Genomic DNA, 57,671 nt, shown 5'->3' on the forward strand with positions numbered 1-57,671 from the left:
AGGTGGCGGCAGCGGCACCCTGATAGGGGTCGATGAAGCAGGCGCGGAAGTAGTACTTCTTGCCCTGGGTCACCAGAGGGCTGGTGCAGGAGGTACCCACGCCGGGCACCTTGGCCTTTTCGGCCACTTCAGCACCGGCCATGGCCAGAGAGGAACCGTAGGTACCGATCAGGGCCACGACCTTGTCGCGTTCCACCAGGCGCTTGACGGCGTTGGCGGCTTCCACCTTGTCGGACTTGTTGTCCACCACAACCAGTTCAATGGGGCGGCCCAGCACTTCAGGCATGTCCTTCAGAGCCAGCTGCACACCTTCCAGCTCGAGCTGGCCGCCAAAGGCATTCTGACCGGTCAGGGGCAGGTACACGCCGATCTTGATGGATTCAGCAGCCAGGGACTGGCCGGCCAGCCCCAGGGTCAGAGCCATCAGCGCCAAGCCAACGAATTTGCCCAGTTTCATAAATCATCTCCCAGGTCTTGGAGGGTGAAAGAGCTCGCCCCGGTGATCCTTTTCCAGGGCTATTCCTGTTGAGATACACCAAATCCCCCCATTGCGCAATTTGCCGGTTGAATTTGGCCATAAACCCCAAGCCGAACAATCCCTGCGCATGGCCTCATGCAAAATGGTTCATCCGCAGTTGAAAAAATTTATCCTCTTTCACGCCAAGCGCCAAGGCCTTTTTTCGATAATTTGCGTTTTGATTTTTTATTACACATAACATATTGTAATAACATTATTTTTTAAACAATCCCCCATAGTGCTCCATGGTTGAATAAATCTCATCTCTGCCCCGTATCCTCCTGCGCCGGCGGCCCTGTCCGTATTGACGAAAGCCCATGAAGAAAGGAATATCCCCTTCTCGACATATATCTGTCCGCATCCCCTGCCCTTTCGGGCGGGATCTCCAAGGAGACAATGTGACGCTTCCCGACAGCAAAAACCGTCAGCGTTCCCGCAGCATCGCCCGCGTCCTCAACGATGACGCCAGCCTCATCAACATCAAGACCTTCGCCATCGCGGCCCGTTACATGAGCTTCAAGGCCGCGGCCCGGCATCTTGGCCTGACCTCCGGCGCTGTCAGCCACCGTATCGCCCGCCTGGAAAAGGAGCTGGGCTTCCCGCTGTTCAACCGCCTGACCCGCGCCGTCTCCCTGACACCGGAGGGCGAGCGCCTGCGCGACGTCTACCTCAATGCTTTCCAGAAGATCTATGAGGAGATCACCCAGCTGCTGCAGGACGACTTCAGCTCCCTGACCATCTATGCCGCCCCCAGCCTGGCCCTGGCCTGGCTCATCCCCCAGCTGAGCGACTTCCAGCAGCGCTACCCCTCCATGCAGCTGCATGTACGTACCGGCAACGCTCCCATAGATTTCCACGGGGACTCCACGGTGGACGTGGCCCTGTATTATGCCGAGAGCCACGTCAGCGGCCTGACCTCGCGCAAGTTCATGGACGAGGCCACCCTGCCCGTCTGCTCCCCCGAGTACGCGCAAAAGCACGACCTGATAGGCCATCCCGAGAACCTGCCCGCCTGCACCCTGCTCCATGACTCCGCCGCCTGGCATTATGCCGCCACCACGGCCGAATGGCAGGAATGGGCCGACAGGAACCATGTGGACATCTCCAACTGCCTGAACTTCGTCACCTTCGACCATACCTACGGGGCTTCCGTGGCCGCCAGCCACGGCCTGGGTGTGGCTCTGGGGCGCTGCAGCCTCATCGCTCCCCTGCTGGCGGAACAAAAACTGGTCACCCCCTTCCCCGACCTGCCGCCCACCACGGCGTTCCGCTCCTACTACGCCGCCTGGCCCCGTCATACCAATCCTTCCCCCAAGCTCCAGGGCTTCCTGGACTGGCTGGAAGAAAAAGGCCAGCAGAGCAATGCGGCTCTTGCCCGCCTGATGCACGCCTAGCAGGAAGAGACATTTGAACGAGGGGGGAATGGAGACCTTTTTGGAAAAAGGTCCTCCTTTCCCCCCCTCGCGCTCCCCTCTTTCCTCCCAAAAACTTTTATCAGGCCACAAAAAAAGGACGCCAAGGCGTCCTTTTTTTGTGGCCGCGGGATGAGCGCTGATAAGCACTTCCCGCATCATTCAACAATCATCTCCCGGCTCACTCATCCCGGAGGCTATGCTTCCAGAATGCGGTGCCTCCCCGTATGGCGGGTTTTGGGGAAGGAAGGGGCATGGGGGAGGAACCCACTTTTTGCCGCAAGCAAAAGGGGCTCCTCCCCCGTTCAGATTCCTACTTCTGCCAGCGGGCCGTGTAACGGGCCAGAAGGCGCAGCGAGGGGCGGGAGAAGCGGTCGAAGTCGGCGGTGAGCTCCAGACCGGGGACCAGGGCACGCACCACAGGCATGTCCAGATCCTTGCGGGAGATGTCCACATACAGGGGCGTACGGCCCTGGGCGCACAGCGTCTTTTCCAGCAGCTTGCAGGAAGCTTCGGCCGACGGCAGACTGTAGTCGGGCAGATCTTCCAGCCAGCGCACCGGCAGGCCGCCCAGAGCGGGCCCCGTCGGTTCGCCATACGGATAGGGCCAGGGCACTTCGGTCAGGGCCGCCAGCGCGGCCCGGCTGCCGCACAGGTTGGCGCCCGTGGCCTGTGCCACCTCGCCGCGACGGCTCATGACGAAGCAGCGGTAGACCGGCACGCCCAGCTCCGTGGTGATGTCCTGGAACTGGATCTGGATGCCGCGGGCCGCGTAATCGTCCAGCAGGGCCTGCAAACGTTCGTCGCGGCTCTTGAGCACGAAGCAGCCCTCACGGCTGAAGGGCGTGGTGGCCTCGGCGTCACGCTCCACGATCTCCGTGAGCGCCGCCAGCCGGGCTTCGGCCTCGGTATTGCCGGAGGCCAGGCCCGTGGAGCCACCGGCCAGGAACAGGGACTGCTCGTCCAGATTGCAGAACAGAAAGACCGCCTGCGCGGGCACCAGCACGGTCTTGCCCTCAGGATCGCGGGCCTCCAGCCAGTACAGGGGCACATAGTCCTCGAAAGGCGTTTCCAGCGGCAGGGAGGACAGGGGCAGGAAATCCTTGCCCTGGGACCGCAGCTTGGCGCAGGAAGCATGGACCAGCGGCATGGGCCGGCGGCGGTTCGTCACCTCGAAGGTGTGCTCGCCGGTACGGGCCACGCTCACATAGCTGCTGGCCCGTTCCACGATCTCCATGGCGTAGGAGGCCCGGGCCGCAGCCAGGGAAAGACCGCGCCCGTAGGCCGTGGCCTCGCCGCGCAGGCTGTGACGCATACGGCCGCAATCCACGGCCAGATCCACCTTCCAGGAGCGCAGCAGCGCGATGGGAGACAGCGAAGCCTGATGACGCATCTCCTGCCCGGCCAGAACGTCGTTCTCCAGCAAAGCATTGACGGCCTGCTCGTAGGTCTCCTGTGCCGGACGGCGCTCAAGGCGCGGCAGGTCTTCCGCCTGCATGCGGGCGTGTTCCCGCTCCAGCATCCCGGCCCGGGCCCGCAGGCCTTCGCGGCAGACCTCCAGCTCTTCTTCACTGTAGGGCAGTTCCAGCTCCAGTTCTTCCCAGTGCGGCAGCATGTGGTGCCGGGCGATGTTGTCGGCAAAATGGGCGCTCCAGGCCTGCATGAGGCCAAAGTCCTTCCGGCTGGCAGCGCGCAGATAGATCAGGGAGGAGGACAGCGTCAGCCGCTGCAGGGCATCTTCGGGGAAGCCATCGCAGCAATGGGCCAGCTCGGGCACCAGCAGCGAGCACTCCAGCAGCAGGCCGGCAAGCCCCATGCGCCGGAAACTGTCCGTCTCGCGGTCGTACAGTTCATCGGCCAGATTTTTGATCTCCTCCGGCGAACGGCGGCTCAGCTGGCGCAGGCAATGCTGGCGCAAAAAATCATCGAAGGGCGTGGCCTCCAGACGGGCCAGCGCCTGGGGCAGGGTCAGGGATGCGGGCGGCTGGCAGGAAAAATAGCCGGTCGTGGCCTGGGTCGTCTCGTGGGTATAGGCATAGGCGATGCCTTCGGGGATCACGGGCATGGCGTGGAAAACCTCATGGCAAAAAGATGGCGACAACATCCCGGGGCGTGCGGCCCAACGCCGGAGGCGCGACCGGCCCGTCATCCGCCGCCAAGGCGGGATGGGGGATGCCGATACGGCCCTGCAGGAAGGCAGGGGCACGGACACAACGGCAGGAGACAGAGGCGGCAAGACCGTGAAGCGACGGACACGGCCGCCCCTCTCCCCGGGACAGGACGGGCGGAAGATAACAGAAAAGGGGTGGGCCAACAATGGCCCACCCCTTGAGGTTCCGTAATCCGGAGTGCGGATTAACGCTTCGAGTACTGGTAACGAGCGCGGGCAGCGCGCAGACCGTACTTTTTGCGTTCCTTCTTACGCGCATCGCGGGTCAGGAAGCCGGCCTTCTTCAGGATAGGACGAAGGGCGGGATCCACCAGCAGCAGGGCGCGGGAAATACCGTGACGCACGGCTTCGGCCTGACCGGCCACGCCGCCGCCAGCCACGTTGACGCGCACGTCCAGCTTTTCAGCCAGCTTGGACAGCACGAGGGGCTGACGGATGATCATCTGCAGGGTCTTGCGGGGGAAGTAATCTTCAAAGGCACGACCGTTCACCGTGATGTTGCCGGAGCCAGCGTAGACGCGGGTGCGGGCAGTGGCGGTCTTGCGGCGGCCGGTGCCGTATTCGAATTTGTCGCTCATGACGTGCGCTCCTTAGTAAGGCAGGGTCAGCGGCTGCGGGTTCTGAGCCGTGTGCGGGTGTTCGGGACCCGCGTAAATCTTGAGCTTCTTCAGCATGGCGCGGCCCAGACGGTTCTTGGGCAGCATGCCACGCACAGCGGCCATGAGCACGCGCTCGGGCTTGGAAGCCAGCATATCGCCCAGGGAGGTGGTCTTCAGACCGCCCACCCAACCGGAGTGGCGATAGTAGTTCTTGTGGGCCATCTTGGTGCCGGTCACCTTGATCTTTTCGCAGTTGACCACGACGATAAAGTCGCCGTTGTCCATGTGACGGGCAAATTCGGGCTTATGCTTGCCGCGCAGGCGGTGGGCGATCTGGCTGGCCAGACGACCCAGCACCTGATCCTGGGCGTCAACCACAAACCATTCGTGGTTGATGTCTTTCGGGGTGGGGCTGAACGTCTTCATCGGGATGAACTCCTCATCTACTTATCTCAGTAGCCATCAAGCGGCGGAAAATCCGTCTGCGACGTGCCGCCTAACGGGTGACGACAGTATCGCTCACAAAGAAAGCGCTCTTTATCGCAAAGCGCACAACTTGTCAAGCATTCACGACGGAATGCCAAATTTGTGCCGTATTCCAGACGGCTGCGGGTTGGTGTATATCAAAATGCTCCGGCTGTCATCCTTTTTTTGCCAAAAATTTGTACCAAGACAAAAACCATTTGAAAATATTGGTATTTTGCGACCCGCTTTTACGGGGCCAGCAGCTGCTGCCCAAAAGCCGGACAGGCTGCCCTCAAAAGGCACCGTTCCCCTGCCCTTTTGGGCTCGCGGATACGAACGGGAAAAACGCGGAAAGAACTGCATGCTCCGGCCGTTTCCCAAGCCCACGCGGGAAAAAATCTGGGAGAAAGGGGCCCCGATTCACACGAGTCCCCCCTTCTCCCAAACAGGTGCCTCCATGTCGGCAACTTAATGCGCCGCGCCCCAGTCGTGACCGGTGCCCCAGTCCACCAGCAGCGGCACGGAAAGCTCCTTGCCTGCGGGGCAGACATCCTGCATGAGGCGGGCCACCAGGGCTCCGGCCTCTTCGGCGGCATCGGCGGGCACTTCCAGCAAAAGTTCGTCGTGCACCTGCAGCAGCAGGCGGGCATCCAGCTCCCGCAGGCGCTCGTCACGGGCCACGGCCAGCATGGCCAGTTTGATGATGTCCGCCGCCGAGCCCTGGATCACGGTATTGATGGCCTGACGGCGGGCCAGGGCCGCAGCCTGTCCGCTGGCGGAATTGATGTCCGGCAGCAGACGGCGGCGACCGCCCAGAGTGGTCACGAAGCCGTGCTTGCGGGCCGAGGCCTCCACGCCTTCGTAAAACTCCTTCAGGCCCTGCAGGCGCTCGAAGTAACGGGCGATGAAGTCCTTGGCCTGCGTGGTGCTGATCTTGAGCTCCTGGGCCAGTTTCTGGGCACCCATGCCGTAGATGAGGCCGAAGTTGATGGTCTTGGCATTGCGGCGCTGGTCCGGGCTCACCTGGTCGGGCGGCAGGTCATAGACCAGGGCCGCCGTGCGGGCGTGGATGTCCTCGCCGTTGCGGAAGGCTTCCAGCAGTGCCGGATCCTGCGAGACATGGGCCAGCACGCGCAGCTCCACCTGCGAATAGTCGGCCGAGACCAGCAGGCGGCCCGGCCCGGCGATGAAGCAGGAGCGCATGCGCTTGCCCAGCGGCCCGCGCACGGGGATGTTCTGCAGGTTGGGATTGCTGGAGGAGAGCCGTCCCGTAGCCGTGGCCTTCTGGTTGAAAGTGGTATGGATGCGGCCCTGCGGGTCCACCAGGCGCGGCAGGGGATCGAGATAGGTGGAGCGCATCTTCTCCAGCTTGCGGTACTGCAGGATGCTGTCCACCACCGGATGCTGCCCGGCCAGTTTTTCCAGCGTCTGCTGGCTGGTGGAAGCCTGGCCGCCCTTGGTCTTGCGCGGCGCGGGCAGGCCCAGCCCGTTGAACAGCACATCGCCCAGCTGCTGGGCCGAGCGGATGTTGAACTGCGTGCCCGCCAGCTCGTAGACATGGGCCGTGAGCTGGTCCAGCCGGCCCTGCACATCGTCGAGGAAGGCCCGGAAGGCCGCGGCGTCGATGGCCACCCCGCTCTGTTCCATGCCTGCCAGCACGGGCAGCAGGGGCATCTCCAGACGCCGGAACAGCTCCAGCAGGCCGTCCTTTTCCATGCGCTGCTCGAACAGCTGCGCCATGGCCAGTCCCAGACGCGCGGGGCCGGGGGCCGTCTCGCCCCTGCTCTCCAGTTCATGGCGCAGCACGGCGCCCCAGCGGGCCGAAAGACGGGGCCAGCCGTAATCGTTCTCTTCGGGGTTCAGCAGATAGGCGGCCACGCCCAGATCGATGCAGTCCCCCGCCCGCCCGGCCAGGAACTGCCAGCAGGGCGCGGAGGTCAGCATGCCCTTGAGGTCCGCCGTCACCAGGGTGCGGGCAGGGGCCAGCCACCGGGCCAGCTCCACCACAGGACCTTTCCACTGCCATTCTCCCAAAGAACTGCCGTCAGCGCCTTCCACGGCCAGATAGGGGGCCTCGCGGTCGCCGTGGGCCCAGATCAGGGCCACGCGGGCATCTCCGCAGTCCGGCAGGGCCGACACGTCATCCAGCGCGGGCGCGGATTCCTGCGGCATGGCGTCCAAAAGGCTCATCTGGCTGGTGGCACGACCGCTGCGGGCAGGCTGGGCCAGCGGCAGGGAGGCCTGTTCCGCAGCCGTCTTCTTCCCGGCTGCAGGCTGTGCGTCCTCACGGATGCTGCCCGCATCCAGGAACTCCTCGGGCAGGTCGGCCTCGGCGGCCTGCAGACGGTCCAGGGCGGCCAGCTCGCGCCGCAGGGCGAAGAGCTCGAACTCTTCCGTGAGCAAGGCGCAGGTGGCGGCATCCAGCGGCCGCACGCGCAGGTCCTCCAGCGTGACGCCGGGGCAGAAATCGCGTCTCAGGGTGGTGAGCTCGCGCCAGGTGAACATGTTTTCCAGATGCGCCTGCAGTTTGGCCTGCATCTTGGGCGGCAGCAGGACGAAATGGTCGCGGATGTCCTCAAGACTGGGGCAGATGGAGAAGATCTGGCGCGCGGTCTTGGGACCGATGCCCGGCACGCCGGGGATGTTGTCGCTGGTATCCCCGATGAGGGCCTGCACATCGGGCCACTGGGCGGGCGTCACGCCGCTCTCTGCCGTGAAATCGGCCTCGCTCACCAGCTTTTCTTCCTTGGAGGCCGGGTCCCACATGTAGACGTTGGGGCCCAGGCACTGTTTCAGGTCCTTGTCGCCGCTGACGATGATGACGGGATGTTCCGCCGCGAAGCGCGCCGCCAGCGAGGCGATGCAGTCGTCGGCCTCGCAGCCCTGCGAGACTTCCAGCCGCAGGCCCAGGGCCCGCACCATGCGGAGGATGGGATCCAGCTGGCGTACCAGATCTTCGGGCGTGGCATCGCGGTTGGCCTTGTAGAGGGGGAATATCTCGTGCCGGAAGTTGGGGCCCTTGCCGTCCTGCACGAAGGCGAAATAGCGGGGGCGCTCTTCGCGCAGGATGCGCAGCAGCACGCGGCTGACCACTACCAGGGAATTGGTGGGGAAACCGTCGGAACGCTGCATGTTCCTGTTGGCAAAAAAGCCGCGATAGATGAAGGCCGAGCCATCCATGAGAAAGACGGGCTCTGCGGCAAGCCCGAGGCGTTGTTTCAGCGACATGGCAATCCGGGGTTGTAGGGTAAGCAAAAAAGGGGAAAAAGCCTGCGGGGGAGCGGCCTCCCTCCTTGCGTAGCTTCTGTCCTGCGCGTATACTATAGAGATGGAAACAAGTCCGCAAGTAAACCTGGACAGGGCCGGAGAGCGCCTGCAGGTCACCGTCTCCGGCAGCTGGGCCATCAATACGCCCTGGCCGCCGCAGTGTGCCGACGCCCTGCAGCAGCTGCGAGGCCCCGGCATCCGGCAGCTGCACCTCGCGGCGGCCTCCCTCGACGCCTGGGACAGCAGCCTCCTGGTCTTCCTCGTCCAGCTGCACAAGGCCGCCCGCGCCGCGCAGATCGAGATCAGCCAGGACCTGCCCACAGGACTGGCACGACTGCTGCACCTGGCCTTCGCCATCCCGGCCCAGGCAGGGGCCGCCCGCAGCGACCACCGGCAAGGGCTTTTCGCCCGGGTGGGCGAAGCGGTCATGGGCCTGCCGCCCCGCTGTGCGGATTTTCTGGAATTCCTCGGCGATGTGACCCTTTCCATCTGGCGTCTCATCCTGGGACGCGCCGGCATGCGCATGCAGGACTTTATAGAAGCCATGTACGAATGCGGTGTGCGCGCCCTGCCCATCATCTCCATCACCAGCCTGCTGTTCGGTCTGATCCTGGCCTTTGTGGGCGCAGTGCAGCTGACGCAGTTCGGCGCCCAGATCTATGTGGCCGGGCTGGTGGGCATCGGCATGTTGCGCGTCATGGGCGCGGTCATGGTGGGCGTGGTCATGTCCGGCCGCGTGGGGGCCGCCTATGCGGCCATGATCGGCACCATGCAGGTCAACGAGGAAGTGGACGCCCTGACCACCCTGGGCATCTCGCCCATAGATTTTCTGGTGCTGCCGCGCATGCTGGCCCTGATGCTCATGGTCCCCCTGCTCACGGTCTATGCCGACCTCATGGGCATCCTGGGCGGCTATGTGGTGGGCGTCTCCATGCTGGGGCTGAGTTCCGCCGAATACCTCAACGCCACCATGCAGATGGTCTCCTTCGTCCACGGGCTCATCGGCATCGCCTACGGTACGGTGTTCGGCATCATCATCGCCCTGGCGGGCTGCTATCAGGGCATCCGCTGCGGCCGCAGCGCCCAGGCCGTGGGCCTGGCCACCACCACGGCCGTGGTCCAGTCCATCGTGGGCATCATCATCGCCACGGCCGTCATCACCATCATCTGCAACGTACTGGGCATCTGACATGAGCACTCCCCGCCTGCGCGTCCGCGACCTGACCCTGGGCTACGGCTCCTTCGTGCTCATGCGTGACGTCAATTTCGATGTGGCCGCCGATGACATCTTCCTCATCATGGGCGGTTCCGGCTGCGGCAAGAGCTCGCTCCTGCGCACGCTCATGGGCCTCAAGCAACCCCAGAGCGGCCAGGTGCTCTACGGTGATACGGACATCTGGGCCTGTACCGAAAAAGAGCGCCGCCGCATCCTGCGGCGTACGGGCGTCCTCTTCCAGGGCGGCGCCCTGTGGAGCTCCATGACCCTGGCCGAGAACGTAGGCCTGCCGCTGCAGCAGTACACCGACCTCGATGACGACGAGATCCGCGAGCAGGCCTCGCTCAAGCTGGCCCTGGCCGGTCTGGCCGGTTTCGAGGACTACTATCCTTCGGAGATCAGCGGCGGCATGCGCAAGCGGGCCGGTCTGGCCCGGGCCCTGGCCCTCGATCCCGAGATCCTTTTTCTGGACGAACCTTCCGCCGGTCTGGACCCGGTGAGCGCCCGCATGCTGGACGACCTGATCCTGGAGCTGCGCGACGCCCTGGGCACGACCTTCGTCATCGTCTCCCACGAGCTGGCCAGCATCTTCGCCATCGCCAGCAACGGCATCTATCTCGACGTGCGGACCCGGCGCGTCACTGCCCGGGGCAACCCCTCCGAACTGGTGCGCGACCCGCACACCGAGCTGCAGGCCCTGCGCTTCCTGACGCGCGGCGAAGCGGGCGGCCCCCAACAACAGGACTGAACCCACAGGATACGGCATGGCAAAACAATCATTCAAAACCGCTGTAGGGGCTTTCGTCATCGGCGGACTGGCGCTGCTGGTGGCGGGCATCATCCTGCTGGGCGGCGGCCGCATGTTCAGTGACGACATCGAATACGTCCTGTACTTCGACGGCTCGGTGAGCGGCCTCAATATCGGGGCGCCCGTGGTCTTCCGCGGCGTGCCCATGGGCCAGGTGACGCGCATCAGCCTGGAGGCCAACCCGCGCGACGCCAGCGTCACCATCCCGGTCTACATCCGGCTGGACGAGAACAGCATCGTCCGGGCCGGAGTCACCGGCGAGCTCACGGACAATTTCCGGCAGGAGATCCTGCGCCGCCTGATCCAGCGCGGCCTGCGCGCCCGCCTGCAGCTCCAGAGCCTCATCACCGGCCAGTACCGCGTGGAGCTGGACTTTTTGCCCAATACGCCCGCCAATTTCCGCTCCCCCATGCCGGACAGGGAGATCCCCACCCTGCCCTCGCCCATCGATACCCTGCAGCGTACCGTGGCCAGTCTGCCTCTGGAAGAGATGGCGCATACCACGGCGGGCATCCTGGAAAAGCTCAACGCCGCCCTGTCCGGCGATGCGCTGGAACGCGGCATCAAGGCCTTTGCCACCTCCTTTGAAGAAGCGCAGGCCCTGCTGGCCGGCATGCAGGAATCCCAGAAGACCCTGGCCCAAGCCCTGGAAAAGCTGAATGCGGCGGCCACGTCGGCCCAGCACGATCTGCCCCAGGCCCTGCAAAGCACCCGGGACGCCATGAACAACGTCTCCTCCGTTTCCCTGGCCACCAAGGCCGTGGTGGAACGCAATGCCCCCCTCACCCAGGAGCTGCGCCGCCTGATCCAAGAAAGCGCGGCTGCCGTCCGCTCCCTGCGGGCGTTCATGGACGTGCTGGAACGCAATCCCGAAGCCCTGCTCCGCGGCAAACAAGGAAGTCGCCGATGAACCATCTCCTCCGCCATACGACCGTTTTCCTGGCCCTGCTGACGCTCCTGTTGACCGCCTGCGGCCGCAGCGCGCCCACCCACTTCTATCTTCTGGACAGCGGCCAGCCCCCCCTGACCGCCGACAGCCTGCCCGCTGCCAGTCTGAGCATCGCACCGGTGAGCGTGCCTGACTATCTGGACCGCAACGGTCTGGTGCGCCGCAGCGACGGCCAGACCCGCCTGGAGGTCTCGGAACTGGACATCTGGGCCGAGCCGCTGGGACAGGGCGCCCGGCGCGTGCTGGGCGAGGTGCTGGCCACCCGCCTGCTGCCCCGGGGCATCGACGTGATCGCTGCCGGAGACCGGCAGGGCGACATGGAACTGGCCGTGGCTTTGGAACGTCTGGACGGCGACACACCGGGCACGGCCCGGCTGCAGGCCCGTTGGCAGCTTTCCCGTGGCGGAGAGGCGCTGGATCGCGGCATCTACGCAGCCAGCGAGGATGCCGGCATGAGCAGCGCCAGTCTGGTGGCGGCCCAGAGCCGTCTGTTGCAGGGACTGGGCGAACATCTGGCCGACCGTCTGCTGCCCCGCCTCAAGGCCGGACGCTAGCGACAGCGCGTTTTCCCATCATCCGGCCGCCCGCAGGACCTAACGGCAAATGCGTACCGCCGGGCCGGTTGCACGAACAGGCCGGGAACCTGCGGGAAACGGCTCCCCAAACCCATCACAGGACAAAAAAAGGGAGGCTTGAGCCTCCCTTTCCTTTTTATCGCATTGTGTCCCGTTCCGGTGCCCGCCCCGCGCAGGCCGTGTCATCCCACTTCCCGCCGTTTTATCCTCCACATGAAGAACGCCGGTTTCGTGCAGTCAGAGCGGCTGCCGAGCATGTCTGCCTTCCGGTCCGGCACGGCCTTCCGGCAGCGTCATAGCCGGCATCCCCGAAGGGCCGTCCCGTACCTTAGAACGTGTATCCGATGGTGGCGGAATAGATATTGGCCACCGTGTTCCGGCTGTTCCCCGTGCTGACATTCCCCACGGACGAACGGATGCCGGAGGCATCGGTCTCCGAATAGTCCAGGCTGTGCACCCAAAGATGGGCATAAGCCAGATCGAGCGTCCAGTTGCCCCACTGGAAGCCCGCGCCCACACTGACGCCCGTGCGGCCGTGGCTGGGGACCATGAAGTCCGCGTGCGCCTCGTTGGTGACCGGCGTCTCGTACCAGATGCCCGCCACGCAGGGCCAGCCAGTCCAGGGGCTCATATTCCACGCTGGCGTTGAAGTTCCAGCCGTCACGCCACTTTTTATGATTGATGGACTGGAAATCGGAATCGAAATAAATGTTCATGGAATCGTAGGTGGACCAGCGGGTGAAGACGGTCCCCACCTCGAAGCTCAGATTCTCCAGCGGGCGGTAGGCCAGGCCCACGGCAAAGGAATCGGGCAGATGCACCGTGCTGTGCACATCGGTATCGATGGTGTGCGGCACCTGTCCTTGGTCGGCCAGCATATTGCTATGATGCCGGGAAAAATCCGCCGAACCGGCGATATTGAGCGTGACCGGACTTTTGTAGGAAAAGCCCAGCGACAGCTCGTCGGTCATGCGCAAGTGCGCCCCCACCTGGGCCCCCACGCCCCAGCCCGTACCGTTGAGCGTCATCTTGCTGTCTTCCCCTCTGCTGGGGATGTAGCCGATATACTGCATGCTGGGGATCTGCTGTCCCATGGCAAAGCTGGCATGCATGATCTCCACGCCCGCCGAAAGGGACAGGACATCGTTGACCTTCAGGGCCACGGTGGGCACGAGGGAAAAGGTCTGGAAATTGATGTTGGTCAGGTTGTACCGTCCCGTCCAGTTATCGGCAAATTCATTGCCGAGGCCGAAACGCGAGAACAGGCCCAGGCCCAGCCAGAAGCGGTCGTTCAGCTGATGGGTGATGTAGGCGTGCGGGGCAGCCCAGATATGGGGCTTGGTGGTCGTGGACGTGTGGCTGCCGTCGGCCAGATCCAGGTCGATGGTACCCATGGGCGCGATGGCGGCAAAACCGCCCATGACGTGCGTGCCCGGCAGCTGGGTGATGCCCGCCGCATTGTAGGCGATGGCCGAGGGATCGTCCGCGCGTCCCACCATGCCGCCTGCCAGCGAAAGACCTCGCGAGCTCCATTCCGTCAGGGCGAAACCTTCGGCCCCTGCCGTCGTCACCTGGCATGCCCACAGAAGGCAGACGGCAAGCGCGACATACAATTTTTTCATAGATATCCCCCACAAAAATAGTTCGGGGCGCAGCAAAAGATCCTTCCCCGCAACATGCAGTATCAATACAGATGTCTAGTGTTACGCTAGAGTGCAACGCTTTTGAAAGTCAAGCTGTTTTGCCGGGCTTCCCGGCGCTGCCGCAGAGAACGCCAACGCGGCATGGCCCGTACGTACTTATCCGGGGATACCGGACCACGATATCGCGAAGATGTCCCGGTTGAAGCCGCTGGCGGAGAACCGCCGCTATGTCGGATGAAGGTCTTTGATAAGGATGCCGGACCAGAGAAGAGGGCTCCCCGGGCCCTGATGAGAGTCCCCTGATCCGTATGCCTGTATACCAAAAAGGGCCCTCCCCATATGGGGAGGGCCCTTCCGGCTGTCTTGCGGATAACGGCGCTTAGCCCTGCTTGATCATGACCTTGGCCGGGCGCAGCAGACGCTCGCCCAGCTTGTAGCCGCTCTGCAGAACGCGGGCCACGGCCCCGGCTTCCACATCGGCCTCGGCATCAAAGCCCACAGCTTCGTGCAGTTCGGGCGTGAAGGCCTCACCGGCCGTGCCTACGGGGGTCAGACCGTGACGCGCCACGGCCTCCAGCAGCAGCTTGCGGGTCATGGCCACGCCCTGGAGCATGTCCTTGCAGGCCTCGTCCTTGCTGCCGTACTGCAGGGCCAGGTCGAGGTTGTCCAGCGTGGGCAGCAGGTCGCTCATGACCTTTTCCGCCGCATAGCGGATCTGTTCCGCGTGCTCGCGCTTCAGGCGCTTCTTGAAGTTATCCATCTCCGCGGCCGCGCGCAGGCGTGCGTCATCGGCATCGCGCTTTTCGGTGCAGTTGGGGCACACATGTTCGTGGCACAGGCTTTCCAGATTTTCCGGCAGGGTCTGCACGGCGTCCCCGGCATCCCCGGCCTCGGCACCGGCACAGGCCTCTTCCTGCGCTTCCGTGTTCTGCGTGTCCTTCATATGCATATCATCGTTCTCGTTGTGACGATCCATGGTTCCTCCCAGAAATGCACCGGCGTTGTGCCGGCTAGTATTGAGTAAATACGCACTGCCGTACTGTCAAGGGGCTGACACCCCGGCAACGGCCTCCTGCACGGAAGTCTCGACATTGGCGCACGCCTTCGCTATATTCGTCCGACGCGCAATTCCGCGCGTCCACGCGCCCTCCGGTGGCGTTCTTTTCTTGAGGTATATTCCATGATTTGCCGAATTTTGCACCTGCAGTCCGAGCAGGAATGGGTCAAGGCCTCGCAGTGGCTCGACGGCCGCTTCAACCCCGGCGACAGCGTTGAGGGCAGCGTGCGCGAGATCCTCGCCAATGTACGTGAAAAGGGCGATGAGGCCCTGATCGACTATACCCGCCGTTTCGACTGTCCCGAATTTGCCGCGCCCCTGCGCGTCAGCGAGCAGGACATCGCCTGGGCCGCCGCTTCCATCTCTCCCGAACATCGCGAGCAGATCAGCGAAGCCGCCCACAACATCCGCACCTTCCATAAAGAACAGCTGGAAAAATCCTGGTTCCAGACCCGGCCTGACGGCAGCATCCTGGGCCAGCGCGTGCTGCCCGTGGACCGGGTGGGCCTGTATGTGCCCGGCGGCCAGGGCGGCAACACCCCGCTGCTCTCCAGCATGCTCATGAACGCCATCCCCGCCCTGGTGGCCGGTGTGCCCCGCGTGGCCGTGTGCACCCCGCCCCGCAAAGACGGCACCATCAACCCGCACATCCTGGCGGCGGCCCACCTGCTGGACATCGACGAGATCTACCGCGTGGGCGGCGCCTGGTCCATCGGCGCCATGGCCTACGGCACCCAGAGCATCGACCCTGTGGACGTCATCGCCGGTCCCGGCAACATCTATGTGGCCACGGCCAAGCGTCTGGTGCAGGGCACGGTGGGCATCGACATGGTGGCCGGCCCCAGTGAAGTGCTGGTGGTGGCCGACAGCTCCGCCCGCCCGCACTGGCTGGCCGCGGACATGCTCTCCCAGGCCGAGCACGACATGCTGGCTTCCGCCATCCTGCTCACCGACGACATCACCCTGGCCGAACAGGTGCAACAGGAGCTGGAAAAGCAGTGCAGCCAGCTGCCCAAGGCCCAGATCGCGGGCAAGTCCCTCATGGACTGGGGCGCCATCGTTGTGGTGCCCAACATCATGACCGCCGTGGCCATCGCCAACCGCGTGGCTCCCGAGCATCTGGAACTGTGCGTGCGCGATCCCTGGGCCCTGCTGCCCCACATCCGCCATGCCGGGGCCATCTTCATGGGCCAGCACAGCCCCGAACCCGTGGGGGACTACTTCGCGGGCCCCAACCATGTGCTGCCCACCCTGCGGACCGCGCGCTTCTCTTCCGCGCTCTCCGTCCAGAACTTCTGCAAAAAAACCAGCATCGTGGCCACTTCGCCGGCCTTCCTGCTGGAAAATGCGCCTGCCATTGCTTCTCTGGCCCGTCTGGAAGGGCTGGAGGCCCACGCCCGTTCCGTGGAGATCCGCAGCAAGCGCTAGTGCCTTAAACAAACTGGATCAAGACTATGCACATCACCACCAAGACTGAAATCAGCGCTTACCCGCTGCTGTCCCGCGGCAAGGTCCGCGACATCTATGACATCGACGACAAGACCCTGCTCATCGTCACAACCGACCGCATGTCCGCCTTCGATGTCATCATGGACAAGCCCATCCCCTACAAGGGCGTGATCCTGAACCAAATCACCCTGTTCTGGATGGACAAGTTCAAGGACATCATCCCCAATCATCTGGTGGAAAGCGATGTGGACCGGTTCCCCGCCGCCCTTGCCCCCTGGAAGGACGAACTTGAAGGGCGTGCCGTACTGGTCCGCAAGGCAAAGCCCCTGCCTGTGGAATGTATCGTACGCGGCTACATCTCCGGCTCGGGCTGGAAAGACTATCAGAAGACCGGCACGCTCTGCGGCTATCAGCTGCCTGCCGGCATGCGGGAATCGGACAAGCTTGAAACGGCCCTCTTCACGCCTTCCACCAAGGCCGAGCTGGGCCAGCACGACCAGAACATCAGCCCGGAAGAGGCCTCCCGCCTGCTGGGCGAGGACGTGGCCCGCAAGGTCCGGGAGACCACCCTGGCCATCTATGAAGCCGGACGTGCCTATGCCGCCAGCCGCGGCATCATCGTGGCCGACACCAAGTTCGAATTCGGTTTCGTGGACGGGGAACTGCGCCTCATCGACGAAGTGCTGACCCCCGACTCTTCCCGCTTCTGGCCCGCGGACCAGTACGAACCAGGCCGCAGCCAGCCCAGCTTCGACAAACAGTACCTGCGCGACTGGCTCACCTCCCAGCCCTGGGACATGCAGCCGCCTGCGCCTGCCCTGCCTGCCGAGGTCGTGGACGCCACGGCCCGGCGCTACCGTGAGGCCTACCACATCCTGACGGGCAAAGAATTCACCATCTAACCTGTGGTCACCGTCGCCAAGGCGACTTTTCTGGAGGATATTACATGCTGCTTCAAGGAAAAAAAGCCCTGATCCTGGGCCTGGCCAACAACAAGAGCATCGCTTACGGCATCGCCAATGCCTTCAAGGAACAGGGCGCCCGCCTTGCCTTCAACTATGTGGGCGACGCCATCAAAAAGCGTGTTGAGCCCCTGAGCGAAGAACTGGGAGGCGAGTTCACCTTCCAGTGTGACGTGACCGACGACGCCCAGATCCAGGCCGCCGCCGACCTGGTCAAGGAAAAGTGGGGCGAGGTGGACATCCTGGTCCACTCCGTGGCCTTTGCCAACCGTGAGGACCTGAGCGGCCGCTTCCTGGATACGTCGCGCGCCGGTTTCCATCTGGCCCTGGACATCTCCGCCTACTCCCTCACCGGCGTCTGCCGCGCTTTCGAGCCCCTGCTGCATGACGGTTCTTCGGTGCTGACCATGACCTACCACGGTTCCACCAAGGTCATCCCCGGCTACAACATCATGGGCGTGGCCAAGGCCGCTCTGGAAGCTTCCGTGCGCTACCTGTCCTACGACCTGGGCGAAAAGGGCGTGCGCGTCAATGCCCTGAGCGCCGGCCCCATCAAGACCCTGGCCGCTTCCGCCGTCTCCGGTCTGAAGAACATCTTTACCCGCGTGGAAGAGCACGCTCCCCTGCGCCGCAACGTGACCACCGCCGATGTGGGCGGTGCCGCCGTGTTCCTGGCCTCCGAGCTCTCCCACGGCGTGACCGGCGAAGTCATCTACGTGGACAGCGGCTTCAGCCAGCTGGGCATCTAAAACGACCATCAGGCGGCTGCCGCGGCAGCCAAGCCTTTTCTTGATGCTGACGGCCCGGCAACGGCGGGGCGGGACCATCCCGCTCCCCTGCCGGGCCTTCCGGTAGCAACGGACGAACTCCGGGACACCCCGGACAGTCTTTCAGGAGATCGTATGGATACCATCTTCATGCTCAATCTGGCCGGCATCGTGGCCTTCGGTGTGGCCGTGCTGGGCTTTTTTTACATGATGGGCAAAAAAAAGCGTGAAGAAGACAGGGACCGCAAGGACTAGGCCATGTGGCAAGCCCTGCTCGTCCTGCTGGTCATCGTCCTTGCCGTGGCCCTGTCCAGGGGCAGGGCCGGGACGCCTTTTCGTCATCACGCCCCGTGAGTGGGCAGCTGTGACCATCTCCGGCGGAAGATGGAGACGAAAAACAGCGATAATAACAAGCTGAAATAACAGCTAATTTTTTAGAGAAAAAATTTTTTTGCGAAAATTGCGATTTTTTGCTTGCCAAAGCCGAAGGTTCTGCCTATAAAGAGCAGGTCTTCACGACACGGAGAGGTGTCCGAGTTGGTCGAAGGAGCACGATTGGAAATCGTGTGTACGTTAAAAGCGTACCAAGAGTTCGAATCTCTTCCTCTCCGCCACCGAAAAAATAGCCCGCTGAGCAATCAGCGGGTTTTTTCGTTTATGGTGTTGCCGGAGCAGGTGTCCCGGACCGCCCTTTTTCCGCGCCTTCCCGTGTGCAGCATCCGCCCGGGCCGCCCTTTCACCTTCGCCCTTCGCTCTTCCCCTCCCCATCCGTTTGCAATCCCCGACGATATTTGTCACATTTTCTTCTTTCATACAGGGGGACGACCCGGCATATCCGTGCGACCGCTGGCCGCCGCCAGTGCCGCCCGCATCTCCAGCAATAGAGGGAACCGTCATGTGCGCCACCAGACATTCGGCCAATGCCGTCACCACTTCCGGCCCGGACAAGCAAGCGTCCTGGCTGTTCGACCTGCAGGACCATCAGCTGATCCAGCTGGTCAACAGTTTCGTGGCCGCCCGCAACATGTCCATGAGCCTGGCCCAGCCTGAAGAAGGCCTGCATCCGCGCGGCATCATCAAGCTGACCACGGACCCCGGCATGCGCATCGCCCGCGCCGTCATCATCCTGCTGGAGAGCCTGGAGGCCCGCGGCCCGCAGGAGCGCCTGCAGGCCCTGCGCCGTCTGCATGACGAGGTCCTCTACTCCGCCCTTTCCAGCCTGCAGAAGAATACGGCCCGCGTCCTGATCCAGATCATGAAAGACCTGGTCCGCGCCGCGCCGCACGTCCATATCCAGCTGCCGCTGGCCCACGATTTCTACCAGGCGGTGCGCGGCACGCCCCACGTCATCCGCTCGCTGCTGCGCCGCTATCATCTGCTGGAGATGCCCGAAGCCTGGAACCAGCAGGCCTTCGACCACCACGTCCATGATGCCAACACCAAGGGCCGCAAGAGCCCCACGCATCTGGTCATGGATGCCTGGCTCAAGGGCCTGCGCTTCATCACGGTGGTCTACTACAATACCGTGGACCCCGAAGCCGCCAGCGAACTGCTGCGCGCGGCCCGCATCATGGGCATCACCGTGCGCATCGGCATCGAGTTCCGGGCCACCTTCCATGACAAGCTCATCGAATTCACCTGGTCGCCGCTCAACGTCCACAGCAGCCGGGCCTTCATCAAATTGCTCCAGCGCCCGGACATCGCGGCCATCCTCAAGGAATACGCCACGGTGAACCAGTGGATGCGCCAGCATGTCCTGCGCCTGCTCCAGGCCTGGAACCAGAAGCACGCGGCCACCCTGGCCCGCAAGCTGGAAGTCCCGCCCCCGCCCCCGCTGGATGCGGACGCCTTTCTGGCTTTCGTGGGCCAGCGCCAGCCTTCGTCCCTGCATCTGGCCGAATACATCCTCCAGCAATGGCAGCCTGCCCTGGAACAGGCTCTGGAAGAGCTCCGCAACGATCCCCGGCGGAACGGCACGGATGAGGAAGCCGCCCGCCTGCGCGCCCGTCTGGAAGCCATGGAAGGCCTCATGCCCGACAGCCTGCGCCAGGAATGGCTGGGGCCGCAGGCCAACCCGGATATCCTGTTCCCCGTGACTCCCCACAAGGATCTGCCCCCTGTGCTGCTGCGCGATCCCGAAGTCCTTTTGCAGTCCCTGGTGCCCCTGCACCCCTGCCAGATGATCCTGGGCCTGGAAGGGCTGAACGTACAGGACACGCTGGAACTGCTCTGGCGCGGCAAGGGGCTCATCACCCATCTGGAACTGTTCAACCTGCGCACCTGGTCCAAGGGCCAGCTGCCGCATATCGAGGCCATCAACGAGCTGCAGCGGGCCATCAACGAGGGCAGCCCCCTGCGCCTCAAGCAGGTTGTCCGCCGGATCGTGCAGGACGAACCCGCGGATTCGCCCCGCCGGGACCTGCTGCTGGAAGTGCAGGACAACCTGACCCAGCTGCGGAGTTTTTACGAGCTCTCGTGGCTCGGCTCGCGCATCGGCACGGACTCCACCAGCCGTTCGCACATGACGCACGGCATGGGCCTTGTCTTCACCGAGACCCTGCCCCCGCAGGCCCGGGCCGCCCTGCGCCATGAAAAGAGCGGCCAGCGTCTGACCCTGCCCGTGCATACCGACATCTACGGCTTCACCCATTATCACGAGCCCGCGACCCTGCCGCGCTGGCTCCAGGCCCTGCGCCGCCTGCCCCTGCTGCACCATCTGGGCTGTCGCGTGGTCCGTGGCTGGGAGCTGGAAAAAAAGACCACCACCATCAGCCCCGACGGCGGCAACCTGGTGACCCTTGGCGGCGTGGACTCCCGCGGCATCAACGCGGAACAGCACGATCCCGTGAGCATGATGCGCGATGCCGCCACCCCCTGGAACGTCCACTACTTCAACAGCAATCTGGTGAACGTGCTCAAGGTGCTGCTGGGCTTCATCCCCGCGCAGTGGGCCTTCTGGTACGTGGACAGCTGGTGGATCCTGACCTGGATCGGCGCCCTGCTCTGGTTCGCCATCACGGCCGTGCGCAATGTCCTGCAATCCATGGTGGGCGGCGGGGCCTTCTGCCGCTCCATGCTCCTGCCCTGGAACCGCTATGTGAGCTGGAGCCGCATGGCGGACTCCCTGCTCTACACGGGCATATCCGTCCCCCTGCTGGAGGTGGTCGTCCGCATGTGGCTGCTGGAGGACTGGCTCGGCATCACGGTCCAGAACAACGAGCTGGCGGTCTATACGGTCATCGCCATGATCAACAGCGTCTACATATCAGGGCACAACATCTTCCGCGGCCTGCCCAAGGAAGCTGTCGTGGGCAACCTGTTCCGCAGCGCCATCTCCATCCCCCTGTCCATCGTGCTGGGCAAGGGCCTGCTGGTCTGCTTCGTCTGGCTGGGCATCGCCGACCCGGTGGGCGCCCTGCAGAACTGCGCCGCCATCGTCTCCAAGTGCTCCTCGGACATCGTGGCCGCCGTCATCGAAGGTTTTGCGGACCGCAACATGTATCTGCGCATGCGCACTCTGGAGTACGACAGCAAGTTCAGCCAGATATTCAACAATCTCGTGAAACTGGCCCTGCTCTTCCCCCAGGCCACCATCCGGCGCCTGATGCAGGAGCAGCCCCGCGAGTTCTGGCAGCAGCTTTTGGAAAAGGACCCCAACGCCGCCCGGCAGGCCATCGTCCATCTGCTCGACCTGATGTACATGTGGTACTATCTGCCCCGTTCGCACGACATCTTCTGGCGTCGTCTGGGCAGCATGCCCACGGAAGAAGTGGAAGGCATCCTGGCCCTGCATTCCCTGCTGCGCCTGCAACGCGAGATCTCCAGCCAGGTCCTCGACGGGCTGCTGGGCGACAACTTCGCCAACGCGCTGGCCTTCTACCTGCGTCAGCACGACAGCTACCGCAAGGAGATCCGGTCCGAAGCCGCCCGCAGGAACCTGTTCACGGAGAAGGCCGCGTAACGCGTGCCGCCCTTGCGGGAAGCATCCCCTGTTCTCTCTTCCGGCGGTGTCCGTGAGTCCCCGGGGACTGGCGGACACCGCCGCGGCCCATCCGTCACGGACGGCGGAAAAGAGACATTGTTTCCTCTGCCGGCACACACAGGGGCACAGGTGCTCCTGTTTCCCCCTTGAAAATCTTTTCCCTTGGACGGCCGGACATCCTTCGAGCCGTCATGCCGTCCCGCGACGGCCCGTTATCAATCTCAAGGTCCGCTCCGGCGGGCCCCGTCCAGGAGCTCCCATGCATATCAGACAAGCCCGCCCCGAAGACCTGCCCGCCATCGCCGCTCTGGAGGCGCGCGTTTTTCCCCCTGCCGAAGCCGCATCGCCGGAAAGCTTTGCCGCCCGTTTTGCCGTCTTTCCCCACTGTTTTTTCGTGGCCGAGGATGACGGTGCCATCGTGGGCCATATCAACGGCTGCATGACCGATTTCGATACCTGCCGGGACGAGCTCTACCACGATGCCGGACTGCACCGTGAGGAGGCCCCGCATCAGGCCGTCTTCGGGCTGGTGGTGGATCCGCAGCGGCAGCATCAGGGCATCGGCGCGGCCCTTGTCCGCCATTTTCTGGAAGTGGCCCGGCAGCGGGGCAAGGAAGATGTGGTCCTCACCTGCAAGGAACGGCTGATCCCCTTCTACAGCTCGCTGGGCTTCCGGCTGCTGGGGCGCTCCGACAGCCGGCACGGCCAGGCCTGCTGGTATGACATGCGCTGCCCGCTGTAACGCCCCAGAGGTCCCTCCCCCGCCATATTCCCCGGCAAGGAAAACGTTGCGTGCGGAACGAATCTTGCTTACTGTCGGCGACAGTATCGTGACATTACGCAACACGCAGTGAGGTTCCTATGAGCGCACGCAAGAAAATGGGCCTGCCCCTGCAAATGGGCATCGGCATGGTTTTGGGCATACTGGTGGGCACGCTGGCCCCCAAGCTGGGCATCAGCGCCGCCTTCTTCAAGCCGTTCGGCGACCTGTTCATCAATCTCGTCCGCATGGTCGTCGTACCGCTGGTGCTGGCCACCCTGGTCTCCGGCGCCGCCAGCGTGGGCGATGTGGGCCGTCTGGGCCGCGTGGCCGCCAAGACGCTGGTCTTCTATTTCGCCACCACGGCCCTGGCCGTGGCCATCGGCCTTGTCCTGGGCAATATCTTCCAGCCCGGTGTGGGGCTCGACCTTTCCACCGCCAACCTGAGCGCCAAGGAAGTGGCCGCGCCCTCGCTGGTGCAGGTGCTCATGGGCATCGTGCCCCTGAACCCCGTGGATGCCCTGGCCAAGGGCAACATCCTGCAGATCATCTTCTTCGCCGTGCTGGTGGGCATGGCCATCAGCCTGTGCGGTGACAAGGCCAAGCCTGCCGCCGCCTTCTTCGACGCCATGAGCGAAGTCATGATCCGCGTCACCAGCATGGTCATGCACTACGCGCCCATCGGTGTCTTTGCCCTTATGGCCTACACCGTGTCCAACCACGGGCTGGAAGTGCTGCTGCCGCTCATCAAGCTCATCGGCATCATGTACCTGGGCTGTCTGATCCACGTCATCATCACCTACCTGCCCTGTATCCGCTACGCCGGTCTCAAGCCCGGCACCTTCTTCCGCGGCCTGAGCGCCCCGCTGCTCACCAGCTTCACCACCTGTTCCAGCGCCGCAGCCCTGTCCACCAACCTGACCTGTGTGCAGAAGCTGGGCGCCTCCCGCAGCGTCTCCAGCTTCTCCATCCCGCTGGGCAACACCATCAACATGGACGGCACGGCCATCTACATGGGCATCGTGACCATCTTTGCCGCCGAGATCTACGGCATGCCCCTGCCCCTGGACCAGCAGATCTCCGTGCTGCTCATCGCCCTGCTGGCCAGCGTGGGCACCATGGGCGTGCCCGGCGCGGCCCTGATCATGCTCTCCATGATCTTCACCCATGTGGGCATCCCGCTGGAAGCCATCGCCCTGGTGGCCGGTATCGACCGTGTCATGGACATGGCCCGTACCACCATCAACGTGCTGGGCGACGCCACCGCGGCCATCTTCATCTCCCGCACGGAGAACGACTTCGATCCCCAGCGGGGCGCCGCCCTGCAGGACGAATAAGTCCCGTCACCGCACAAGGACGTTTCGGGAAGAGGCAGGTCCCGTGCCATGCGGGGCCCTCTCCCGGATATCCCTTTTCCGGCAACGTTCTTTTCCGGCATGGGCACAGACAGCGGCAGGAGGCTTCCGCCTCGTCCCCCCGGTCAGTGCCCCTGCCGTTCCCAGCCCCGCCCGGCGGGGATTTTTTATACCCGCTGCGCAGGCCATGGGGCCAGCCCCGCAGATCTTCCGCCCTCTCTGACCGGCCCTGACGGCCAGTGACACCAGCAGCAGGCATCAACCACCCGGCATCCCGGCAAAGGAGCATCACATGGAATTGAGGACCCTCCGCTATTTTCTGGCGGTCGCGCAGGCAAAGACCATCTCCGCTGCCGCCGAGGCCCTGCACGTGACCCAGCCCACCCTGTCCCGGCAGATGCAGGAGCTGGAAGAAGAGCTGGGCAAGACGCTTTTCCTGCGCGGCAAACGGAGCATCACCCTGACGGAGGAAGGTACGTTTTTCCGCAAGCGGGCGCAGGAGGTCGTCAGCCTGCTGGAAAAGACCACGGCGGAGCTCAAGGCACCGGACGAGCTGCTGAGCGGTGACATCCACATCGGCGGCGGCGAGACCGACGCCATACGCCTCATCGCCCGGGCCGCGCGCCGCATGCGGCAGGATCACCCGCATGTGACCTTCCACATCTTCAGCGGCAATGCCGAGGACGTCATGGAAAAGATAGACCGGGATCTGGTGGATTTCGGCCTCTTCATCGAGCCCGTGGATCTTTCGGGCTACGAGTTCTTCCGTCTGCCGGTCAAGGACCGCTGGGGCGTCCTGATGCGCAAGGACGCGCCGCTGGCAGCCCGGCCGTCCGTCGCCCCTGCGGACCTGCGCGGCCTGCCCCTGCTGGTCTCCCGGCAGAACATGGTCAACAACGAAGTCGCAGGCTGGCTGGGGGAAACGCACGATGCCCTGCAGGTGGTGGCCACCTACAACCTGCTTTACAGTGCCTCGATCATGGTCGAAGAAGGCATGGGCTATGCCCTTTGCCTGGACAGGATCATCCGCCTGCCGGAAGACGGCCCGCTCTGCTTCCGGCCCCTGCACCCGGCCATGGAAGTGGGCCTGAACGTGGCCTGGAAAAAACAGCAGCTCTTCTCCAAACCGGCCAGGGTCTTTCTGGACTATCTGAAGGCCTCGCTCTGGGGCGAGCCCGCCGCGAAAGGAGCATCAGCGGCAGGGACGCCACAAGACGACCTCGCCACGGTATAGGCCTGCTCGCACAGGCTTGGGCCCACAGACGGCCGTGCCTGTTCATCCCGTCTGCCCGGAAGACAGGTACGGCACCAAGGCCGCTGTCATCATGGCGCAGGATGGCAGACCATCCCCATCCCGTACAGGACGGGGATGCCACAGGAGGCCCAGGGCAGCCAGAGGCGAACTGATATGCGCTGATTTGGAGGGAGATGGGAGGAAGAACGGGCCGCCTGCGGGAACGACAGGCCTCACTGCCGCACAGGGAGGCCTCCGAAAGGCAAGCCCCGCCCGAAAGGACACGCTCCCCCGCCGGCACCGCCGCAAGGACAGCAGGCAGGAAGCGTACGGAACCGCTTTGAAGGACAGGCCCAAATGCGGACTACAGGGAGACCAGGCCCAGGCGGATGGCCATCTTGGTCAGCTCGTTGATGGAGCCGGCGCGCAATTTGGTCAGTACGCTGTACTTGTGGGTCTCCACGGTCTTGGGGCTGATGTTGAGGGCGTCCCCTATCTGGCGGACGCTGTAGCCGTCGGCCAGCAGGCGGAAGATCTCCTTCTCGCGCGGCGAGAGCATGCCGATGTCCGGCCCGCCCTCGGCGGGGCTGAGACGCTGGCGGTTCTGGCGCATGAGGGCCGCCATGCAGCCGCCGGGGTCCGCACAGCTGAGGAAGACCTCCCCCTGCCGCACGGCATCGATGGCCTGGAGCAGGACGGACGGCGGATCGCTTTTGCAGACGTGGCCCATGATGCCCAGCTGGATGAGCTCCAGCAGATGCCGCTGGTCCTCGTGACCGGTATAGATGAGGATGCGCGTCTCGGGCCGGATCTGGAGGATGGCGCGGCTGGCTTCCACGCCGTTCATGCCCGGCATGGAGATGTCCATGATGACCAGATCGGGCGACAGGGTGGCGGCCAGGCCCACGGCTTCCTTGCCGTCGGGGGCCATGCCGGCCACGCGCAAATGGCTGTGGGGGGCCAGCAGGCTGCGGATGCCCTCCATGAGCAATTTGTGATCGTCCACCAGCAAAATGCGGCAAACGTCGTGCATGGCTACCTGCCTTTGCGTTATGTCCGGGCAGGCCTAGAAGAGGAACATGGTGGCCAGCCCGAGAAAGATGAAGAAGCCCGCGCCGTCTGTGATGGTGGTCAGGAAGATGCTGGAAGCCTGGGCCGGGTCGCGTCCCAGGGCCCGGAAGATGAGGGGGATGGAACCGCCGGCCACCGCGCCCAGCATCATGTCGCACAGCAGCGCACCAGCCATGACCATACCCACCAGCGGGTTGCCTGTGAAGCCCCAGGCGCCGCACAGCGCCAGCATGGCCATGAAAAGGCCCGTGACCAGGCCGATCTTGGCCTCGCGCAGCACGGCCATCCAAGCCTTTTTGGTCTCGAAGCGGTCCGTGGCCAGCTGCCGGATCATGACGGCCAGAGCCTGCTGGCCGGTGTTCCCGGCCTGGTTGGCCACCATGGGCATGAGCACGGCCAGGGCGGCCATCTGGGCGATGGAGCCCTCGAACATGTAGACCACCGATGCCGAGAGCGCCGAATTGACCATGTTCACCACCAGCCAGGGCAGGCGCTTGCGCACGCTCTCCTTCCAGGGGGTGTCCACGCTTTCTTCGGGGTCGGCGCCCACCATGCCCAGCATGTCGGCGCTGGCCTCTTCGTGCATGATGTCCATGATGTCGTCGTAGGTCACCACGCCCATGATGTGGCCTTCGTAGTCCACGACGGGCATGGCAAGATAATTGTAGTGCGACAGCAGATTGGCCACTTCGCCCTTGTCCATGTCATAGGGCACGGAGACCACGCTCTGGCCCGACACGGCATCGCCCACGATGGTCCCGGGACGCGCCAGCATCAGGTCGCGCAGCGAAAGCACCCCCACCAGTTTGTCGTTCTTGTCCACCACATAGGCGTAGTAGGGGCTTTCCTTGTCCTCCATCTCGCTGCGGATGTGAGTGATGGCCTCGTCGGCCGTCATGTTCTCTTCCAGCAGGATCAGCTCGGTGTTCATGACACCGGCCGCGGAGTCGGGGTCGAAGTTCAGCAGGTTGCGCAGCTCTTCGGAATCTTCGCGCGTCAGCTTGCCCAGCAGGACGTCGCGGTGTTCCTCGTCCAGCTCGTCCAGCACGTCGGCGGCGTCGTCGGGTTCCATCTCGGCGATGATCTGGGCGGCCACGTCGGCATCCAGGTTCTCCAGCACGTCTACGGCCACGCTGCCTTCCAGTTCGGCCAGGGCCTCGGCGGCATCCTCCGTGGGCATGTGGCGCAGGGCGCAGACCTGCTTTTCCAGACTCAGGTTCTCCAGATGGTCGGCAAGGTCGGCGGGATGGACGAATTCCGCCTCGTCCCCCAGCTCGCGGCAGGCCTCGGGTATGCTTATGCCATGTCCTTCCGCCATCCCGTCGTCTTCGGGGATCGGGTTCGCCATCTGCGGCCGGTCGTCTGCGGTCTGGATCTTCTCTTGTTCACTCATGGCAATCAGCTCCCTCGTCTGTACGCGTGCCGGGCCTCTGCCTGCCCGACGGACTTCTCCCACAACACGGCGGTATCATACAGCATCTTGGTGACAAAAAGAATGCTTTTTTGCTGTGCTGTTGTGAAAAAGCTCTCAAACTTGACGCGCCCCAACGGGCCATTTATCACTATGTAATGCCGTGCTTATGCGCAGGGCTTACCATGCACACCATAGACGGGACAAGAAGAATGTTCACACCCTGGAGCACGTTTTTTTCCGACGAAGGCCGACGCTATCTGCGTCGTTCCATAGAACTGGCCCTGGATGAGGACGGCCCCGACCTGACCGCCCAAGGCCTTTTTGCCGCTGACGCACCCATGCATGCCGTCATCCGCGCCAAGGAAGACACCCATGTGGTGGGCCTGCCCGTCATCCACGAGGTCTTCGAGGTCATGGGCGCCGACCCGCACGTGGAGATGCTGGTGGAGGAGGCCTCCACCGTCCCGGCCATGACCGAGGTCGTCCGCATGGAGGGCCCGGCCATCGTCCTGCTCAAGGCCGAGCGGGTCATCCTCAATTTCATCACCCACCTTTCGGGCATCGCCAACCTCACGGCCCGCTATGTGCGCGAGCTGGAAGGCACCGGGGTCCGCCTGCTGGATACCCGCAAGACCACGCCCTGCCTGCGCTGGCCCGAAAAATACGCCGTCCAGGCCGGTGGCGGCTGCAACCACCGCAAGAACCTGGTGGAGATGCTCATGCTCAAGGACAACCACATCGATGCCGCCGGGTCCATCACCCGCGCCGTGGCCCGCCTGCGTGAGACCTACTCCCCCTGCCCGCCCATCGAGGTGGAATGCCGCACCCTCGACCATGTGCGCGAAGCCGTGGCCGCCGGGGCCGACCGCGTCATGATGGACAACATGGGCGCGCCCCTGCTGGGCCAGGCCCTGGAGCTGGTGCCCGCCCACATCGAGGCCGAAGTGAGCGGCGGCGTGACCCTGGAGACCATCCGCGGCATCGCCCTCACCGATCCCCGCCATCCCGATTTCATTTCCGTGGGCCGCCTGACGCATTCCGCCGTGGCTGCCGACTTCAGCATGACCCTGGCCAACGCCTGATCATCCCCAACCCAAAGGAAACCATGTCTCGATTCTCCGACGCCATTACGGCCATCAAGCAAGGACTGGGCGACCGCCTGTGCATCATGGGGCACCATTACCAGCATGATGATGTGGTGCGGCATTGTGATGTGACCGGGGACTCCCTGGAACTGGCCCGCCGCATCGAAGGCATCGATGCCGAGCACATCGTGTTCTGCGGCGTGTACTTCATGGGCGAATCCGCGGCCCTGCTGGCCAAACCGGGCCAGAGCGTGCATATGCCCGCCTGGGACGCCAACTGCATGATGTCGCTCATGACGCCGGCCGGGCTCGCCCGTACCGTGCTGCTGCAGTTGCAGGCCACAGGCCGCAAGATCGTGCCCCTGGCCTATGTGAACACCACCCTGGCCCTCAAGGCCGTGGTGGGCGAATTCGGCGGGGCCGTCTGCACCTCGGCCAATGCCCGCACCATGCTGGCCTGGGCCCTGGAAGAAGCCGGGCCCGACGGTGCCGTGCTCTTCATGCCCGACAAGCACCTGGGCCGCAACACGGGCCTGCAGCTTGGCCTGGGCCCCGATGACTGGCACGTGCTGCGCCTGAGCGGCAAAAACGGCCTGGCCGAGAGCGAACGCCTGCCCGGCAGTGCCGCCGCCTGCCGCCGCCTGCTGCTCTGGCCGGGCTGCTGCGCCATCCACGGCCACCTGCGTCCCGAAAGCGTGCAGGCCGCCCGGGCCGCCTATCCCGGCTGCCGCGTGCTGGCCCATCCCGAATGCCGTCCCGAGCTCATCGGCCTGTGCGACGGCTCCGGCTCCACCTCCTACCTCATCAAGGAAGCGGAAAAGGCCGCCGGCGAAGGCGGCACCCTGATCATCGGCACGGAGACCAACCTCGTCCACCGCCTGCGTGACCGCTTTGCCGGACGCTGCCGGATCGAGCCTCTGGCGCCCGCCATCTGCCCCGACATGGCCAAGGTCACCGAAGAAAACCTGCTGGCCTGCCTGCAAGGCGTCGCTGCCGGCACAGCCCCCATCATGACATTGCAGGACGAGCAGCTGGCGCCCGCCCGGGCATCCCTGACCCGCATGCTCCAGGTATGCGCGGCCCAACGCTAGCGCAAGAAACAAGGAGTCAAGATGAGCTCGACACGTCGTCACGTCACCATCCTGATCATCGGTTCCGGCATCGCCGGTTGTACTGCCGCCCTTACCCTGGCCGATGCCGGGCGTGACGTGCTGCTCATCAACGCCGGTCCCGACCTGGACGACGGCAACACCCCTCTGGCCCAGGGCGGCATCATCTACAAGGCCGCAGATACCCCCCGTGACGCCGAAGCCCGCGCCCTCGAGCACGACATCCTCGTGGCGGGCCACCGCTACAACAACAACCGCGCCGTGCGCTTCCTCTGCCGTCAGGGCCCCGACTGCGTGGACAATATGCTCATCGAGCGCGCCGGGGTCGATTTTGACCGCAACGAGGACGGCACCTACAACCTCACCCGCGAAGGCGGTCACGGTGCCCACCGCATCCTCCACAAGGCCGACTATTCCGGCCGCGCCCTCATGGACGGCCTGGCCGCCCAGGTGAAGATCCATCCGCGCATCACCTGCCTGCACAACCATTCGGCCATCGACCTGCTGACCACCCACCACCACGCCAAGAACTCCCAGTACCGCTACAGCGTCACCAACCGCTGCCTGGGCGCCTACGTGCTCAATGCCGAGACCGGCGAGCCCGAAACCATCCTGGCCGACTGGACCGTCCTGGCCACCGGCGGCGTGGGGCAGGTCTTCCTGCACTCCACCAACGCTCCCGGCTGTGTGGGGGCGGGCATCTCCATGGCCTTCCGCGCCGGTGTGGAACTGGCCAACCTGGAATTCATGCAGTTCCATCCCACGGCCCTGTATGAGGAACGCAGCTACCGCCGTCCGCTCATCACCGAGGCCATGCGCGGTGAGGGCGCCCGTCTGCTGGACGACCGCGGCGAGGCCTTCATGCTCCGCCACGACAAGCGCGGCGACCTGGCCCCCCGTGACGTGGTGGCCCAGGCCATGGTGGAAGAGATGCTGCGCCGGGGCGTGCCCTGCCTGTACCTCGATGTGAGCGGCGTCAAGCAGGATCTGCCCACGCGCTTCCCCACGGTCTTCAACCAGTGCCTTGAGATCGGCATCGACATCCGCAAGGAGCCCATCCCCGTAGTGCCCGCGGCCCACTACTTCTGCGGTGGCATCCTCACCGACACCTTCGGCCGTACGTCCATGCCCGGCCTGTACGCCATCGGTGAATGCGCCTGCACCGGCCTGCACGGCGCCAACCGTCTGGCCAGCACTTCCCTGCTGGAAGCCGCCGTCTGGGGCCAGAGCTGCGGCCAGCACCTGGCGCGCATCACGGCCTCCGGCCGCGAAGCCATCCCCCGCGCCCTGGCGGCCGCCATCCCCGACTGGCGCCACGAAGGCAACGAGCACCACGACGACCCGGCCCTGGTGGCCCAGGACTGGGCCAACATCCGCAACACCATGTGGAACTACGTGGGCATCTCGCGCTCCAAGGCCCGCCTGCGCCGGGCTTTCGAAGACATGCGCGACCTGGTGCGCCATATCCACGACTTCTACAAGGGCACGCGCATCTCCAAGCCGCTGGTGGATCTTTTCCACGGCTCCCAGACGGCCTACGTCATCACCCAGGCCGCCATGCGCAACAAGAACAGCATCGGCTGCCACCATCGCGTGGACTAGCCTTTCCCCCTCCCAGCGACAACGCGCCGTGGTCTTCGGGCCACGGCGCTTTCCGTTTCCGCGTCCTCCAGGCTTTTTTTCTGTACAAGCAGCCGAAGCCCGGCTATTTTGAAAAAAGCCCCACCCTCAACAGGGGCCATCCATCCTTTTTTCCAAGGAACTACTGCCATGTCGAAAACAGCGAAAGGCCTGTCGGCCGCACTCATCATCTGTGTCCTCGCCGTCGTGGGGGGATTGTTCGCCTGCAAGCCTCTGGTGGAACAGGCCGTCCGGGATGCCCTGCGCAATGTCAATCCCGACGCCACCATCTGCAGTATCGATACGGTGGACATCAATCCCCTGAGCTTCACCCTGAAACTCGGCAACATCCGTATCTCCGACCAGCGCACGTACGACACGGTCCTGAAAGAAGCCACCATGACGCTCAGCCCCCGCTTCGTCCTGGCCTGCGTGCCCTTCCTGCGGGACAGCATCCTGCCCGCCGCAGGGGACGCGCCCCTGTTCTCCAGCGCCACAGGACGTGATCTTACCGAGAAATCTTTGATACCGGGAGAGCCCATGACCTGCACGGTGGAGGCCCTCACCTCCGGCCCTGTGGCCATGGACGCCGCTGTGCTCAAACGTCTGCTGAACGGGCAGCAGGTGCCCGAGGGTGAATTCATGATCTCCATCATCGCGGAGAAGGTCACCTACGGGCCCGTCCGCATCAGCAGCACGGCCCCCGAAACGCCGATGCAGAGCTCCGTCGCCGCCGTCAGCATCGAAGGCGTGGACCGCCGCACCTGGAAGCGGATGACTCTGGATGCCACCGAGGTCATCATCCGGTCCGAAGGCGCGTTCAAGATGGGCAAGATGGAGATCCGCGACATCTTCCTGCCCGACGCTGACGGGTTCGGGCGTTTCCTCAGCCTGGTCCGCCGTGCCGACGATCTCTCCGTCGATGCATTCGAACCCCAGCTCGAAGCCCTGATCCTGGAAGCCGCGCGGCCCCGGAAGGATGCCGCCGGCAAGCAGATGATGACCCGGCCCCTCTTCGGTCAGCTGGCCATCAGGGATGTCGACATTATCGAATCGCCCGGCAGGACGAACGAGAACCTGTTCCATGCCAGCGATATGCAGTTCGACTGGCTGGGGCTCGCCCCCCATCATTTCAAGAGCAGCCTGACCTGCGACTTTTCCACCAGGCCCTTCCGCGAGATGTTCGCCATCCCGGGCAAGGAGCGCATCACCCTCAAGTGGCAGGACGATACCCTGGGAAAGACGGGCGCTGCCGGTAAGGACCTCCTGCGCCAGACGGGCCGCCTGAGCCTGGAAGGCCTGGCCGATCTGGACTATGCCTACGACTTTTTCAGTGAAGACCCGAGCATGATGGATGCCGCCGTCTCCGACCTGTCGCTGGATCTGCACGATCATGGTCTGACGGCTGTCCTGGCCTACAATATCGATCCCCGTCCCGAGGCCATGGAAGCCATGATGCCCCTGCTGGGCGCCTCTTTGAGCAGAGACCTCGGTGATCCCGCTGATGCGGAAGCCATCCAGACCTTCCTGGCCCGCCCCGGCAGCCTGTCCATCCGCAGCGAGGACCCGGCCCAGCTCATGCCCTGGATCCAGTTCCTCGATCCCGCCGCCCTGGGCCGCATGCTGGCGATCACGGCAACGCCCGGTGAAAAGTCCCTGCCGGAGCAGATGAAGGCACTTATGGCCCGCTAGGCCCGCACCGGCCGCAGGGGCCCTCCGCTCCCTGGGCCCTGCCCTGACTGACAGGAACGCTCCCTTCAGGGAGCGTTCCTTTTTTTCGTCCCTGCAGCAGAAGGCGCGGGATCGTCCGGTGCCGGCAAGGCGCTCCCTCCCGCAGGGCTCGGGGGCATCATGGTGCTGGCGAAAAATCCATTTTTCAGCCATAGTCATCTGTGCGGCATCGGACAGGATGCCTCCTGCCCGCGCTGCCAAACTTTTTTGCCCATCGGGAGTTACCATGAAGACACTTTGGCTGAAAAAAGGGGAAGACCGCCGCATCCGTGCCGGCCACCTGTGGATTTTCAGCAACGAGATAGACAGCGCCAAAAGTCCCCTGCCCGACTTTGAGCCCGGCGAGAACGCCACCCTGCGCGACGCGCGCGGGGCCGTGCTGGGCAGCGTCTTCGTCAACCCGCATTCGCTCATCTGCGCCCGTCTCTACAGCCGCAAGGCCGACCTGCCCCTGGACGCGGACCTGCTGCGCCAGCGTCTGCAAAGCGCCCTGGGCCTGCGCCAGCGCCTCTACAACCAGCCCTGGTACCGCCTGTGCCACGGCGAGGGCGATCTGCTGCCCGGCCTGGTCATGGACCGTTTCGGCGACCACCTCACCGTGCAGGTCGGCACCTGGGGCATGGAAGCCCGCAAGGAAGAACTGCGCGAAGTGCTGGGCGAACTTTTGCAGCCCCGCTCCATCCTTTGGGACAATGATATCGCCGCCCGTTCGCTGGAAGGCCTGCCCCGCGAGAACGAGAGCGAGGGCCCGGTGCCCGACGTGCTGGAAGTGCCGGAAAACGGCTGCATCTTCCGGGCCCCCCTGCAGGGCGGCCAGAAGACCGGCTGGTTCTATGACCAGCGCCGCAACCGCCGCGAGGCCGCCCGCTACGCCGCAGGCGCCGATGTGCTGGACATCTTTTGCTACGCCGGCGGCTTCGGCGGGACGGCCGCCGCTGCCGGTGCCCGTTCCGTGACCTTCCTGGACGCCTCGCCGCAGGCCCTGGCCCTGGCCACGGAGAACGCGGCCCGCAACGCGCCCGAACTGGCCCGCACCAAGGCCATCGAAGGCCTGTGCGGCGATGCCTTCGAACGTCTGGCCGAGCTGGACGCCCAGGGCCGCCGCTTCTCGCTCATCTGCCTGGATCCGCCCGCCTTCATCAAGCGCCGCAAGGACTTTGCCCAGGGCCTGGCCGCCTACCGCAAGATCAATGCCCTGGCCATGCAGCTCTTGACGCCGGGCGGTGTCTTTGTAAGCTGTTCCTGTTCACACCACCTGCCCGCCGAGTCCCTGCGTTCCTGCGTGCAGCAGGCCGCCGCCCGCCGCAAGTGGCAGGCCCGCATCCTCTATGCGGGCGGACAGGGTGCGGACCATCCCGTGCATGCTGCCATGCCCGAGACGGCCTATCTCAAATGTTTCATCGCGCATCTGCTGCCGTAAGCGGCGCATAAAGGACGCATCATGCTCAACAAAAAACGCCTCCTGACCCCCGGCCCCACGCCCCTGCCCGAAGAAGTCCGCCTTGCTCTGGCCCAGGACATGATCCACCACCGCAAGGGCCAGTTCAAGGAAATCATGCAGCGCGTACAGGGCCACCTGCGCGAGCTTTTCGGCACCACGCAGCCCGTCCTGCCCCTGTCCTGCTCCGGCAGCGGCGCCATGACCGCCGCCGTCTACAACCTGTTCGCCCCCGGCGAGAAAGTGCTGGTGGCCGAAGCCGGCAAGTTCGGCGAGCGCTGGGTGGAGATCGCCCGCTCCCGCGGTCTGGAATGCACCGTGCTGTCCGCCCCCTGGGGACAGGCCGTCAAGGCCGAGGACGTGGCCGCCGCCCTGGACGCCGATCCCGACATCCGCGGCGTGCTGATCCAGATGTCCGAGACCTCCACCGGCGTGCTCCATCCCGTGCGTGAGGTGGCGGCCATCACCCGCACCCGCAACGTGCTCTGCGTGGTGGACGGCATCTCCGGTGTCAGCCTCTCTCCTTGCCCCATGGACCAGTGGGGAGTGGACTGCCTGGTCACCGGCTCCCAGAAAGGCCTGATGCTGCCCCCCGGCCTGGCCCTGCTGGCCCTTTCCGCCCGCGCCTGGGACAAGGCCGAAAAGACCGGTACCGGCTGCTTCTATTTCGACCTGTGCCGCGAACGCGACAACGTGCTCAAGAACCAGACCCGTTTCACCACGCCCGTGAACCTCATCGTGGGCCTGGACGTGAGCCTGAAGATGCTGCTGGCCGGCGGCCTGGATGCCGTCTACCGCAAGCAGTGGGCCCTGACCATGTTCACCCGTGCCGCCGTCAAGGCCATGGGCCTGGAACTGCTGGCGCCCGATGACTTCGCCTGGGGCATCACCAGCGTGCTGCTGCCCGAAGGCGTGGACGGCAATGAGGTCCTGCGCCTGGCTGCCGAAAAGCACGGCATCTACATGGCCGGCGGACAGGACCAGCTCAAGGGCCGCATCGTGCGCATCGGCCACATGGGCTGGGTGGACTGGGCCGACATGGCCGCGGGCCTCTACGCCCTGGAACGCAGCATCGTGGACGCCGGCGGCTACATCGGCGCGCGCAACTACCTCGAACAGGGCCTGGCCGTGTACCGTGCCGCCCTCGAAGTGACGCCCGGCACGCCCGTGAGCTGCCCCGCCGTCCGCTAGATCACAGCAGCGGCCGCTGCGGCGGCCGCACCGCTTTCGGGGCTGCCGGACGGCCCCCGGAGCGCATCAGCAGGAGAACAGCATGAGTCAGAACCAATGCGGCTGCGGCGGCAAGGGCCCCCTGCCGGAAGTGACCTTCTCCACCTTCGTCCTTTCCCTGGCGTCCGCCGCCCTCGTGCATCTGGGCGAGGTGGCCGACCCCGAGACCGGCCAGACCGGCCAGCAGCCGGAACTTGCCCGGCACAGCATCAGCATGCTGGAGATGCTGCATGAAAAGACCACCAAGGGGCTGGACGAACAGGAGCGCAAGATGCTGGAGAGCATCCTTTACGAATTGCGCATGAAATACGTCATCAAATGCGGCCCGGACAGCAAATAAAGGAGAGGGAGATGAAGATATTCAAAGTGGGTCTTGTGGGCGTCACCGGGTACACCGGCATGGAACTGGCCCGGCTGCTGGCCAGCCACCCCCGCATGAAACTGGAGATGGCCTGTTCCCGTACCGAATCCGGCCTGCGCCTGGGCGAGTTCTATCCCTTCCTCGAAGGCCTGCCCGGTTCTGACGTGGTCATCAGCATCTTCGATGCCAAGGAAGCCGCCCGCCGCTGCGACCTGGTCTTCCTGGCCGTGCCCCACGGCAAGGCCATGGAGATGGCCGGCGAACTGCTGGAGGCCGGGACCCGTGTCATCGACCTTTCCGCCGACTTCCGCCTGCGCGACGTCAATGTCTATGAAGACTGGTATGTGCCCCACACCCGCCGCGAGCTGCTGCCCGAGGCCGTCTACGGCCTGCCCGAGCTCTACGCCGCCGAGACCGCCAAGGCCCGCCTGGTGGCCAACCCCGGCTGCTATCCCTCGTCGGGCATCCTGGGCCTGTACGCCGCCTTCAAGCATGGCCTGATCTCGCCGGACAACATCGTCATCGACTCCAAGTCCGGCACCTCCGGCGCGGGCCGCAAGCCCGTGGTACCCTCCCTGTTCTGCGAAGTCTACGACACCTTCCGCGCCTACGGTCTGGGCAAGCACCGCCATACCCCCGAGATCGAGCAGGAATACAGCCGCGCCGCCGGTTGCGACGTGCGCGTCTCCTTCAACCCGCATCTGGTGCCCATGGTGCGCGGCATCCTGTCCACCATCTACACCACCCTGCGCAAGCCCGGCACCACCCTGGACGAAGTCCACGCCGCCTACTGCGAGACCTGGGCCCAGAGCCCCTGGGTCCGCGTGCTGCCCAAGGGCAAGCTGCCCGAGACCCGCTTCGTGCGCGGCAGCATGTTCTGCGACCTCGGCCTGGTGGTGGACCCGCGTACCAACCGCCTCATCGTGGTCTCGGCCATCGACAACCTCTGCCGCGGTGCCTCCGGCCAGGCCCTGGCCAATGCCAACCTCATGTGCGGCCTGCCCGTGGACTGCGGCCTCAACGCCGCGCCCATGCTGCCCTAGCCGAGGCCTGCCATGTCCCTGAGCTCTCCCTATCAGGACCCCGCGCTCTGCCGCGCCCTGCTGGACCGCCTGCAAACGGCCCTGGACGGCCGCGAGCTGCGCTTCATGGAAGTCTGCGGCACGCACACCGTGTCCATCTTCCAGAGCGGCCTGCGTTCCCTGCTGCCCAAGGAAGTCACGCACCTGTCCGGGCCGGGCTGCCCCGTCTGCGTCACCCACGACGCCGAAGTGGCCGCCTTCCTCGATCTGGCCGGTCGTGACGGCGTCATCATCGCCACCTTCGGCGACCTGCTGCGCGTGCCCGGCCCCGGCGGCCGCAGCCTCAAGCACGCCCAGGCCCAGGGGGCCCGCATCGAGATCGTCTACTCGCCGCTGGACGCCCTGAACATCGCCGCCGCCAACCCCGGTGACACCGTGGTCTTCCTGGGCATCGGCTTCGAGACCACCGCACCCACCGTGGCCGCCACCCTCATGATGGCCGAGCAGCGCAAGCTGGACAATTTCTGCGTGCTTTCCCTGCACAAGCTGGTGCCGCCCGTGCTGCGCGCCCTGCTGGACGACAAGGACGGCTGCGGTGTCCAGGCCTTTTTGCTGCCGGGGCACGTCTCCACCATCCTCGGCCTGGAGCCCTACGGCTTCCTGGCCTCGGAATACCGCGTCCCCGCCGTGGTGGGCGGCTTCGAGCCCGTGGACATCCTGCAGGCCCTCTGCATCATGGCCGAACAGCGCCGCGATGACGCCCCGGCCGTGGTCAATGCCTACCAGCGCGCCGTCAGCGACCAGGGCAATCCCCGCGCCCGCGCCCTGCTGGAGACCTACTTCATGCCGTCCGACGCCCTGTGGCGCGGCCTGGGCCCCATCCCGAACAGCGGCCTGGCCCTGCGGCCCGCCTATGAGCGCTTCGATGCCATGAAGCGCCTCGACATCACCCTGCCGGACGTGCCGCCCCTGCCGGGCTGCCGCTGCGGGCAGGTGCTCAAGGGACGCATCACGCCGCCGCAATGCCCCCTGTTCGGCAAGGCCTGTACCCCGGCCAGCCCCGTGGGGCCCTGCATGGTCTCCACCGAAGGCAGCTGCGCGGCCTACTTCAAGTATATGGCTTAGGAGCGGGATCTCTCCGGCTGCCCATGCCGCGCACATCCTGAGCGTCGGTATGGACAGCCGCAGCATCCTGCCTCTGGACAGACGGGGAAGGGGCACCTTCCCCGTTTTTTCCGGCCCGCGCCGCAGCGACGCCCGGCCGTAACCCCAAGACTCCCGGGATCATCATGGACGATCGCATTCTGCTGGATGCAGGCAGCGGCGGACGCGCCTCGCAACGGCTCATCTCCCAGTGCTTCATGCGCCATTTCTCCAACCCCCTGCTGGACCGCATGGACGACGCCGCCCTGCTGGACATCAAGGGCCCGCTGGCCATGAGCACGGACTCCTACACCGTCACGCCCCTCTTTTTCGCCGGGGGCAGCATCGGCACCCTGGCCGTGCACGGCACGGTCAACGACGTGGCCATGCTGGGCGCCCGGCCCCGCTACCTGAGCTGCGCCTGCATCATCGAGGAAGGTCTGGAGCTCTCCATCCTCGACCGCGTGGTGGCCGACATGGCCGCGGCCGCGCAGACCGCCGGCGTGCACATCGTCACCGGTGACACCAAGGTTGTGCCACGCGGCATGTGCGACAAGATCTTCATCAACACCACCGGCGTGGGCGAGATCTTCGCCTCCCCCGTGCCCTCCGGCCATGCCGCCCGTCCCGGCGACGCCGTGCTGGTCAGCGGCGCTCTGGGCGATCACGGCCTCACCGTCATGGGCAGCCGCGAAGGCCTGTCCTTCCTCACCGACGTGGCCTCGGACTCCGCGCCCCTCAACCACATGATCGCCGACATCATCACCGCCTGCGGCGAGGTCCACGTCCTGCGCGACCCCACCCGCGGCGGTCTGGCCACCACCCTCAACGAGATCGCCGAACAGTCTTCCGTCTGCATCGACATCGAGGAAAGCCTGCTGCCCGTGCACGAGAGCGTGCGCAACGGCTGTTCCTTCCTCGGTCTCGATCCGCTCTATCTGGCCAATGAGGGCAAGTGCATCTGCATCCTGCCCCAGGACAGGGCCGAAGCCGCCCTGCGCGCCATGCAGGCCAGCCCCTACGGCAAGGAAGCCGCCATCATCGGCCGCGTGGCCGGGGACGGCAAGCCCGGCCAGGTGCGCCTGCGTACCCGCATCGGCGGCCAGCGCCTGCTGGGCATGCTCGAAGGCGCCCAGCTGCCGCGCATCTGTTAGAAGAGAAAGGCAGGATGCGGGGGAGGGAAACCTTTTGTGGACAAAAGGTTTCCCTCCCCCGCGCCCCCTCCCTTCCAAAAAACTTTGCTCCGGTCCGGATGGCCGGTCCCCGTCGCTGACCGGCGGGAAGGGACTTCGTTCCCGTACTAGGAGAGGTCTCCGGCTGAAGGCCGTATGGTCGTTGGGGACAGATGACGAAAAAAGGACGCCGGAGGGCGTCCTTTTTTCGTGTGCATGGGGCTGGGAGAGGTTATTTTTTACGGCTCAAGATCAGGGACATGTACGGCGGGGTCCCCTCTTCGGCAGCCACCGTGGTCACGGGGGCCAGACGCTCCTCGGGCTGCTCCACATGGCTGGCCATAAGGCCGCTCTCAAGGCGCCCGCTACGGCGCAAGGATGACACGATGGCCGGGAAGTTGCGGTAAGCCTTGAGGATGACGGCGGAGTCGGCCTGCTCCAGCGTTTGGGTCAGGCTCTCTTCGTCACGGATACCGGGGATGATGCACAGGGTCTCGTGGCTCTCGCACAAAATGGTGCGGGTACGCGCGGCCGCCGCCTGGAACGACGTGATGCCCGGTATGATCTCCACCGGCAACGAATCATCCAGTTGCCGGAGCGTTTTCAGCAGATAGCCGAACGTGCTGTAGACCAGCGGGTCGCCGATGGTCAGGAAGGCCGCGTTCTCGCCGCCGCGCAGCACGTCGCGCGTGATGCCCGCCGCCTTTTCCCAGGCCGCGCGCAAGGTGGCCTTGTCGTGCGTCATGGGGAATTCCAGCCGCTGCAGGCGCACGTCCGGACGCAGATGGGGACGGGCCGTTTCCAGCGCCCGCGAATAGTCGTTGCGCGGCGAGGCCGCCGCCAGGATCACGTCCACCCGGCGCAGGGCCTCCACGGCACGCAGGGTCAGCAGATCGGGAGCGCCGGGGCCCACGCCCACAGCGTACAGGGTTCCTGTCATGGTCATCTCGTATCGTTGCGGGCTCATGCCCGGTTACAGACTGATTCCTTCATCTCTCCACAGGGAAAACACTACCGACTAGCGTTGCATGAGGGCACGGCAACCCTCCATCGTTCATCCCTTCAGAGGCGGCATACCGTCCGGCAAAAAAATACCTGTCCGTGATACGGCCCCTCAAAAATCCGGCCGCTCTCTCCCCGGGATCCGGTTGTTCGGCTCCGGCAGGCTACCGCCTTGAACTCCTCTTCCCGGAGACTGAGATACCTCGCTCTTCATCCCCTTCTCCCGAAGACCGCAGCCCCGATCAGCCCCTGCCCTCTCCTCCCGGAGACCGACGGCACGGCAACGCCCGGCGCACCCCCGTTGCCTTTCACAGACCAGAAGAAAGAGCTTTTGGAGGATGGGGGGAGTTTGAGGGGGGAAGGCCCCTTTGAGCTCTGGCCAAAGGGGCCTTCCCCCCTCAACAAAATACCCGGCTCACTCCCCGCTGCCCTGCTCCTCGCCATGCAGCCAGCGGGCCAGCCGTTCGGCGGCCTCCACGGAACGGGGACCGGGACGGGCGAACAGATGCTCGTCCACCAGCAGCACGCGCCCTGAGCGCACGGCACTGAGGCTCCGGTAATGCGGACGCTCCGCCGGAGCCTGCGGCGCGGGGTTCATGGGCCCCTGTTGCAGGATGTAGGCTTCCGGGTCCAGCGCCACCAGCATCTCTTCGTTGCAACGCACCAGCTTTTGCGGCGCGTCCAGCACATTGCGGCCACCGGCATGGCGGATGATCTCATCCACGATGCTGGCGCGTCCGGCAGCCAGCAGGTTGGGATAGCGCACCTCATAGAACACGCGCACAGGCGGCTGCCCCGCATAGCGCTGCTCCAGGACCGCCAGACGCCGCTGCCAGTCCGCCACCAGGGCTTCGGCGCGCGTCTCGCGTCCGGTGAGCCGCCCCAGAGCGCGGGTCACGGCAAAAAGCTGTTCAAAGGACTGCATCTCGTAGACCAGCACCGGGATGCCCACGGCTTCCAGGGCCTCGGTCTGGGTCAGCACTTCCTGCCGTCCGGCCAGTTGCAGCACCACATCAGGCTGCCGGGCCGCCACCAGCTCCGCATTGGGGCGCATGTGCGTACCCACGGCAGGCAGGTCTTGCAGGCCGGGGATGGCCGCATCGGCCGCCGTGCGGGCCACGAGGGTCTCGCGGGCATCCAGCGCCAGCAATATCTCGTTGAACGCGCCGTACAGGGCGATGATCCGCTGTGCGGGCCGTTCCAGGCGCACGGTCACGCCCCGGCTGTCCACCAGCTCCAGTGCCCGGGCAGGCAGTACGGAGCAGCAGAACAGGCAGAGGCAGAGCCCCAGCCACAGGCCAGGACGAAAGCCCCAAGCGGCAATGCGCTGCCGCGGACGACAAAAATCAGGCTTCATGCGGAGAGTCCTCCCGGTATTCAGGGCCACGAGGCCGCAGGGGCAGAGCCTGGGGCAAGCCGTTGCGGGGATGCGGGACGATATGCAAGTCCACGGCATAGAGAGCGCGCAGGTTCTCCGCCGTGAAGCAGCGGCGCACCGGGCCGTCGAACAACACACGGCCCTCGCGCAGGCCCAGCAGGCGGGTGGCATACTGGGCCGCCAGATTGCAGTCATGCATCACCAAGAGCAGCGCGGCACCTGCCCGGCGACGGCGCTCCAAGAGGTCGAAAAGTTCCAGCATCCGGGCCAGATCCAGACCGGCGGCCAGCTCGTCCAGCAGCAGCACGGGGCTTTGCTGGGCCAGCGTCCGGGCCAGGGCCACACGCTGCAATTCACCGCCGGAAAGCTCGCTCACCTGCCGCCCGGCCAGCGGCAAGGCACCGGTCTCCTCCAGGGCCTCGTGGGCGATACGCCGGTCTTCGGCGCTGTAGCTGCCCCACCAGCCCAGCCAGGGATAGCGGCCCAGCAGGACCATCTGCAGGGCTGTCATGCCCTGCGGCGCGGCACTGCGCTGGGAAAGTACGGCCACCCGGCGGGCCCGCTCCCGGGGGGAAAGACGGCGGATGTCCGCGCCTTGTACCTGCACCATGCCCGCCGTCGGCGTCAGGCTGCCCGCCAGCACCCGCAGCAGCGTGGTCTTGCCGCTGCCGTTGGGCCCCAGCAGGGCCACGGCCTCACCGGGATGGAGGTCGATGTCCACACCGTGCAATATCTCGTCCGTGCCGTAGGCCGCCCGGATGCCTTCTGCCCGCAGCATCAGCGCCTCCGCACCAGAAAAGCGAAAAAGGGACCGCCCAGCAGGGCCGTCACCACGCCCACGGGCAACTCCTGCCCGCCGGAAAGCACACAGCGGGCCAGCACGTCCGCCCAGACCAGCAGGATGCCGCCGCCCAGGAACGCACCGTACAGCAAAGGGCCATGCGCGCTGCCCAGCAGCATGCGCAGGACATGCGGCACCACCAGGCCCACGAAGCCGATGACCCCGGCCACGGCCACGCAACCGGCCGTCATGCAGCTGGCGCCGGCCAGCAGCCAGAAGCGTGTGCGGCCCACGGCAAGGCCCAGATGCGCGGCCTGTTCATCGCCAAGGGCCAGCATGTCCAGCTTGCGCCAGCCCGGCAACACCACCAGCAGCCCCGGCAGCAAGGTGGCCAGCAGGAGCGGAACGCTGTCCCAGCCGCGGCCTTGCAGGCTGCCCATGATCCAGAAAATGATGCTGGTGACGGATTCTTCGTTAAGGGCTTTGACCAGGGCCACCACGGCGCCCAGAAAGGCCGCTACGGCGATACCGGCCAGGATGACGGTCTCGCGCCTAAAGCTCCCCTGCCCGCTGCCCAGCCAGAGCGCGCCGCCCAGGGCCAGCAGAGAGCCCAGCAGGGCCGCCAGGGAGACCGTGGCCGCAGCGGAAAGGCCCACGGCAAGACCTCCGGCCCAGATGCCCAGGCTACCGCCCAGTGCGATGGCCATGCTGGCGCCGCAGGCAGCTCCGGCGGAGATGCCCAGGGTGAAGGGGTCCGCCAGCGGATTGCGCAGCACGCCCTGCAGGGCCACACCGGCCACGGCCAGCGCACCGCCGCACAGCAGGCCCAGCAGCACGCGGGCCAGACGGATCTGTCCCACCACCAGCTGCACGCTGCCGTCCGCCGGGGGGCACAGACCCACCACGGCCCCCAGCGCCTGCCAGACATCGGCCACAGCCACAGGCACGGGCCCGGGCAGACAGGCCAGCGGCAACGAAGCACACCAGAGGACGGCCAGCAGCACGCAGCAGCACCAGCGGCGCGCGCTCCGGGCATCCTTGGCAGGGGGGGTGTTCTCCGGCATGATCCGTCCTGTCATGGCCATCAGTGGCCGGGCACACTGGCCCGGAAACAAAAAAAGCCCCTTCCACCAATGGAAGAGGCCCGTATTCCCTTGCTCCCCTCGGCAAGACCCGTGCCGATACCGGTCGCGGCCAGCGGCCACGGTCCACGGCAGGTATTCCGGCTCGGCCCCCGGCTTCCGGCCTTCCCGTTGCCAGTGGCACATGAAGGAAGCTGGTATGCGGGCCTTACGGCGGCGGGTCCGCTCCCGATTCTCACGGGATTCCCTTTTGACGCCGGCAGGTTCCGGCGACCATGGACGCGCTACTCTAGGCAGGGAGCTGCGGCTTGTCAACGTGTGACGGAAAGAGGGAGATGTGACAGACAGACCTGGTAAAGACCGTTTGTGGCTGCTGCCGATGTCCTCAGCTTCGCGACAGGCGCTTCCCGCAGGGCCGGGACGATACCCGGCAGTACAGCGCGGACGGTGGTCTTGCCTGGCGGGCTGTGGCCCAATCCCGTGCCGCAGCGGCTCCCCGCGCTAAAAAAGTCTTTTCCTCAACACGCAGCATCACGGCAACCGGGACTGTGGGCGCCCGTCGTCCCCGGCACACAAAAAAGACAGCCCAAAGGCTGCCCTTGCCATCTCGCGCTACAGTCTCGCAGGGGCAGTGTGCTCTCCCCGACGGCTCTCATGCCGGAGAACAAAGACGGCACGAAAAGACCATGCCCTTCCCCCCTCATCACAAGCAAGCTCTCCGGCCTGCTAGTCCAGACGCCAGATGACGCTGGCCTGACGGCCGGAAGCCTTCACGCAGCGGTACGAGAAGAACTGGCGGTTGCAGCTGGCCGTGCACAAATCGATGCCGTAGATGTTGCGCGGCAGCAGCCCGGCCTGCTCCAGCTGCCAGCGGGTCAGGCCCCACAGATCCATGGTGCGGCTTTGGGCGTCGAACCAGGGGCGGAACTCGTCGCTCCACTCGCTTTCGAAGTTGATGAACTCCGCCCGGGCCGGGCCCAGGCTCGGGCCGCGCACGGCCAGAAGTTCGCGCGGTTCCACGCCGTAGTGCTCGCAGAAGCGGCGCACCCCGGAACCGGGGAAGTCACAACGGTTGCCGCGCCAGCCCGCATGGATACCGGCCACGAAACGGCCGCTCTTGTGGGCCAGCAGGATGGGCTGGCAATCGGCGGTCTTGATGACCAGCCCAAGCCCGGCCTGAGCTGTGGCCATGCCATCGGCATCGCAGCGGGGCACGGCGTCGGGCTCCACGGCATCGGGCTCGAAGATCATGGCATCGCCGTGCACCTGATTGAGTTCGGCCATGCGCCGGAGGCCCAGGGCCGCCCGCAGTTCGCGGCGGTTGCCGATGACGCTCTGCCGGTCATCGGCCGTGGCGAGAGAGATGTTGCCACCGGCGTACGGGCCGTCTCCGGCCTCCTGCCAGCGGGTCTGGAAGGCGCAGCGCACATTGTCCACGCCGGGGAACACAAAGGGGATGAAACTTACAGGCATACGAGTCCTTCTTCAGTACACAGGCAGTCCACGGGCCGGTCCCAGTCCTGGGAAGGCAGCGCGTCCACCACCTGGAAAGCATAGCACAGGCCCACCAGCAGGGGCCGCCGACCGCTGCCCCGGGCACCGAAGGCCGCCAGGAAACGGTCATAGTAGCCGCCGCCGAAGCCCAGGCGGTTGCCCGCGCGGTCAAAGGCCACACCGGGCAGGATGAGCACGTCGGGACAAAAATCGGGATGGGCCAGCACCGGGGGCGCCATGCCCAGCAGACCGGCATGGGGCTCCAGCATCTTGTAGGGCCCGGCGGCCATGTCGCCCACCCGGGAACAGGGCACGAAGTCCATGAGCCCGCGCTCCAGGCGCACCCGGGGCAGATAGACCCGCACACGGCGCTGCCAGGCATCGGCCAGCAGGTAGCCGGTATGCACTTCTTCCGGCAGGGCCACGTACAGGGCCACGCGGGCGGCCTGCTGCCAGACGTCCCAGTCCAGCAGGGCCTGCTGGGCCGCACGGGCCCGCTGCCGTGCCAGGTCGGGGTCCTGACCGCGCCGCAGCCCACGCATGCGGGCGCGCAATTCCTTCTTCTGCTCATCGGGGAAAAGGGACATGGAGGTCTTTCCATCCTTGCTAAAATGTGCCATAGTTCGCGGAGTGACTTTATAACAAAGGAAACACCGCCATGCCAAGCGTCAACGAACAGGATCATCTCTGGATTGCCGTTGGGGACATTCACGACGAGCCCGGGCTGTTTGCCCGTATCCCCGAGCTGGCGCAGGCAGACGGCATCATCGTCACCGGCGACCTGACCATCACAGGCGGCGTCAAGCAGGCCGAAATGGTCATGGACGTTCTGCGGGCGCACAATCCCCGCATCTGGGCCCAGATCGGCAACATGGACCGGCCCGAAGTGGACGAATGGCTGAGCGGCCTGGGCTGCAACCTGCACACGCAGGTGCACGAGCTCACGCCCGATACGGCCATCTTCGGCATCGGGGCCTCTACGTTCACGCCTTTCGGGACGCCCAGCGAGTTTCCTGAATCCACCTTCGCCGGCTGGCTTGAGAACAGCTGGCAGAAGGCCCGCAAGTACCCCCACACCGTGCTGGTTTCGCACAATCCGCCCAAGGACAGCGCCTGTGACGTCATCCCGGGCAATATTCACGTGGGCTCTACTGCCGTGCGCGAATTCCTTGAAGAAGCCCAACCCGATGTCTGCCTGTGCGGACATATCCACGAAGCGCGCGCCGTGGACAGGGTGGGCCGCACCATCGTGGTGAATCCGGGCGCTCTGGCCCAGGGCGGCTATGTGCTGCTGCGCTCCAGCGGCGGCAAGCTGTCCGTGGAGCTGCGCGTCCTTGAAAATTGTGATTAGCGAAGCCCAGCGCTTCCGCGGGGGACAGACAGTCTGATCCCGCCCGTCATGGCGCGGCCCGGTGCCGCGCTCTCTGACGTTGCCCCTCCGGCGGCTGTTCCGGCCGCCTGGAAAACGCCGTCCCGTGACGGGCGTTTTCTCCTGCCATCCCCCGTGCCCTGCCCTTTCCGGGCATCCCCAGGCCCGTGCCCGCTCACGGACACGCCATCCGGTGTTTGCCGGATGTCCGGCCTGTTCCCTCAGTCGGGATAACGGCTGACAAATTTCGCCGCCTTTGGCGGTCCAAAAGGATATTTATGACGCAGGAAAATACGCCGGCCGTGTCTGACGCGGCCGCTTCCTCTGATGTCGCTGAAGCAACCCCCACCCCCAAACGCCGTACCACCCGCCGCAGTTCGCGCGCCAAGACCGCCCCTGCCGCGGAAGAAACGGCCACGCTGACGGCCTCCCCGGCCACCGATGCCGCCCAGGCCGCTGCGGACAACGGCGATGCCCAGGCCACCGACGCGGCAGCCACCGCGCCCCGCAAGCCTGCCCGCCGGAGCAGCCGCCGCAAGACCACGGCCCCTGCCGCCGAAAATACGGCTTCCGAGGCCGCGCCCGCCGCTGCATCCGCTGAAGAGGCGCCCGCCCAGACCGCAGCCCCCGAAGCTGCCGAAGCCTTTGCCGATACCGACGGCGAACAGCACGCCGCGCCCCGTCGCGGGACCCGCCGTTCGCCCGGTGCCCAGCGCCGCCAGCGTACCCCCCGCAAAAAATCTCCCGAAGCTGCGAGCCAGCCGGCCGAAGCTGCCCCTGCCGAAAGCGGCGACCAGACCACCGAAACGCCTGCGGCCCGTCCCTCTGACGATCAGCCTGCTGCCGTGACGGTTGAAGCCCCCGCTGCCGAGACGCCTGCGGCGCCTGCTGCCAAGGCCGCCCCGGATAGCGAAGAAGCGGCGACCGCTGCGGCTGTTGAGAGCAGCGAAACGGCCGCTGCCGATACCGGCAGCCAGGAAGACGGCGAGGAACAGCCCCGCCGCAAGAGCCGTCGCGGCCGTCGCGGCGGACGCGGGCGCAACCGCAAGAACCGTGAGGCCCAGGCGGAAAGTGCCGAACCCGCCGACAAGGATACCGAGGAGAGCGCCGAAACGGCCGCCCCTGCCGACCTGCCGGACGATCTCAGTGACGAGGAACTGTGGCAGGCGGCCACCGGTGATGTGGAAAGTCTGGAAAACGCCCCTGCCCGTCCCCGCCGCCGTGGCGAGGACAGCGAAGCCCCCAAGAAGGGCAGCGTGCGTGCGGCCGCGGTCAAGGCCAAGGTGGCCGCGGGCAAGCGGCGCATGTTCATCAGCGTGCTGCCCGGCGAGCAGGTGGAAGTGGCCATCGCCGAGGAAGGCCGTCTGCAGGAATACTACCTGGACATGTTCCACCAGCGCAAACTCAAGGGCAATATCTACAAGGGTGTCATCCACAATATCGACACCAACCTGCAGGCTGCCTTCGTGAGCTACGGCGCGGGCAAGAACGGCTTCCTCCAGATCGACGAGATCCACCCCGAATACTGGCTGACCCATCACGAGCCCAGCAAGGGCAAAAAATTCCCGCCCATCCAGAAAGTGCTCAAGCCCGGCCAGGAAGTGCTGGTGCAGGTGGTCAAGGAACCCACCGGCAACAAGGGCGCCTTCCTCACCACCTGGCTGTCGCTGGCGGGCCGCTTCCTGGTGCTGACCCCCGGTCAGGAGCAGATCGGCGTTTCCCGCAAGGTGGACAGCGATGAAGAACGCACCCGCCTGCGCGAGATGATGAACGGCATCGACCCCGGCCAGGGTCTGGGCGTCATCGTGCGCACCGTGAGCGCCGGCACCACCAAGACCACGCTCAAGAACGACCTCCAGTACCTCAAGCGCGTCTGGAAGGACATCCGCAAGAAGGCCACCGAAGTTTCGGCGCCGGCCCTCATCTATCAGGAGCCGGGCCTGCCCCAGCGGGCCGTGCGCGACTACCTGACCGACGATGTCTGCGAGATCTGGGTGGACAACGAGGAAGTGGCCGACAGCATCCGCGAGACCGTCTCCCTGCTCTTCCCCCGCAAGAAGGAGCTGGTGCGCCTGCATACCGACGTGCGCATGCCCCTGTGGGAGCGCTTCAGCCTGCGCCGCCAGCTGGACCAGATCTATTCCCGCGAGGTCACCCTGCCTTCGGGCGGCCGCCTGGTCTTTGACCAGACCGAGGCCCTCATGGCCGTGGACATCAACTCCGGCAAGATCTCCGGCAAGGTCAATTTCGAGTCCATGGCCCACCGCACCAATATGGAAGCCGCCGAAGCCATCGCCCGCCAGCTCAAGCTGCGCGACATCGGCGGCCAGGTGGTCATCGACTTCATCGAGATGCGTGACAAGAAACACGTGCTGGAAGTGGAAAAGACCCTGCGCACGGCCATGAAGAACGACCGCGCCCGTCACGACGTGGGCCGCATGAGCTCCTTCGGCCTGCTGGAACTGGTGCGCCAGCGTACGGGCTCCTCGGCCCTTTCCATCACCATGGAGCCCTGCCCCTTCTGCGGCGGCACGGGCCAGCGGCGCAACCTTGAATGGCAGGCCCTGCAGGCCCTGCGCGAGATGCGCCGTGCCCTGCGGACCCACGGCGGCGACAAGTACGTCTTCGAGACCACGCGGGAACTGGGCCTTTATCTGCTCAACCACAAGCGCGACAGCCTGCGCGACATGGAACAGGATTTTGGCAAATGTCTGGAAATCAGTATCCGTCCGTAACGGACGCCCCTGTCGAAACTTCCGCGGCCTGCCCTTCGGGGCAGGCCCCTGTTTTTAAGCCCGTCAAAGGCGAGCGCAGCCTGCTGCTGCACATCTGCTGCGGTCCCTGCTCCATCATGCCGGTCAAGCGCCTGCAGGACGAGGGCTTCACGGTCACGGCCTGGTACATGAACCCCAACATCCAGCCCCTGATGGAATACCTGCGCCGCCGCGAGGCCGCCGAGGAATGCGCCGCCCGTCTGGGCATCGAGCTTATCTGTCAGGACGATACCTGGGATCTGGTGGCCTGGCTGCGCTCCGTGGCCGGACGTGACCTGCCCCCGCAGCGCTGCGCCTGGTGTTGCAGCAGCCGCATGCAGGCCGCCGTGGCCTATGCCCGCGCCAACGGCTATGCCCATGTGAGCAGCAGCCTGCTCTACTCCCGCTACCAGCCGCACGACGTCATCCGGGCCGCCGGAGAACATGCCGCAGCGGCGGAAGACGCTCCCCTGAGCGAAGGCCCCCGCTTCGTCTACCGCGATTTCCGCACCGACTGGCAGGCAGGCATCGATCTTTCCAAGGAATGGGGCGTATATCGCCAGCCTTATTGCGGCTGTGTGTACAGCGAAGCCGAGCGTTATGACAAAAAGTTGCAGCGCCTGATAAAAAAATCCTGAAAAAATGATTTTTCCGCTTGACGAACGGACCTGTTTTCCGTAGAAAGACTTTCGTTGCTTTTGCAGCACTCCCCGATAGCTCAATCGGCAGAGCGGGTGACTGTTAATCACTAGGTTGGCGGTTCAAGTCCGTCTCGGGGAGCCACAAAGGACTTCAGGGCTTGCGCGGCAAGCGCAAGCCCTTATTTCCCCAAAGCTGCAAACAAAGCAATCAATGATCCCCGATAGCTCAATCGGCAGAGCGGGTGACTGTTAATCACTAGGTTGGCGGTTCAAGTCCGTCTCGGGGAGCCAGACGATCAAGCCCTTGCGAGAAATCGCAAGGGCTTTTTCTGTTTGTATGCTTTTTGTTACAGAGACCGACGGCGCGGTTCGAGAGAAGGAGGTCCACAAGGCTCCCTCTCCTCCCCCCTGAAAGACCTTTCCGGCCTGCCAGATGTTTTCCGCCTCTGGACGAACAGAAAAAGAGACCTTTCTAGGTAGTGTCGTCAAATTATGTTTGCCCACAAAGATATGCATCTGATTTGAACGGCGGCAAGAAAAGATGCACATCTTTTGGCATATCGTGTGGCAATTCCCCGCCAGCGCTTGAGATGGAGAAAAGCATTCTCGACAAGATGCCTGACTTTGTAGAGCTCTCTGTCATAGTTGCGTGATATTTTACGACTTCTCTTTGGCGGGATGACAACCTGGAAACCGGATTCACCTGCTTTGCGGAGAATACTCTCCGTATCGTAGCCTCTATCAGCCAAAAGTGCCCCGGCACTCAACCCGTCAATCAACGCACAGGCCTCTTTGCAATCAGCTCGGGTACCTTCTGTAACAATAACTCTGACCGGCATACCATGCGCATCCACGGCCAGATGTATTTTTGAGTTGAGCCCCCTTTTGTGCGGCTCATGGCCTCATTACCTCCCGCAGCGCCCGCCGCATGGGGATGTACTTTGCAATGACTGGCATCAATGATGAGCCATTCAAAATCAGGTTCGACAATGAGAGCTTCGAGTATTTTCTCCCAAACTCCCCGATCTCGCCATCGGCAGAAGCGGCGATGTGTATTTTTCCAGTCGCCAAGATCGGGGGGTAAATCCCGCCACGGAGCCCCGGTTCTCAGTATCCAGAAGACGGCGTTGATAAACAATCGGTTATCGGCGGAAGGACGACCGACAGAGCCTTTGGAACCGGGAAGAAGTTTTTCAATATTTGCCCATACCTTGTCGGAAATATCATGCCTCCGATGTGCCGCCATATGGTCTCTCCTCATTGTAAGTGAAGAGATTATAACATACTTTTGAATTTGACGACACTATCTAAATGGCTCCAGAAAAAACACTGGCATAGTCTTGTCAAAGCTCCTCAGCCTCGTACTGCCCCCTAATCGGGGGGCGGCCTCCCTGCCGAGGACTTTTCATGCTCTGCCTATCCTTTGCCGGTGGCCCATGGGCCGGTATGCTGGCAGCAGCATTCCCGGTAACTGCGGACGAAAAGACAAAAAACGGGCACGATCCCCGAAGATCATGCCCGTTCTCAGATTCGATTAAAAAAGGCTGCGTACTTTATTGTGCCGCCTGGCCCTTGCCCTGCCCCTTGCCGCTGCCGCGCACGGGCATGGTGGCCCCTGTGCTCTTCATGATGAAGCTGAACAGCTCCTGCGGGGTCATGTCGTTGCTTGTGGCGATATCGATATGAAGCTGAACAGCTCCTGCGGGGTCATGTCGTTGCTTGTGGCGATATCGATGAAGATGCTCTCCGGCTTCGGCTCGCCCTTGAAATCGGCCTCGCGCATCTTCTGCAGGATCAGGTCACTATCCAACCCCAGGAAAGCACTGAACTGTTTCAGGGAGCTGGTCTCGGCATGGCCGAAGGGCGGTTCACCATACTTGCGGGCCTGATAGTCCTTGATGGCATCGTTCCAGCCGACCAGCTGCTGCATGGGCGGGATCTCCAGCAAGGTGCCCGCATAGACAAACAGGCAGATCAGGGCCGCTGCCAGCAGGGGCTTGCGGCTGCCGTCCTTGGCGCCGCGGATGTAGTTCATGACCGGTTTCCAGTTCAGGAACGTATGCCACAGTCCGGCCACCAGGAAGAGCGCCCCGCCGGTGATGTGCAGATCGCCCCACTGGGCCTTGGTAAAGATGATGCGCCAGTCCGCCCAGTAGGCCACACGGCCTTCCGGCACCACGTAGAGCATGACGGAACTGATGATCAGCAGGACAAAGGAAAAAAACGTCGTCAAAGAAATGATCTTGCGTAACATGGTCACCCCCCAATGGTGTTTGATGGGGCTGCCTTTACGCTCTTCCAGTCCTGTGTTCAAGAGAGTTTTCCACGTTTCTATCAATAAAAAAGAGGAGACAGGATAGCATCCTGCCTCCTCCATCATACCCATCATGCCATGGATATGGGATAACGTATCGTTATTCCGTGTATAATATGTCGATATAACGTCAAAACATATTTTTAATACATCTGCGGGCAGGGTGCCTGCGCCCTCCTACGGCGTCACCTTGTAGCGTTGCAGGCTCTTGGGCACCCACCATTCCTCAAAGTTGTACATGATGCCCGCCAGGGCGGGTTTGATGCCCATGAAGCGGTTCTGCACCACAGGCAGGGCATAGGGCACATAGAGGAAACAGTAGGGCTGATCCTCGTCCAGGATCTCCTGCGCCTGGTGGTACAGCGCGGTCCGGCGCTGACGGTCCGGCGTGGAGCGGGCCTCTTCCAGCACTTTGTCCAGATCGGGGTTCTTGTAGTGGATGAAGTTCAGGCCGCCGGGCACGGCCTGCGAGGAATGCCAGACCGCGAAGATGTCCGGGTCCTGGGTGATGGTCCAGCCCAGGATGATGGCATCGAAGCGGCCGGTATTCACGAATTCCCGGATGAAGGCGGCCCATTCCACTGTGCGGATGCGCATGTCGATGCCCACGGCCCGCAGCTGGCTCTGGATGATGGTGGCGGTGAGGATGCGCGGCTCGTTGCCCTGGTTGGTCAGGATGGTGAACGCCAGCGGCTTGCCGTCCTTGTCCAGGATGCCGTCGCCGTCACTGTCCGTGAAGCCCGCCTCGGCCAGCAGTTTGCGGGCCCGGTCGGGATTGAAGCTCACAGGGCGCAGGCCCGGATGATAGGCCCAGGTGCCCGGCTTGTAGGGCCCGAAGGCCGGCTCCCCCAGCCCCAGCAGGACGCCCTTGACGATGTCGCCCCGGTTGATGGCGCAGGAGATGGCCTGCCGTACCTTTTTATCCTTGAAGAAAGGATGCTCCAGATTGAAGCCCAGGAAATTGTAGACCGAGGCCAGATAACGGTATTTGTGGAAGGATTCCGCCCATTTTTTCCCCGATGTCTGGCGCAGGTACTGCTGCGGGCTCAGCTCCATCACGTCCAGGCGCCCGGCGCGGGTCTCCATGAACATGGTGGCCGTATCCGGGATGATGCGGAAGACCACCTCGCTGATGTGCGGCCTGCCCAAAAAGTAGGTGGGGGAAGCTTCCAGCACGATGCGTACGCCCGGCTCCCAGCGCTGGAGACGGTAGGGACCGGCGCCCACAGGCTTGCGGGCGAAGGAGGTGGTACGGATGTTCTGCCCTTCCAGGATGTGCCTGGGCAGGATGGGATTCATCCAGGAAGACACGGCCCGGGCAAAGAAATGCTCGTAGCGGACCTCGAAGCTGTAGCGGTCCAGCACGCGGAATTCCTTGATCTGGAGAAAGTCGTCCGCATAGGGACTGCCCGTGGCCGGGTCGATGACCATTTTGTAGGTGAACTCCACATCCGCGGCCGTCAGTTCGGTGCCGTCTTCCCAGAGGATGCCCTTGCGCAGACGGAAGCGCAGCAGACGGCCCTCGTCTTCCATGCTGAAGGACTCCGCCGCCCAGCATTCCGGCTCCAAATCCTTGTTGAAGCGCAGCGGCGCCACATAAAGCAGATCCGCCACTTCGTGGGAGGCGGAGTCCGCCGTCAGATACGGGATGAGGTTGGAGGCCTCACCGATACTGCCCAGCAAAATGCGGTCGCCGTCCGTGGGGGGCATGCTGCCTTCCTCGTCATCCGCGGCGGCGGACAGCGGCAGACAAAGCAGCAGGAGGAGCAGAAAAAAAACTCTCCAGGTGGCGCTGCCCCCTGCCGGAGAGCCCTTGCCCACTGCCCGGGAAGCGGCGAAAAATACCAACTTTTTTTTCATAAAATATTTTTTCATAAGTTACGCGCGTCTATTGCCATTGAAGTGATGCCTGTGATATTACTCCCAAATCTATTACTGCGATTTTTCAACGGAGCCCGCGCAGAAAACCGGGCCGCGGAGAGTATGCATGAGCAGATCTGAGCAGAACGTCGTCAGGGAGATGTGCCAGGCCTTCCTGCACGACGCCGTTCCGGAGTATATCCGTGATACGGCTTACTATATCCTGTCCGAAGGCGGGGTGCAAAAAATAAATATCCAGGAGGGCGAGACCTGGGAGGCGCAAGGCGTCATCCAGGGCGAAGACCTCCAGGTCTATACGCCCAGCCTGACTTTCTCCATCACGGATCGCAGCACCCGTCACCAGTGCAACTGTTCGGAATCCTTCACCAGCACATGCCGTCATGTGGCGGCCCTGGCCCTGCGTCTGCTGGAGGAACTGCGCAAGGAACAGGGCGACGCCGAAGAAGTCACGCCCCCTGCCAAGGACTGGAAGCAGAGCTTCCGCTCCTTCTTCTCCACAGACATGGAGCCCGAGCCCGGCAAGCACTACCTTATTTTCCGCTTCCAGCCGGAGCAGGGCCGTCTGCTGGTCTCCTTCTTCCGGGGCCGCCAGAACAAGTCCGGCCTGTCCAGCGTGCACAACGAGATCACGCTCCAGCAGATCATCAACAATCCCGACTGGTGCGAGTTCTCGCCCCAGCTGCCGCATGTGGCCCGTCAGATAGGCCAGCACCTGGACTATTACGGTCATCGTGTGGAGATCCCCGACGGTCTGACCTCGTGGTTCTTCTGGGCCGTGCGCAAGGAATATTACCTGCTCTGGAAGGATACCGACCGTCCCTGCCGCATCGAGAGCACGCCCTTTGCCCTCAAGCTCAAGCCCAATTTCGATGACAACGGCTTCAGCTTCGACGTGCTGCTCAAGCGTGAAGGCCGCCCGCCCCTGCCCATCCGGGCCAACGGGGCGCCCAGCGACCACCTGCACGGCGCCGAGGCTCCCGAGGACGCGCCCATCACCTTCCACGGGCAGATGCCGCTCTGGGTCTGTTGCCAGCACAATTTCTATCCCGTACAGACGGGCCTGTATCCGTCGCTGGTGCACAACCTCATCTACGAACGCCCGGTGGTGCCGCAGGAAGAGATCTCCGAGTTCCTGGACCGCGTCTGGACGCGCCTGCCCTCGTCCGAACTCTACGAGCCGCAGCAGTTCCTGCGCATGATGGAGCCCGTGTTCCAGCCGGCCACCTACAATCCCAAGCTCTTCCTGGACGAGGAAGGCAGCCTGCTGACCCTGGAGATCGACAACATCTACCAGACCCGTCACGGCGAGTTCACGCTCAACGGCCCCAACCCCGATTTCCAGACCGGCAGCTACACCTACGAAGGCCAGACCTATCTGGTGCGCCGCCATCAGGAAGAAGAGGCCCAGCTCATGAACGAGCTGGCGGGCATGGACTTCCAGGCCCGTTCCAGCAAGCTGTGGTTCCTGGAGCCGGAAGAGGCCATCGCCTTCCTGCTGGACTCCTACCCCACGCTGGTGGAGAACTACCGCGTCTACGGCGAGCGCGCCCTTTCGCGCTACAAGATGCGCACGGCCAAGTCCTCCATCTCGGCCGAGGTGGTGAGCAACGAGAAGGAAAAGTGGTTCTCGCTGGAGATCAGCGTGGATTACGAAGGCCAGTCCCTGCCCCTGGACAAGATCTGGAAGGCCTGGACCCGCGGCAAGCGCTATGTGCAGCTCAAGGACGGCTCCTACACCAGCCTGCCCGAATCTTGGCTGGAAAAGATCGCCCACAAGCTCACGGCCCTGGGCCTGGACCCCAGCAAGCCGCCGCAGACCAAGTTCAAGCAGTTCGAGGCACCGGTGCTGGACAGCCTGCTGGAAGACCTGCCCGGCGCGCGCACGGACTCCTTCTGGAACAACCTGCGCGAAAAGATCCGCTCCTTCCGCGAGGTGCGGCCCGTACCGCCGCCAAAGGCGCTGCAGGCCAATCTGCGCAGCTACCAGCTGCAGGGCCTGTCCTACCTCAACTTCCTGTCGGAATACGGCTTCGGCGGCATCCTGGCCGACGAGATGGGCCTGGGCAAGACCGTGCAGACCCTGGCCTTCATCCAGCATATGGTGGAAAGCCGCTTCGAGGGCCCCAACCTCATCGTGGTGCCCACCTCGGTGCTGCCCAACTGGGAACGCGAAGCGGAAAAGTTCGTGCCCGGCCTGCGCCGCCTGACCATCTACGGCACGCGCCGCGAGGGCATGTTCAAGCATATCGCGGAATCGGACCTCATCATCACCACCTACGCCCTGCTGCGGCGTGACCTGGAGGAGATGGAGAAGTACGAGTTCAACACCGTCATCCTGGACGAAGCCCAGAACATCAAGAACCCCAACACCATCACGGCCCGCGCCGTGCGCCGCATCCATGCCCGCATGCGCCTGTGCCTGTCCGGTACGCCCATCGAGAACAACCTCTTCGAGCTCTGGAGCCTGTTCGAGTTCCTGATGCCCGGCTTCCTCGGTTCGCAGCATGCCTTCCAGCGCGGCATCGTCAAGCCCATCAAGGACGGCGACGCCGAGACCCTGGACTACCTGCGCACCCGCGTGCGGCCCTTCATTTTGCGCCGTACCAAGGCCGAAGTGGCCAAGGACCTGCCGCCCAAGGTGGAAAGCGTCACCTGCTGCGCGCTGGAAGAGGCCCAGGCCGAGCTCTACGCCGCCCTGGCCCGCAAGCTGCGCGCCCAGGTGCTGGCCGATGTGGACGAAAAGGGCCTGGCCAAGAGCCAGATGTCCATCCTGGACGCCCTGCTCAAGCTGCGCCAGATCTGCTGCCATCCGCGCCTGCTCAAGATCGACCTGCCCGGCTTCTCCAACAACCTGCCTTCCGGCAAGTTCGACGCCTTCAAGGACATGGTCATGGAGATCGTGGAGGGCGGCCACAAGGTGCTGGTCTTCTCGCAGTTCGTGCAGATGCTCCAGATCATCCGCCAGTGGCTGGAGTTCTCGCAGATCCCCTTCTGCTATCTGGACGGCGCCAGCAAGGACCGCTTCGAACAGGTGGACCGCTTCAACAACAGCCCGGACATCCCCATCTTCCTCATCTCGCTCAAGGCGGGCGGCACGGGCCTGAACCTGACCAGCGCGGACTACGTCATCCACTACGACCCGTGGTGGAACCCCGCCGTGGAAAGCCAGGCCACGGACCGTACCCACCGCATCGGCCAGACGCGGCAGGTGTTCTCCTACAAGCTCATCTGCCAGAACACGGTGGAAGAAAAGATCCTCAAGCTGCAGGAAGCCAAGCGTGGCGTGGCCGAGGCCATCATCCCCGGTCAGGACACCTGGAAGTCCCTGACCCGCGAGGATCTGGAGATGCTCTTCGAAGTCTAGGCGATACCGCCGCAAACAGCGTCATCACA

Annotated in this window: 44 protein-coding genes, 3 tRNA genes and 1 riboswitch (1 of these 48 only partly in view); of the genes, 29 read left to right on the top strand and 18 right to left on the bottom strand. The window is 64.4% G+C overall.

Annotation, left to right across the window (positions count from 1 at the left end; all coding sequences use genetic code 11):
- Positions 1-457 carry the 5' portion of an ABC transporter substrate-binding protein gene (locus Q4I12_RS12645; RefSeq protein ID WP_302261813.1) on the bottom strand. Its footprint begins 680 nt before the window's first position, so only the first 457 of its 1,137 coding nucleotides appear in the window; it begins with the start codon at positions 455-457; its stop codon lies off the left edge, out of view.
- Positions 458-915: 458 nt separating this feature from the next.
- On the opposite strand from Q4I12_RS12645, the gene dsdC reads away from it, so the two are divergent.
- Positions 916-1,911, top strand: a complete 996-nt coding sequence (gene dsdC / locus Q4I12_RS12650; protein ID WP_168934850.1) for a DNA-binding transcriptional regulator DsdC — start codon at positions 916-918, stop codon at positions 1,909-1,911.
- A gap of 331 nt (positions 1,912-2,242) precedes the next feature.
- Here dsdC and Q4I12_RS12655 read toward each other — a convergent pair whose 3' ends face one another.
- The 4 genes from Q4I12_RS12655 to polA all read right to left on the bottom strand — a co-directional run bounded on the left by Q4I12_RS12655 (position 2,243) and on the right by polA (position 8,391).
- On the bottom strand, positions 2,243-3,994 hold the full coding sequence (locus Q4I12_RS12655) for a YcaO-like family protein (protein WP_297158649.1): 1,752 nt from the start codon (positions 3,992-3,994) through the stop codon (positions 2,243-2,245).
- 290 nt (positions 3,995-4,284) lie between these two features.
- A complete protein-coding gene (gene rpsI, locus Q4I12_RS12660) occupies positions 4,285-4,677 on the bottom strand; it encodes a 30S ribosomal protein S9 (RefSeq protein ID WP_006004313.1) in 393 nt (130 codons plus the stop codon).
- A gap of 12 nt (positions 4,678-4,689) precedes the next feature.
- Positions 4,690-5,124 carry a 50S ribosomal protein L13 gene (gene rplM, locus Q4I12_RS12665; protein WP_072331677.1) on the bottom strand — a complete coding sequence of 145 codons (435 nt, stop codon included), beginning with the start codon at positions 5,122-5,124 and terminating at the stop codon, positions 4,690-4,692.
- A 507-nt stretch (positions 5,125-5,631) separates the two neighbouring features.
- The gene (polA, locus tag Q4I12_RS12670) at positions 5,632-8,391 is read right to left on the bottom strand and encodes a DNA polymerase I (RefSeq protein WP_302261816.1); all 2,760 of its coding nucleotides are present in this window, start codon (positions 8,389-8,391) and stop codon (positions 5,632-5,634) included.
- 100 nt (positions 8,392-8,491) lie between these two features.
- Between polA and Q4I12_RS12675 the strand changes: the two genes are divergently transcribed.
- From Q4I12_RS12675 to Q4I12_RS12690, 4 genes are read left to right on the top strand one after another with little or no spacing between them, the layout of a single operon-like run.
- Positions 8,492-9,619, top strand: coding sequence for an MlaE family ABC transporter permease (locus tag Q4I12_RS12675; protein ID WP_204625316.1), 1,128 nt, complete (start codon positions 8,492-8,494; stop codon positions 9,617-9,619).
- Between the two features lies 1 nt (position 9,620).
- Positions 9,621-10,394 carry an ABC transporter ATP-binding protein gene (locus Q4I12_RS12680; RefSeq protein ID WP_168934845.1) on the top strand — a complete coding sequence of 258 codons (774 nt, stop codon included), beginning with the start codon at positions 9,621-9,623 and terminating at the stop codon, positions 10,392-10,394.
- A gap of 16 nt (positions 10,395-10,410) precedes the next feature.
- Complete coding sequence (locus Q4I12_RS12685) at positions 10,411-11,364, top strand: MlaD family protein (protein ID WP_168934844.1); 954 nt, start codon at positions 10,411-10,413, stop codon at positions 11,362-11,364.
- On the top strand, positions 11,361-11,957 hold the full coding sequence (locus Q4I12_RS12690) for a PqiC family protein (RefSeq protein WP_297230829.1): 597 nt from the start codon (positions 11,361-11,363) through the stop codon (positions 11,955-11,957). Before Q4I12_RS12685 ends, Q4I12_RS12690 begins: the two co-directional genes overlap by 4 nt.
- A gap of 314 nt (positions 11,958-12,271) precedes the next feature.
- On the opposite strand, the gene Q4I12_RS12700 is transcribed toward Q4I12_RS12690, so the two are convergent.
- Both Q4I12_RS12700 and Q4I12_RS12705 read right to left on the bottom strand, forming a co-directional pair.
- Positions 12,272-13,600, bottom strand: a complete 1,329-nt coding sequence (locus Q4I12_RS12700; protein ID WP_437438859.1) for an OmpP1/FadL family transporter — start codon at positions 13,598-13,600, stop codon at positions 12,272-12,274.
- A 400-nt stretch (positions 13,601-14,000) separates the two neighbouring features.
- A complete protein-coding gene (locus tag Q4I12_RS12705) occupies positions 14,001-14,570 on the bottom strand; it encodes a nucleotide exchange factor GrpE (protein ID WP_302262117.1) in 570 nt (189 codons plus the stop codon).
- A 231-nt stretch (positions 14,571-14,801) separates the two neighbouring features.
- Here Q4I12_RS12705 and hisD point away from each other — a divergent pair, with 231 nt between their 5' ends.
- From hisD to Q4I12_RS12745, 8 genes are all read left to right on the top strand, one after another.
- A complete protein-coding gene (hisD, locus tag Q4I12_RS12710) occupies positions 14,802-16,106 on the top strand; it encodes a histidinol dehydrogenase (RefSeq protein WP_168934841.1) in 1,305 nt (434 codons plus the stop codon).
- Between the two features lie 26 nt (positions 16,107-16,132).
- Positions 16,133-17,029, top strand: a complete 897-nt coding sequence (locus tag Q4I12_RS12715; protein WP_302261819.1) for a phosphoribosylaminoimidazolesuccinocarboxamide synthase — start codon at positions 16,133-16,135, stop codon at positions 17,027-17,029.
- Between the two features lie 44 nt (positions 17,030-17,073).
- Positions 17,074-17,838, top strand: coding sequence for an enoyl-ACP reductase FabI (locus tag Q4I12_RS12720; RefSeq protein ID WP_006004296.1), 765 nt, complete (start codon positions 17,074-17,076; stop codon positions 17,836-17,838).
- A 540-nt stretch (positions 17,839-18,378) separates the two neighbouring features.
- A tRNA-Ser gene (locus tag Q4I12_RS12725) sits at positions 18,379-18,470 on the top strand.
- 281 nt (positions 18,471-18,751) lie between these two features.
- Positions 18,752-21,817 carry a hypothetical protein gene (locus Q4I12_RS12730; RefSeq protein ID WP_302261821.1) on the top strand — a complete coding sequence of 1,022 codons (3,066 nt, stop codon included), beginning with the start codon at positions 18,752-18,754 and terminating at the stop codon, positions 21,815-21,817.
- 280 nt (positions 21,818-22,097) lie between these two features.
- A complete protein-coding gene (locus Q4I12_RS12735; protein WP_302261822.1) occupies positions 22,098-22,580 on the top strand; it encodes a GNAT family N-acetyltransferase in 483 nt (160 codons plus the stop codon).
- 119 nt (positions 22,581-22,699) lie between these two features.
- Positions 22,700-23,935, top strand: a complete 1,236-nt coding sequence (locus Q4I12_RS12740) for a dicarboxylate/amino acid:cation symporter (RefSeq protein ID WP_297158867.1) — start codon at positions 22,700-22,702, stop codon at positions 23,933-23,935.
- Positions 23,936-24,245: 310 nt separating this feature from the next.
- Entirely contained in the window at positions 24,246-25,187 is a 942-nt protein-coding gene (locus Q4I12_RS12745) for a LysR family transcriptional regulator (protein WP_302261825.1), read from the top strand.
- Between the two features lie 364 nt (positions 25,188-25,551).
- On the opposite strand, the gene Q4I12_RS12750 is transcribed toward Q4I12_RS12745, so the two are convergent.
- Together Q4I12_RS12750 and mgtE are read right to left on the bottom strand one after the other, a co-directional pair.
- Entirely contained in the window at positions 25,552-26,220 is a 669-nt protein-coding gene (locus Q4I12_RS12750; protein ID WP_168934835.1) for a response regulator, read from the bottom strand.
- A 33-nt stretch (positions 26,221-26,253) separates the two neighbouring features.
- Positions 26,254-27,576, bottom strand: a complete 1,323-nt coding sequence (gene mgtE / locus Q4I12_RS12755; protein ID WP_239463818.1) for a magnesium transporter — start codon at positions 27,574-27,576, stop codon at positions 26,254-26,256.
- Positions 27,577-27,881: 305 nt separating this feature from the next.
- On the opposite strand from mgtE, the gene nadC reads away from it, so the two are divergent.
- The 10 genes from nadC (at position 27,882) to hypE (ending at position 39,565) form a co-directional block, all read left to right on the top strand.
- Positions 27,882-28,754: a carboxylating nicotinate-nucleotide diphosphorylase gene (nadC, locus tag Q4I12_RS12760; RefSeq protein ID WP_302261828.1), complete on the top strand. Its 873-nt coding sequence runs from the start codon at positions 27,882-27,884 to the stop codon at positions 28,752-28,754.
- A gap of 23 nt (positions 28,755-28,777) precedes the next feature.
- On the top strand, positions 28,778-29,848 hold the full coding sequence (locus Q4I12_RS12765; RefSeq protein WP_302261830.1) for a quinolinate synthase: 1,071 nt from the start codon (positions 28,778-28,780) through the stop codon (positions 29,846-29,848).
- A 21-nt stretch (positions 29,849-29,869) separates the two neighbouring features.
- Entirely contained in the window at positions 29,870-31,468 is a 1,599-nt protein-coding gene (gene nadB / locus Q4I12_RS12770) for an L-aspartate oxidase (RefSeq protein ID WP_168934831.1), read from the top strand.
- Positions 31,469-31,636: 168 nt separating this feature from the next.
- Positions 31,637-33,178, top strand: a complete 1,542-nt coding sequence (locus Q4I12_RS12775) for a hypothetical protein (protein ID WP_297158862.1) — start codon at positions 31,637-31,639, stop codon at positions 33,176-33,178.
- Between the two features lie 265 nt (positions 33,179-33,443).
- Positions 33,444-34,637 (top strand): class I SAM-dependent rRNA methyltransferase, encoded by a 1,194-nt coding sequence (locus tag Q4I12_RS12780; RefSeq protein WP_168934829.1) that lies wholly within the window; start codon positions 33,444-33,446, stop codon positions 34,635-34,637.
- A 21-nt stretch (positions 34,638-34,658) separates the two neighbouring features.
- The gene (locus tag Q4I12_RS12785; RefSeq protein ID WP_302261833.1) at positions 34,659-35,846 is read left to right on the top strand and encodes a pyridoxal-phosphate-dependent aminotransferase family protein; all 1,188 of its coding nucleotides are present in this window, start codon (positions 34,659-34,661) and stop codon (positions 35,844-35,846) included.
- Between the two features lie 82 nt (positions 35,847-35,928).
- Complete coding sequence (locus Q4I12_RS12790) at positions 35,929-36,225, top strand: DUF1844 domain-containing protein (RefSeq protein ID WP_204625325.1); 297 nt, start codon at positions 35,929-35,931, stop codon at positions 36,223-36,225.
- A gap of 11 nt (positions 36,226-36,236) precedes the next feature.
- Positions 36,237-37,289 (top strand): N-acetyl-gamma-glutamyl-phosphate reductase, encoded by a 1,053-nt coding sequence (gene argC, locus Q4I12_RS12795; RefSeq protein ID WP_302261835.1) that lies wholly within the window; start codon positions 36,237-36,239, stop codon positions 37,287-37,289.
- Between the two features lie 12 nt (positions 37,290-37,301).
- Entirely contained in the window at positions 37,302-38,393 is a 1,092-nt protein-coding gene (gene hypD, locus Q4I12_RS12800; RefSeq protein ID WP_278882344.1) for a hydrogenase formation protein HypD, read from the top strand.
- Positions 38,394-38,557: 164 nt separating this feature from the next.
- Positions 38,558-39,565, top strand: coding sequence for a hydrogenase expression/formation protein HypE (gene hypE, locus Q4I12_RS12805; RefSeq protein ID WP_302261839.1), 1,008 nt, complete (start codon positions 38,558-38,560; stop codon positions 39,563-39,565).
- 250 nt (positions 39,566-39,815) lie between these two features.
- Here hypE and cobI read toward each other — a convergent pair whose 3' ends face one another.
- The 6 genes from cobI to Q4I12_RS12835 form a co-directional block, all read right to left on the bottom strand.
- Positions 39,816-40,523 (bottom strand): precorrin-2 C(20)-methyltransferase, encoded by a 708-nt coding sequence (cobI, locus tag Q4I12_RS12810; RefSeq protein ID WP_168934824.1) that lies wholly within the window; start codon positions 40,521-40,523, stop codon positions 39,816-39,818.
- Positions 40,524-41,000: 477 nt separating this feature from the next.
- Complete coding sequence (locus tag Q4I12_RS12815; RefSeq protein WP_302261840.1) at positions 41,001-41,942, bottom strand: ABC transporter substrate-binding protein; 942 nt, start codon at positions 41,940-41,942, stop codon at positions 41,001-41,003.
- Complete coding sequence (locus Q4I12_RS12820) at positions 41,932-42,741, bottom strand: ABC transporter ATP-binding protein (protein WP_302261842.1); 810 nt, start codon at positions 42,739-42,741, stop codon at positions 41,932-41,934. Before Q4I12_RS12820 ends, Q4I12_RS12815 begins: the two co-directional genes overlap by 11 nt.
- Positions 42,741-43,808 (bottom strand): FecCD family ABC transporter permease, encoded by a 1,068-nt coding sequence (locus tag Q4I12_RS12825; RefSeq protein WP_302261844.1) that lies wholly within the window; start codon positions 43,806-43,808, stop codon positions 42,741-42,743. Before Q4I12_RS12825 ends, Q4I12_RS12820 begins: the two co-directional genes overlap by 1 nt.
- Before the next feature lie 131 nt (positions 43,809-43,939).
- A riboswitch (cobalamin riboswitch) is annotated at positions 43,940-44,118 on the bottom strand.
- 434 nt (positions 44,119-44,552) lie between these two features.
- Complete coding sequence (locus Q4I12_RS12830; protein WP_168936478.1) at positions 44,553-45,299, bottom strand: purine nucleoside phosphorylase YfiH/LACC1 family protein; 747 nt, start codon at positions 45,297-45,299, stop codon at positions 44,553-44,555.
- Positions 45,290-45,907: a 5-formyltetrahydrofolate cyclo-ligase gene (locus Q4I12_RS12835; RefSeq protein ID WP_302261846.1), complete on the bottom strand. Its 618-nt coding sequence runs from the start codon at positions 45,905-45,907 to the stop codon at positions 45,290-45,292. The genes Q4I12_RS12830 and Q4I12_RS12835 overlap by 10 nt, the downstream gene beginning before the upstream one ends.
- Before the next feature lie 71 nt (positions 45,908-45,978).
- Between Q4I12_RS12835 and Q4I12_RS12840 the strand changes: the two genes are divergently transcribed.
- The 5 genes from Q4I12_RS12840 to Q4I12_RS12860 all read left to right on the top strand — a co-directional run bounded on the left by Q4I12_RS12840 (position 45,979) and on the right by Q4I12_RS12860 (position 50,374).
- Positions 45,979-46,671 carry a metallophosphoesterase gene (locus Q4I12_RS12840; protein ID WP_168936476.1) on the top strand — a complete coding sequence of 231 codons (693 nt, stop codon included), beginning with the start codon at positions 45,979-45,981 and terminating at the stop codon, positions 46,669-46,671.
- A gap of 296 nt (positions 46,672-46,967) precedes the next feature.
- Positions 46,968-49,424 carry an Rne/Rng family ribonuclease gene (locus tag Q4I12_RS12845; RefSeq protein WP_302261848.1) on the top strand — a complete coding sequence of 819 codons (2,457 nt, stop codon included), beginning with the start codon at positions 46,968-46,970 and terminating at the stop codon, positions 49,422-49,424.
- The gene (locus Q4I12_RS12850) at positions 49,397-50,080 is read left to right on the top strand and encodes an epoxyqueuosine reductase QueH (protein ID WP_302261849.1); all 684 of its coding nucleotides are present in this window, start codon (positions 49,397-49,399) and stop codon (positions 50,078-50,080) included. Before Q4I12_RS12845 ends, Q4I12_RS12850 begins: the two co-directional genes overlap by 28 nt.
- A gap of 69 nt (positions 50,081-50,149) precedes the next feature.
- A tRNA-Asn gene (locus Q4I12_RS12855) sits at positions 50,150-50,225 on the top strand.
- A 73-nt stretch (positions 50,226-50,298) separates the two neighbouring features.
- Positions 50,299-50,374 (top strand) — tRNA-Asn (locus Q4I12_RS12860).
- A 194-nt stretch (positions 50,375-50,568) separates the two neighbouring features.
- Here Q4I12_RS12860 and Q4I12_RS12865 read toward each other — a convergent pair.
- From Q4I12_RS12865 to Q4I12_RS12875, 3 genes are all read right to left on the bottom strand, one after another.
- Positions 50,569-51,329 (bottom strand): IS5 family transposase gene (locus tag Q4I12_RS12865; RefSeq protein WP_295640739.1). Its coding sequence is split into 2 segments (ribosomal slippage): positions 50,569-50,972 and positions 50,972-51,329, totalling 762 coding nucleotides; the frame shifts between segments, so codons are not numbered across the junction.
- Positions 51,330-51,737: 408 nt separating this feature from the next.
- A complete protein-coding gene (locus tag Q4I12_RS12870; RefSeq protein WP_302261851.1) occupies positions 51,738-52,337 on the bottom strand; it encodes a DUF4405 domain-containing protein in 600 nt (199 codons plus the stop codon).
- A gap of 237 nt (positions 52,338-52,574) precedes the next feature.
- On the bottom strand, positions 52,575-54,107 hold the full coding sequence (locus Q4I12_RS12875) for a peptide-binding protein (RefSeq protein WP_302262118.1): 1,533 nt from the start codon (positions 54,105-54,107) through the stop codon (positions 52,575-52,577).
- 277 nt (positions 54,108-54,384) lie between these two features.
- On the opposite strand from Q4I12_RS12875, the gene Q4I12_RS12880 reads away from it, so the two are divergent.
- Entirely contained in the window at positions 54,385-57,642 is a 3,258-nt protein-coding gene (locus Q4I12_RS12880; RefSeq protein ID WP_297160192.1) for a DEAD/DEAH box helicase, read from the top strand.
- Positions 57,643-57,671: the final 29 nt, after the last annotated feature.

It is taken from the genome of Desulfovibrio piger (assembly GCF_951793255.1).
GTDB lineage: Bacteria > Desulfobacterota > Desulfovibrionia > Desulfovibrionales > Desulfovibrionaceae > Desulfovibrio.

Bases quoted from the DNA above. Each gene is read 5' to 3' on its own strand.
- Q4I12_RS12655 (WP_297158649.1), bottom strand. From the start codon at position 3,994: ATGCCCGTGATCCCCGAAGGCATCGCCTATGCCTATACCCACGAGACG.
- rpsI (WP_006004313.1), bottom strand. From the start codon at position 4,677: ATGAGCGACAAATTCGAATACGGCACCGGCCGCCGCAAGACCGCCACT.
- rplM (WP_072331677.1), bottom strand. From the start codon at position 5,124: ATGAAGACGTTCAGCCCCACCCCGAAAGACATCAACCACGAATGGTTT.
- polA (WP_302261816.1), bottom strand. From the start codon at position 8,391: ATGTCGCTGAAACAACGCCTCGGGCTTGCCGCAGAGCCCGTCTTTCTC.
- Q4I12_RS12675 (WP_204625316.1), top strand. From the start codon at position 8,492: ATGGAAACAAGTCCGCAAGTAAACCTGGACAGGGCCGGAGAGCGCCTG.
- Q4I12_RS12680 (WP_168934845.1), top strand. From the start codon at position 9,621: ATGAGCACTCCCCGCCTGCGCGTCCGCGACCTGACCCTGGGCTACGGC.
- Q4I12_RS12685 (WP_168934844.1), top strand. From the start codon at position 10,411: ATGGCAAAACAATCATTCAAAACCGCTGTAGGGGCTTTCGTCATCGGC.
- Q4I12_RS12690 (WP_297230829.1), top strand. From the start codon at position 11,361: ATGAACCATCTCCTCCGCCATACGACCGTTTTCCTGGCCCTGCTGACG.
- Q4I12_RS12700 (WP_437438859.1), bottom strand. From the start codon at position 13,600: ATGAAAAAATTGTATGTCGCGCTTGCCGTCTGCCTTCTGTGGGCATGC.
- Q4I12_RS12705 (WP_302262117.1), bottom strand. From the start codon at position 14,570: ATGCATATGAAGGACACGCAGAACACGGAAGCGCAGGAAGAGGCCTGT.
- hisD (WP_168934841.1), top strand. From the start codon at position 14,802: ATGATTTGCCGAATTTTGCACCTGCAGTCCGAGCAGGAATGGGTCAAG.
- Q4I12_RS12715 (WP_302261819.1), top strand. From the start codon at position 16,133: ATGCACATCACCACCAAGACTGAAATCAGCGCTTACCCGCTGCTGTCC.
- Q4I12_RS12720 (WP_006004296.1), top strand. From the start codon at position 17,074: ATGCTGCTTCAAGGAAAAAAAGCCCTGATCCTGGGCCTGGCCAACAAC.
- Q4I12_RS12730 (WP_302261821.1), top strand. From the start codon at position 18,752: ATGTGCGCCACCAGACATTCGGCCAATGCCGTCACCACTTCCGGCCCG.
- Q4I12_RS12735 (WP_302261822.1), top strand. From the start codon at position 22,098: ATGCATATCAGACAAGCCCGCCCCGAAGACCTGCCCGCCATCGCCGCT.
- Q4I12_RS12740 (WP_297158867.1), top strand. From the start codon at position 22,700: ATGAGCGCACGCAAGAAAATGGGCCTGCCCCTGCAAATGGGCATCGGC.
- Q4I12_RS12745 (WP_302261825.1), top strand. From the start codon at position 24,246: ATGGAATTGAGGACCCTCCGCTATTTTCTGGCGGTCGCGCAGGCAAAG.
- Q4I12_RS12750 (WP_168934835.1), bottom strand. From the start codon at position 26,220: ATGCACGACGTTTGCCGCATTTTGCTGGTGGACGATCACAAATTGCTC.
- mgtE (WP_239463818.1), bottom strand. From the start codon at position 27,576: ATGGCGGAAGGACATGGCATAAGCATACCCGAGGCCTGCCGCGAGCTG.
- nadC (WP_302261828.1), top strand. From the start codon at position 27,882: ATGTTCACACCCTGGAGCACGTTTTTTTCCGACGAAGGCCGACGCTAT.
- Q4I12_RS12765 (WP_302261830.1), top strand. From the start codon at position 28,778: ATGTCTCGATTCTCCGACGCCATTACGGCCATCAAGCAAGGACTGGGC.
- nadB (WP_168934831.1), top strand. From the start codon at position 29,870: ATGAGCTCGACACGTCGTCACGTCACCATCCTGATCATCGGTTCCGGC.
- Q4I12_RS12775 (WP_297158862.1), top strand. From the start codon at position 31,637: ATGTCGAAAACAGCGAAAGGCCTGTCGGCCGCACTCATCATCTGTGTC.
- Q4I12_RS12780 (WP_168934829.1), top strand. From the start codon at position 33,444: ATGAAGACACTTTGGCTGAAAAAAGGGGAAGACCGCCGCATCCGTGCC.
- Q4I12_RS12785 (WP_302261833.1), top strand. From the start codon at position 34,659: ATGCTCAACAAAAAACGCCTCCTGACCCCCGGCCCCACGCCCCTGCCC.
- Q4I12_RS12790 (WP_204625325.1), top strand. From the start codon at position 35,929: ATGAGTCAGAACCAATGCGGCTGCGGCGGCAAGGGCCCCCTGCCGGAA.
- argC (WP_302261835.1), top strand. From the start codon at position 36,237: ATGAAGATATTCAAAGTGGGTCTTGTGGGCGTCACCGGGTACACCGGC.
- hypD (WP_278882344.1), top strand. From the start codon at position 37,302: ATGTCCCTGAGCTCTCCCTATCAGGACCCCGCGCTCTGCCGCGCCCTG.
- hypE (WP_302261839.1), top strand. From the start codon at position 38,558: ATGGACGATCGCATTCTGCTGGATGCAGGCAGCGGCGGACGCGCCTCG.
- cobI (WP_168934824.1), bottom strand. From the start codon at position 40,523: ATGACAGGAACCCTGTACGCTGTGGGCGTGGGCCCCGGCGCTCCCGAT.
- Q4I12_RS12815 (WP_302261840.1), bottom strand. From the start codon at position 41,942: ATGAAGCCTGATTTTTGTCGTCCGCGGCAGCGCATTGCCGCTTGGGGC.
- Q4I12_RS12820 (WP_302261842.1), bottom strand. From the start codon at position 42,741: ATGCTGCGGGCAGAAGGCATCCGGGCGGCCTACGGCACGGACGAGATA.
- Q4I12_RS12825 (WP_302261844.1), bottom strand. From the start codon at position 43,808: ATGCCGGAGAACACCCCCCCTGCCAAGGATGCCCGGAGCGCGCGCCGC.
- Q4I12_RS12830 (WP_168936478.1), bottom strand. From the start codon at position 45,299: ATGCCTGTAAGTTTCATCCCCTTTGTGTTCCCCGGCGTGGACAATGTG.
- Q4I12_RS12835 (WP_302261846.1), bottom strand. From the start codon at position 45,907: ATGTCCCTTTTCCCCGATGAGCAGAAGAAGGAATTGCGCGCCCGCATG.
- Q4I12_RS12840 (WP_168936476.1), top strand. From the start codon at position 45,979: ATGCCAAGCGTCAACGAACAGGATCATCTCTGGATTGCCGTTGGGGAC.
- Q4I12_RS12845 (WP_302261848.1), top strand. From the start codon at position 46,968: ATGACGCAGGAAAATACGCCGGCCGTGTCTGACGCGGCCGCTTCCTCT.
- Q4I12_RS12850 (WP_302261849.1), top strand. From the start codon at position 49,397: ATGTCTGGAAATCAGTATCCGTCCGTAACGGACGCCCCTGTCGAAACT.
- Q4I12_RS12870 (WP_302261851.1), bottom strand. From the start codon at position 52,337: ATGTTACGCAAGATCATTTCTTTGACGACGTTTTTTTCCTTTGTCCTG.
- Q4I12_RS12875 (WP_302262118.1), bottom strand. From the start codon at position 54,107: ATGCCCCCCACGGACGGCGACCGCATTTTGCTGGGCAGTATCGGTGAG.
- Q4I12_RS12880 (WP_297160192.1), top strand. From the start codon at position 54,385: ATGAGCAGATCTGAGCAGAACGTCGTCAGGGAGATGTGCCAGGCCTTC.